This is a genomic window from Levilactobacillus namurensis DSM 19117, assembly GCF_001434785.1.
Classification (GTDB): Bacteria; Bacillota; Bacilli; order Lactobacillales; family Lactobacillaceae; genus Levilactobacillus; species Levilactobacillus namurensis.
This window is the reverse complement of record NZ_AZDT01000010.1, coordinates 1-57,671: the sequence shown is the minus strand read 5'-3', so window position 1 is coordinate 57,671 and position 57,671 is coordinate 1. Positions and strand designations below refer to the sequence as shown.

Annotated in this window: 53 protein-coding genes (1 of these 53 running past the window's edge); 44 read left to right on the top strand and 9 right to left on the bottom strand. The window is 48.6% G+C overall.

Annotation, left to right across the window (positions count from 1 at the left end):
• Positions 1 to 797: the 5' portion of an L-lactate dehydrogenase gene (locus tag FD30_RS02015; RefSeq protein ID WP_056943701.1), read on the bottom strand. Its footprint begins 115 nt before the window's first position; 797 of the gene's 912 nt are visible here — the first part of the coding sequence; it begins with the start codon at positions 795 to 797; its stop codon lies beyond the left edge, outside the window.
• A 538-nt stretch (positions 798 to 1,335) separates the two neighbouring features.
• Here FD30_RS02015 and FD30_RS02010 point away from each other — a divergent pair.
• The 7 genes from FD30_RS02010 to FD30_RS01980 all read left to right on the top strand — a co-directional run bounded on the left by FD30_RS02010 (position 1,336) and on the right by FD30_RS01980 (position 7,750).
• Positions 1,336 to 2,232 (top strand): energy-coupling factor transporter transmembrane component T, encoded by an 897-nt coding sequence (locus FD30_RS02010; RefSeq protein ID WP_056943700.1) that lies wholly within the window; start codon positions 1,336 to 1,338, stop codon positions 2,230 to 2,232.
• On the top strand, positions 2,220 to 3,908 hold the full coding sequence (locus FD30_RS02005) for an ABC transporter ATP-binding protein (protein ID WP_056943699.1): 1,689 nt from the start codon (positions 2,220 to 2,222) through the stop codon (positions 3,906 to 3,908). The genes FD30_RS02010 and FD30_RS02005 overlap by 13 nt, the downstream gene beginning before the upstream one ends.
• A 25-nt stretch (positions 3,909 to 3,933) precedes the next feature.
• Positions 3,934 to 4,572 (top strand): ECF transporter S component, encoded by a 639-nt coding sequence (locus FD30_RS02000; RefSeq protein WP_056943771.1) that lies wholly within the window; start codon positions 3,934 to 3,936, stop codon positions 4,570 to 4,572.
• A gap of 15 nt (positions 4,573 to 4,587) precedes the next feature.
• On the top strand, positions 4,588 to 5,631 hold the full coding sequence (locus FD30_RS01995; RefSeq protein WP_056943698.1) for a prenyltransferase/squalene oxidase repeat-containing protein: 1,044 nt from the start codon (positions 4,588 to 4,590) through the stop codon (positions 5,629 to 5,631).
• Positions 5,632 to 5,654: 23 nt separating this feature from the next.
• Positions 5,655 to 6,359 (top strand): DUF4430 domain-containing protein, encoded by a 705-nt coding sequence (locus tag FD30_RS01990; RefSeq protein ID WP_056943697.1) that lies wholly within the window; start codon positions 5,655 to 5,657, stop codon positions 6,357 to 6,359.
• Positions 6,360 to 6,370: 11 nt separating this feature from the next.
• Positions 6,371 to 6,805 (top strand): EutP/PduV family microcompartment system protein, encoded by a 435-nt coding sequence (locus FD30_RS01985; RefSeq protein ID WP_056943696.1) that lies wholly within the window; start codon positions 6,371 to 6,373, stop codon positions 6,803 to 6,805.
• 237 nt (positions 6,806 to 7,042) lie between these two features.
• Positions 7,043 to 7,750, top strand: a complete 708-nt coding sequence (locus tag FD30_RS01980; RefSeq protein WP_056943695.1) for an MIP/aquaporin family protein — start codon at positions 7,043 to 7,045, stop codon at positions 7,748 to 7,750.
• Positions 7,751 to 7,853: 103 nt separating this feature from the next.
• Here FD30_RS01980 and FD30_RS01975 read toward each other — a convergent pair whose 3' ends face one another.
• The gene (locus tag FD30_RS01975; protein ID WP_056943694.1) at positions 7,854 to 8,960 is read right to left on the bottom strand and encodes a helix-turn-helix domain-containing protein; all 1,107 of its coding nucleotides are present in this window, start codon (positions 8,958 to 8,960) and stop codon (positions 7,854 to 7,856) included.
• Between the two features lie 323 nt (positions 8,961 to 9,283).
• Between FD30_RS01975 and FD30_RS01970 the strand changes: the two genes are divergently transcribed.
• The 22 genes from FD30_RS01970 to FD30_RS01865 all read left to right on the top strand — a co-directional run bounded on the left by FD30_RS01970 (position 9,284) and on the right by FD30_RS01865 (position 28,011).
• A complete protein-coding gene (locus tag FD30_RS01970; RefSeq protein WP_056943693.1) occupies positions 9,284 to 9,562 on the top strand; it encodes a BMC domain-containing protein in 279 nt (92 codons plus the stop codon).
• Between the two features lie 19 nt (positions 9,563 to 9,581).
• Positions 9,582 to 10,400 (top strand): propanediol utilization microcompartment protein PduB, encoded by an 819-nt coding sequence (gene pduB, locus FD30_RS01965; RefSeq protein ID WP_082604774.1) that lies wholly within the window; start codon positions 9,582 to 9,584, stop codon positions 10,398 to 10,400.
• Positions 10,401 to 10,416: 16 nt separating this feature from the next.
• Positions 10,417 to 12,093 carry a propanediol/glycerol family dehydratase large subunit gene (locus FD30_RS01960; RefSeq protein ID WP_056943691.1) on the top strand — a complete coding sequence of 559 codons (1,677 nt, stop codon included), beginning with the start codon at positions 10,417 to 10,419 and terminating at the stop codon, positions 12,091 to 12,093.
• 20 nt (positions 12,094 to 12,113) lie between these two features.
• A complete protein-coding gene (locus FD30_RS01955; RefSeq protein ID WP_056943690.1) occupies positions 12,114 to 12,821 on the top strand; it encodes a propanediol/glycerol family dehydratase medium subunit in 708 nt (235 codons plus the stop codon).
• Positions 12,822 to 12,833: 12 nt separating this feature from the next.
• A complete protein-coding gene (locus FD30_RS01950) occupies positions 12,834 to 13,352 on the top strand; it encodes a diol dehydratase small subunit (protein ID WP_056943689.1) in 519 nt (172 codons plus the stop codon).
• Between the two features lie 14 nt (positions 13,353 to 13,366).
• Positions 13,367 to 15,208 carry a diol dehydratase reactivase subunit alpha gene (locus FD30_RS01945; RefSeq protein WP_056943688.1) on the top strand — a complete coding sequence of 614 codons (1,842 nt, stop codon included), beginning with the start codon at positions 13,367 to 13,369 and terminating at the stop codon, positions 15,206 to 15,208.
• Positions 15,198 to 15,551, top strand: a complete 354-nt coding sequence (locus FD30_RS01940; RefSeq protein WP_225426449.1) for a glycerol dehydratase reactivase beta/small subunit family protein — start codon at positions 15,198 to 15,200, stop codon at positions 15,549 to 15,551. Before FD30_RS01945 ends, FD30_RS01940 begins: the two co-directional genes overlap by 11 nt.
• 14 nt (positions 15,552 to 15,565) lie before the next feature.
• Positions 15,566 to 16,126 carry a BMC domain-containing protein gene (locus tag FD30_RS01935; RefSeq protein ID WP_056943686.1) on the top strand — a complete coding sequence of 187 codons (561 nt, stop codon included), beginning with the start codon at positions 15,566 to 15,568 and terminating at the stop codon, positions 16,124 to 16,126.
• Between the two features lie 12 nt (positions 16,127 to 16,138).
• Positions 16,139 to 16,429: a BMC domain-containing protein gene (locus FD30_RS01930; RefSeq protein WP_275452881.1), complete on the top strand. Its 291-nt coding sequence runs from the start codon at positions 16,139 to 16,141 to the stop codon at positions 16,427 to 16,429.
• A 31-nt stretch (positions 16,430 to 16,460) separates the two neighbouring features.
• Entirely contained in the window at positions 16,461 to 17,093 is a 633-nt protein-coding gene (locus FD30_RS01925) for a phosphate propanoyltransferase (RefSeq protein ID WP_056943684.1), read from the top strand.
• Positions 17,094 to 17,129: 36 nt separating this feature from the next.
• Complete coding sequence (gene pduM / locus FD30_RS01920) at positions 17,130 to 17,642, top strand: PduM family microcompartment protein (protein WP_225426450.1); 513 nt, start codon at positions 17,130 to 17,132, stop codon at positions 17,640 to 17,642.
• Complete coding sequence (locus tag FD30_RS01915) at positions 17,630 to 17,896, top strand: EutN/CcmL family microcompartment protein (RefSeq protein WP_275452880.1); 267 nt, start codon at positions 17,630 to 17,632, stop codon at positions 17,894 to 17,896. The genes pduM and FD30_RS01915 overlap by 13 nt, the downstream gene beginning before the upstream one ends.
• Positions 17,897 to 17,912: 16 nt before the next feature.
• Positions 17,913 to 18,488 (top strand): cob(I)yrinic acid a,c-diamide adenosyltransferase, encoded by a 576-nt coding sequence (locus FD30_RS01910; protein ID WP_056943681.1) that lies wholly within the window; start codon positions 17,913 to 17,915, stop codon positions 18,486 to 18,488.
• Positions 18,489 to 18,491: 3 nt separating this feature from the next.
• On the top strand, positions 18,492 to 18,974 hold the full coding sequence (locus tag FD30_RS01905; protein WP_056943680.1) for a GlcG/HbpS family heme-binding protein: 483 nt from the start codon (positions 18,492 to 18,494) through the stop codon (positions 18,972 to 18,974).
• Between the two features lie 2 nt (positions 18,975 to 18,976).
• A complete protein-coding gene (locus tag FD30_RS01900; protein WP_056943679.1) occupies positions 18,977 to 20,404 on the top strand; it encodes an aldehyde dehydrogenase family protein in 1,428 nt (475 codons plus the stop codon).
• Positions 20,405 to 20,407: 3 nt separating this feature from the next.
• Positions 20,408 to 21,529 (top strand): 1-propanol dehydrogenase PduQ, encoded by a 1,122-nt coding sequence (locus FD30_RS01895; protein ID WP_056943678.1) that lies wholly within the window; start codon positions 20,408 to 20,410, stop codon positions 21,527 to 21,529.
• A gap of 32 nt (positions 21,530 to 21,561) precedes the next feature.
• Positions 21,562 to 22,749, top strand: a complete 1,188-nt coding sequence (locus FD30_RS01890) for an acetate/propionate family kinase (RefSeq protein WP_056943677.1) — start codon at positions 21,562 to 21,564, stop codon at positions 22,747 to 22,749.
• A gap of 29 nt (positions 22,750 to 22,778) precedes the next feature.
• Positions 22,779 to 23,123: a BMC domain-containing protein gene (locus FD30_RS01885; protein WP_056943676.1), complete on the top strand. Its 345-nt coding sequence runs from the start codon at positions 22,779 to 22,781 to the stop codon at positions 23,121 to 23,123.
• A gap of 11 nt (positions 23,124 to 23,134) precedes the next feature.
• Complete coding sequence (locus FD30_RS01880) at positions 23,135 to 24,208, top strand: oxidoreductase (RefSeq protein ID WP_146999986.1); 1,074 nt, start codon at positions 23,135 to 23,137, stop codon at positions 24,206 to 24,208.
• Complete coding sequence (locus tag FD30_RS01875) at positions 24,205 to 25,011, top strand: tyrosine-protein phosphatase (RefSeq protein WP_056943675.1); 807 nt, start codon at positions 24,205 to 24,207, stop codon at positions 25,009 to 25,011. The genes FD30_RS01880 and FD30_RS01875 overlap by 4 nt, the downstream gene beginning before the upstream one ends.
• A gap of 32 nt (positions 25,012 to 25,043) precedes the next feature.
• Positions 25,044 to 25,868: an NAD(P)H-dependent oxidoreductase gene (locus FD30_RS01870; RefSeq protein ID WP_056943674.1), complete on the top strand. Its 825-nt coding sequence runs from the start codon at positions 25,044 to 25,046 to the stop codon at positions 25,866 to 25,868.
• A 178-nt stretch (positions 25,869 to 26,046) separates the two neighbouring features.
• On the top strand, positions 26,047 to 28,011 hold the full coding sequence (locus FD30_RS01865) for a KUP/HAK/KT family potassium transporter (RefSeq protein WP_056943770.1): 1,965 nt from the start codon (positions 26,047 to 26,049) through the stop codon (positions 28,009 to 28,011).
• Positions 28,012 to 28,076: 65 nt separating this feature from the next.
• Here FD30_RS01865 and yjeM read toward each other — a convergent pair whose 3' ends face one another.
• Complete coding sequence (gene yjeM, locus FD30_RS01860; RefSeq protein ID WP_056943673.1) at positions 28,077 to 29,582, bottom strand: glutamate/gamma-aminobutyrate family transporter YjeM; 1,506 nt, start codon at positions 29,580 to 29,582, stop codon at positions 28,077 to 28,079.
• 51 nt (positions 29,583 to 29,633) lie between these two features.
• The gene (locus FD30_RS01855; protein ID WP_056943672.1) at positions 29,634 to 31,049 is read right to left on the bottom strand and encodes a C69 family dipeptidase; all 1,416 of its coding nucleotides are present in this window, start codon (positions 31,047 to 31,049) and stop codon (positions 29,634 to 29,636) included.
• A gap of 270 nt (positions 31,050 to 31,319) precedes the next feature.
• On the opposite strand from FD30_RS01855, the gene FD30_RS01850 reads away from it, so the two are divergent.
• The 5 genes from FD30_RS01850 (at position 31,320) to FD30_RS01830 (ending at position 36,532) form a co-directional block, all read left to right on the top strand.
• Positions 31,320 to 32,213 carry a YitT family protein gene (locus tag FD30_RS01850; RefSeq protein WP_371862339.1) on the top strand — a complete coding sequence of 298 codons (894 nt, stop codon included), beginning with the start codon at positions 31,320 to 31,322 and terminating at the stop codon, positions 32,211 to 32,213.
• A 76-nt stretch (positions 32,214 to 32,289) separates the two neighbouring features.
• Positions 32,290 to 32,478: a 2-hydroxymuconate tautomerase gene (locus tag FD30_RS01845; RefSeq protein ID WP_024746403.1), complete on the top strand. Its 189-nt coding sequence runs from the start codon at positions 32,290 to 32,292 to the stop codon at positions 32,476 to 32,478.
• Positions 32,479 to 32,664: 186 nt separating this feature from the next.
• Positions 32,665 to 34,170 (top strand): glycerol kinase GlpK, encoded by a 1,506-nt coding sequence (gene glpK / locus FD30_RS01840; RefSeq protein WP_056943670.1) that lies wholly within the window; start codon positions 32,665 to 32,667, stop codon positions 34,168 to 34,170.
• A 210-nt stretch (positions 34,171 to 34,380) separates the two neighbouring features.
• A complete protein-coding gene (locus FD30_RS01835; RefSeq protein WP_056943669.1) occupies positions 34,381 to 35,424 on the top strand; it encodes a zinc-binding dehydrogenase in 1,044 nt (347 codons plus the stop codon).
• Between the two features lie 157 nt (positions 35,425 to 35,581).
• Positions 35,582 to 36,532, top strand: a complete 951-nt coding sequence (locus FD30_RS01830; protein WP_056943668.1) for a zinc-binding dehydrogenase — start codon at positions 35,582 to 35,584, stop codon at positions 36,530 to 36,532.
• 65 nt (positions 36,533 to 36,597) lie between these two features.
• Here FD30_RS01830 and FD30_RS01825 read toward each other — a convergent pair whose 3' ends face one another.
• Positions 36,598 to 37,410: a Cof-type HAD-IIB family hydrolase gene (locus tag FD30_RS01825; RefSeq protein WP_056943667.1), complete on the bottom strand. Its 813-nt coding sequence runs from the start codon at positions 37,408 to 37,410 to the stop codon at positions 36,598 to 36,600.
• A gap of 185 nt (positions 37,411 to 37,595) precedes the next feature.
• On the opposite strand from FD30_RS01825, the gene FD30_RS01820 reads away from it, so the two are divergent.
• On the top strand, positions 37,596 to 38,972 hold the full coding sequence (locus tag FD30_RS01820; protein ID WP_056943666.1) for an RsmF rRNA methyltransferase first C-terminal domain-containing protein: 1,377 nt from the start codon (positions 37,596 to 37,598) through the stop codon (positions 38,970 to 38,972).
• A 329-nt stretch (positions 38,973 to 39,301) separates the two neighbouring features.
• The gene (locus FD30_RS01815; RefSeq protein WP_056943665.1) at positions 39,302 to 40,537 is read left to right on the top strand and encodes a DUF805 domain-containing protein; all 1,236 of its coding nucleotides are present in this window, start codon (positions 39,302 to 39,304) and stop codon (positions 40,535 to 40,537) included.
• A 111-nt stretch (positions 40,538 to 40,648) separates the two neighbouring features.
• Here FD30_RS01815 and fni read toward each other — a convergent pair whose 3' ends face one another.
• The 4 genes from fni to mvk all read right to left on the bottom strand — a co-directional run bounded on the left by fni (position 40,649) and on the right by mvk (position 44,796).
• Positions 40,649 to 41,698 carry a type 2 isopentenyl-diphosphate Delta-isomerase gene (gene fni / locus FD30_RS01810; protein ID WP_056943664.1) on the bottom strand — a complete coding sequence of 350 codons (1,050 nt, stop codon included), beginning with the start codon at positions 41,696 to 41,698 and terminating at the stop codon, positions 40,649 to 40,651.
• 29 nt (positions 41,699 to 41,727) lie between these two features.
• On the bottom strand, positions 41,728 to 42,801 hold the full coding sequence (locus FD30_RS01805) for a phosphomevalonate kinase (protein WP_056943663.1): 1,074 nt from the start codon (positions 42,799 to 42,801) through the stop codon (positions 41,728 to 41,730).
• A 73-nt stretch (positions 42,802 to 42,874) separates the two neighbouring features.
• Positions 42,875 to 43,852, bottom strand: coding sequence for a diphosphomevalonate decarboxylase (gene mvaD / locus FD30_RS01800; protein WP_056943662.1), 978 nt, complete (start codon positions 43,850 to 43,852; stop codon positions 42,875 to 42,877).
• Positions 43,849 to 44,796 (bottom strand): mevalonate kinase, encoded by a 948-nt coding sequence (gene mvk, locus FD30_RS01795; protein ID WP_056943661.1) that lies wholly within the window; start codon positions 44,794 to 44,796, stop codon positions 43,849 to 43,851. The genes mvaD and mvk overlap by 4 nt, the downstream gene beginning before the upstream one ends.
• Positions 44,797 to 45,030: 234 nt before the next feature.
• Between mvk and FD30_RS01790 the strand changes: the two genes are divergently transcribed.
• From FD30_RS01790 to FD30_RS01755, 8 genes are all read left to right on the top strand, one after another.
• Positions 45,031 to 47,874: a helicase C-terminal domain-containing protein gene (locus FD30_RS01790; RefSeq protein WP_056943660.1), complete on the top strand. Its 2,844-nt coding sequence runs from the start codon at positions 45,031 to 45,033 to the stop codon at positions 47,872 to 47,874.
• Positions 47,875 to 47,921: 47 nt separating this feature from the next.
• Positions 47,922 to 48,425, top strand: a complete 504-nt coding sequence (locus FD30_RS01785) for a cell wall elongation regulator TseB-like domain-containing protein (protein WP_024746391.1) — start codon at positions 47,922 to 47,924, stop codon at positions 48,423 to 48,425.
• A 22-nt stretch (positions 48,426 to 48,447) separates the two neighbouring features.
• Positions 48,448 to 49,629 (top strand): pyridoxal phosphate-dependent aminotransferase, encoded by a 1,182-nt coding sequence (locus FD30_RS01780; protein WP_056943659.1) that lies wholly within the window; start codon positions 48,448 to 48,450, stop codon positions 49,627 to 49,629.
• 75 nt (positions 49,630 to 49,704) lie between these two features.
• The gene (locus FD30_RS01775; protein WP_056943658.1) at positions 49,705 to 50,445 is read left to right on the top strand and encodes a DnaD domain-containing protein; all 741 of its coding nucleotides are present in this window, start codon (positions 49,705 to 49,707) and stop codon (positions 50,443 to 50,445) included.
• Positions 50,446 to 50,679: 234 nt separating this feature from the next.
• Positions 50,680 to 52,401 (top strand): ABC transporter ATP-binding protein, encoded by a 1,722-nt coding sequence (locus tag FD30_RS01770; RefSeq protein ID WP_056943657.1) that lies wholly within the window; start codon positions 50,680 to 50,682, stop codon positions 52,399 to 52,401.
• The gene (locus FD30_RS01765) at positions 52,398 to 54,170 is read left to right on the top strand and encodes an ABC transporter ATP-binding protein (RefSeq protein WP_056943656.1); all 1,773 of its coding nucleotides are present in this window, start codon (positions 52,398 to 52,400) and stop codon (positions 54,168 to 54,170) included. The genes FD30_RS01770 and FD30_RS01765 overlap by 4 nt, the downstream gene beginning before the upstream one ends.
• A 214-nt stretch (positions 54,171 to 54,384) precedes the next feature.
• Positions 54,385 to 57,279, top strand: a complete 2,895-nt coding sequence (locus tag FD30_RS01760) for a CRISPR-associated helicase/endonuclease Cas3 (RefSeq protein ID WP_056943655.1) — start codon at positions 54,385 to 54,387, stop codon at positions 57,277 to 57,279.
• On the top strand, positions 57,272 to 57,631 hold the full coding sequence (locus FD30_RS01755; RefSeq protein WP_056943654.1) for a type I-E CRISPR-associated protein Cse1/CasA: 360 nt from the start codon (positions 57,272 to 57,274) through the stop codon (positions 57,629 to 57,631). Before FD30_RS01760 ends, FD30_RS01755 begins: the two co-directional genes overlap by 8 nt.
• Positions 57,632 to 57,671: the final 40 nt, after the last annotated feature.

Genomic DNA, 57,671 nt, shown 5'->3' with positions numbered 1-57,671 from the left:
TAGGAGAGGTAGGTGCCATACTCAGCGCGGTAGTTGGAAATGGGAAGTTCCTCGTGGGCGTCGTTGATTACGGCCATCGCTAAGCGAACGGCAGCGGTCGAGACCCCATAGTTGGTGTAGCCCTTGCCGTTAAAGACGGTGAAGCCACCCATCCGGACGTCTTCGTTGATCTGCTCGAGGTCTAAGCCTTGCTTGGCGGCCAGGTCCGCAACGGGTTGATCTAGGACTTTGACGGTGGACCAGGCGGTGAATTGGGAGTTTCCGTGTTCGCCCAAGTTATAGCCTTCAACGGAGCGGGGATCGACGTGGAAAGCCTTACCGACGGCGCGTTTCATCCGGGCACCGTCCAAGAGGGTCCCGGTCCCGATGACCCGTTCCTTAGGCAGTCCAGTGAGTTCTTGATAGAGGGAGGTCATGACGTCATTGGGATTGCTGATGACGACTAAGGTCCCGTTGAACTTGGTTTGCTTGAGCTCGTTAGCGACAACTTTGACGTCGTCACCGGTAGGTTTGAGTTCGGCAAAACGGTTGGGATGATCGCCCCCTAGGAGTTTGATATGCCCCACAGAAGAGATTACGACGTCCGCATCGTCTAATTGGTGATAATCGTTGACGTAGATGTTGGTGTGGTAAGGCAGGTTCGCCATGGCGTCTTCGAAGTCCAGGGCATCGGCTTGGACCTTCTTCAGATTCTGGTCGATGAGCACCAGTTCATCAACGAAGCCTCCCGCGACAATGTAGTGTGCGCAAGCTGCTCCGACGTTGCCCATGCCAATAATGCCAATTTTTCTAGTCATTGAAGCCACTCCTCATAAACAAAATTTTTATACATGAAACCACTTTCATTATACGCTTGATTTTTGGTGGGTTCGAGGGGGAGAGGGGATATTGACGGACTTTGCGAAAACAAATTTTATGGTTAGGGGAAAAAAGTTGTCAAGACGTCTTTTTCTTAAATGTGGGGTCAAGAAAAGTGAGTATTTTCCTGAATTTAAGCGCAGAGACGAGTATACTTTTCTGGGTAGGAACCACAAGATAGTGTGACTGATCAAAAAAGTACAACTGTATATAGTGATTTGTGCGATTATACAGCTATATTTGACCGTTTATACAAAAGTGATGTTTTACACAATCAGGAGCGTTAAACGGGTTTCGGTACTTATTTGTTTTTTGTCAAAATGGGACTATTTTGAAATGTGATGTCAAAATAGAGATAGCGCTGGTATAAAAAAGCGCTAAGTTTGTCAAAATATTGGCTGTGTGGTTAATTTTGCCATGGTAGGATAAAGTTTGTAAGAAAACGATTACAAAACAGACTTAGGAGGTCACATGATTATGCAAGCGGGTGTTGTGAGCGAATTAAGTTTTATAAGTGAGTTACATCCGCTAACGGTGATGGGCTACTTTATTGAATTATTTACGCTACTATTACTGTTTAATCACCTAATTCTAGTAATAGGGATATTTATTTCACTTATTGGTATTTGCTGTTTCTATTTTGACTCTCAAAAGGTCCGCCGGCTACTAATTAGTAGTTTAAGTTTTATGGGTATTATCTTTGTGTTCAATCTTGTCTTGAATCAGACGGGTAGACGGTTAGTTTGGCAGTGGCACTTTATGAATTGGGAATTTAATTTAACCGAATCGGGCGTTATCTACGGATTAACTATGGCTTTATCGTTAGGAGCTATGATTGTTGCGTTTGTATGGTTCAACGGCGTCATGACGATTCCTAAGATAAGTTACATATTGTTTCCAATAGTACCGCGTTTGGCAATGTTATTGACTATTTCTTTACGGTTGGTGGATTTATTTGTTCAGAAGATGGAGCGGTTAGTGATGCTGCAAAAAAATCGTAACATCATCATTAGTGAAGGGAGTTTTCGTCAGCGGCTTAAGAGTACTGGACGACTATTGCGAATTGTTTTGATCGATGGTGTTTCTGATTCAATGGAGACGGCGGTGTTAATGGAAGCTCGTGGTTTTGGTGCTCGGAAACGGAGTCAGTACCAGCGTTTTGGCTTCCAAATAGCAGATGGCATCTTTTTAGTCGTGGCGACGGGATTATTTGGATTACTAATCCTAGCACGGTTACAAGGATGGGGGTGGACGAGCGACGTGGTTATGGTGCAGTGGCAACGCGCGCATGACTGGTCACTAGTCGGATTGTTAATTGTTTTTATTGGATTACCACTCATTGGGGAAGGAGGATACCGATTATGGGCCAACTAATACGAATAAATAAATTAACCTTTAGCTATCCAGGCACAAAGAAACTAGCATTAGAAGATATTCAGTTTTCGATTCAAAAAGGGGACTTTTTGGTTTTAGCGGGAACCACCGGAAGCGGTAAGACGACCTTATTAAAACAACTAAAGCAAGAGCTATTACCGGCAGGGCAAAAAACGGGACAGGTTCTATATAAGGGGCAAGCGATTGCAGACTTAGAGCAAACGAGTAGCGCACAAGAAATTGGGTTTGTAGCTCAGAATCCGCAGACGCAACCCATTATGGCAACGGTTATTGAGGAGCTGGCTTTTCCATTGGAAAACTTGGGCTACTCTAATGAAGTTATTAATAGTCGGATTGCAGAACTGGCTAATTTTTTGGGACTAGATAAGTTCTTGACACGGTCTATTAAGACGCTATCGGGTGGACAAGTTCAGCTGGTAAATCTTGCATCGGTCTTAGCACTTAAGCCGGAAATAATTCTTTTAGATGAACCGACAGCCCAGTTGGATCCGACTACTGCTCAGAATTTTTTGAACGTGTTGCGTCAAGTACATGATGAATTAGGAACGACCATTGTTTTAACCGAACACCGGTTGAGTCGGGTGTTAGGGCTGGCTAACCGATTAATTGTTTTGCAAGCAGGTAAACTCCTTTGCGATGGGAGTGTGTCTGAGGGCCTACGTAAAATGGCAAAAATGCCAGAGCTATCTGAGTTTGTACCGCCTATTCCGCACTTTTTTTTACAACATAGAATACCTGTAGCAACTTTACCGCTCTCTATTCCAGCTGGGCGTCACTTATTGGCAGCTAGTGGTGAGAGGTTCAGGTTGAAACGGAATTTAACACCACAATTAGTATCTCAAGGGGAACGTTTATTGGCGGCTAAAAATATCACACTAGATTTTAACGGTCATGTGGTGTTACGACATCTAAATCTGGAATTATATCAAGGAGATTGGTTGGCAATTATTGGAAAAAATGGTTCTGGTAAATCAACGCTCCTGTCGGTATTGGCCGGCCTGTTAAAACCGCAACACGGTAAAGTTCGGTTGAAAAATCAAGTTGTTTGGAAGTTATCCAATCAACTTCGTTTGCAAAAAATTGCGTATCTTTCTCAAAATCCACTTGAACAATTTGGTGGAAAAACTGTTCGTGAAGAATTGGAAGCTCAGAATCGCTTAGCAGACGAGCCATTCACGACGCAACAAATGGTAGCGCTTATGACTGAATTACAGTTAGCTGATGTGGCCAATCATAATGTTTTTGATCTTAGTGGTGGTCAGCAGCAGCTCTTGGGACTCGGAATTTGTTTGGTGACGCGGCCTAAAATCTTGTTATTGGATGAGCCCACTAAGGGGCTTGATCCAGTGACTAAGGGTAAACTGAGTACTATTTTGCAACGTGTACATGCGCAGGGGATGACCATTGTGATGGCTAGTCATGATATGAATTTTTGTGCGCGGTATGCGAAACAATGTACGTTCATGTTTAACGGACAAGTTAATCCGCCAGTAACTAGCCGCCAATTTTTTACTCAAAACTTTATATTCACAACGGCGATTAATCGGTTACTGGCAAATCAGGTGCCAACGGCTTTATTTGCCGATGATGTGACGAGACTTATGACGGTGAAAGGAGGTGAACAAAGTGACGACGCGCAGAATCGGCTGGCTTAGTCCCTTGATTATTGCTCTGGTTGGTATGGCAGTCTTATTGGGATTACTGCTGTTATTTAAAGGAAAGCACTATTTGTGGTTTAGTTTTGGATGTCTAGCTTGCAGTATTTTGCCGGCTTATTGGCGGTTCGAACGTCAGCAAATGGGGACGCGGTTATTAGTGTTTCTAGCTGTGATTGTTGCATTAGGTGTTCTGGGAAGGGTCCCGTTAGCGGCTATTCCCAATGTTCAGTTAACAAGTTTTGTAGTACTGGTCAGCTCGGTAAGTTTAGGGCCTGAACTGGGCTTTGTTTCTGGGTCGACGATGGCGTTAGTTTCTAATCTATTTTTAGGTCAAGGTCCTTGGACCCCTTGGCAAATGTTGGCTTGGGGTGTGATGGGGTTATTAACGGGATTATTTCGGAAGAGCACACTTAAAGACCAACCTTGGTGGATGGTTATTTGGGGTGCCTTGTGGGGATTATGGTTCGGCTGGATATTGGACTTGTGGTACGCCTTAGCGTACGTTCATCCGTTACGACCCGCTAGTTTCTTCTTATCCTTTGCATCTAGTTTTCCGTTTGATGCACTGCATGCAACAACGAATGCGATTAGTATTTTAGTGTTGTATCGACCTTGGCATCGACTGATGGATCGTTTGATTTTAAAGTACAAAATTCTATAAAAAGGGTGATTGTTAATGTTTAGTACGAAAAAAGTAATGGTAGCCACAATGACGACGATTTTAGCTTTAGGAGCCTTAGTACCAGTGGCGGATGCAGCTGGTGTAAAGAGTGCTTCTAAGAGTTATCAAACTGGTAAGCAAAAGAAAGCTTATACATATGCTAAAAAAATGTTAAAGCAAAATAAAGACGGGTTAACGACTAAGGGAAAGATGTTTAGTACGGCGTACCCTACGACCGGTGCGGCTTCGGGGTACTCAGATTTTCTACTGGGTTTGAAAAAGCAAGGATACAAGTTTACTAAGAGTCAAAAGAAGTTAGTTAAAAAGAATTTGGTAGTCTCTACGAAAAGTGATCCGGCCACTTTGGCAACTGCGATTATTGGATTACAAGCAATTGGTGTTAATCCAACTAAGTATAAGCCAGCTGGTGCTAAGAAGTCTCTGAATCTAGTTAATACGTTGTATAAGAAGTCGATGACGAAACAGACGGTTAACGTTCAGAGTCAAACTTTAATTGCAGTTTCTTCTAATAAGACGTTTAAGAAGCCAAGTAAAGCTGCTTTCTCCAAAACATCACTCAGTAAGCGTATTGCGAAGAATCAACAATCGAATCATGGTTGGGCTTACAATAATACGGTTGCCAGTGTTGATAGTGATACAACGGCAATGGCAGTGACGGCCCTAGGTATGGGGAAGAGCCATAACGGAGTAGTGACTAAAGCAGCCAAGCAAGGTCGTAACTATTTAAAAAAGAATATTTATAAGAGTGGGGCGTTTGGTTATACCTACAATGGTAAGGAGAATCCAAATGCCAACTCAACAGCAGAAGCGATTATTGCTTTGTCAACTAATAAAGCGACTGCAAAACTGATTAATCAGAAAGCGATTAAGTCTGCTCAAAAGGCCACGCCATTGCGTAACATGTTAGGGTATGTTCAACATGCTGGCACCATTAAAGGTGCTTACAGTATGACTTTGGCTTATGGACAAGTCAGTGTAGCAATGGCCGCTTACCATAATGGAAAGTATACGAATAAGTTTGTCTATCAATTTAAATAATGACGTCTTACGGAGGTTAAAGTATGAAGAAGCAGGCGGGGATTATCATTGCGATTGCTGTTACCCTTTTAACGATAGGTACGGCATTTGTCATTCAGCATTATGCGAGTGCTAGTCAGCCGGTGGCTGAACAAACAGTTAATTCGTCGGCTATATCGCGAAATGATCACTATTCTGCAAGCAGATCGACGAGTTCATCGGTTACATCACAGGCACGCCATTCCGTTAAGCAGGTAACGAAGCAGTCGGCAAGACATAAGACGATTCGTGAAAGAAACGGAAAACAGTTGACTAGGCAGAGTAAGGCGCAAACCGTAGTTCCGACCAGAAAACAAGCTTCTTCGGCATCATCTAAGCCTCAAGCTAAGGCAACATCGCAAGTAACGACCAAGCAACCCACTAAGACAACTACGTCTAGCCAGCATGCATCTGAAGCGGTGCACCTTACTGTTAGTGGTTATAAGAAGATTTTTTTTGATGGAACGGTTAAAATTAATCGGCATTCAACGGCATTTTCAGTTCTCCAAGCCTCAAAATTAAAGATCAGCTATCAAAATGGTGTTGCCGTTTATGTAAGTAGTATTAATGGTTTGGCAGAAAATGACGTTAAGGTTGGTAGTGGTTGGAAATTTAAAGTCAATGGTAAGTTTATTGATAAAGGGGCCAACAAGGAGCCGGTCTCGAATCATGATCGCGTACATTGGTACTTTACGACTAAGGGCTATTAAGGGGTGGCGAGATGAAACGGGCAATGTTTGTTGGTGCTATTGGTTGTGGCAAGACAACGTTATTGCAGCGACTAAATCGTCTTACAATTCACTACAATAAAACCCAATCAGTAGAGTTTTTCAAGAATATTATTGATACACCAGGGGAATTTATTGAACATCGTCGGATGTATACTAATATTGCAACCACAGCGATGGATGCGGATGTTGTGGTACTATTGCAGAGTGCTACGGATCAACGCCTAATTTTCCCAGAAGCTTTTAGTACGATGTTTGGACGCCCGGTAGTAGGGGTTGTTACTAAAATTGATTTAGTGACGACGTTGGATCAATTGAAGTGGGCAGAAAAACAGCTTAAGGAAGCAGGAGCTCAGCGAATCTTTGAAGTGTCTGCTTTGAAAGGCTTACAACTGGATGAATTCCAAGCTTATTTAGAAAAGAAATAGTCGGTTAATGGAAGGGTATCTCAGACGTGCATCGTGTGCGTTGAGGATGCCCTTTTAAGGTTTTTAAAGGTGAAACAAAATAACATAAAAGCGCTTACATTATCCTGTTATTTTCCTTTAAATTAGTAAATACTTGTTTAAGTAAGGCTAATTTAAGATAAAAACGGCATAGATCCCTATGCTACACTAAAAATCGAGGCTGTTGAATAAATAAAACGATAAGGCAGGTGTTTTAAAATGGATGGTTTTATTGGTGAGTTTTTTGGAACGTTGATTTTAATCGTTTTAGGTGCCGGAACCTGCGCCAGTGTTAATTTAAAAAAGACGTATGGTCAAGGTTCAAACTGGACGTACATATCCGTAGCTTGGGGATTAGCGGTGACAATGGGTGTTTATGTCGGGGGTGCGTTAGGCTCAGATGGTCATCTAAATCCAGCTGTGACGATTGGATTTGCTGCTTTTGGTTTTTTCCCATGGAGTGAAGTGATTCCGTATCTATTAGGACAGTTCTTGGGTGCTTTTGTAGGTGCCGCAATTGTTATTATTCATTTTTACCCCCACTTTAAAGCTAGTAAGAGTGAGTCAGAGGGAAACCAGGTGGGGATTTTTGCTACGCGACCTGCAATTTATAGCCCATTTTTAAACTTTATGTCCGAATTGATTGCCACTTGGGCGTTTGTTTTCATTTTATTGAATTTAGGAGATTTTACGCAAGGCTTAAAGCCATTTATCGTGGGAACTTTAATCACGGTTGTGGGGATGGCACTGGGAACAACAACTGGATTTGCATTGAATCCGGCACGTGATTGGGGCCCGCGATTAGCTTATTCGGTTTTGCCGGTACCTAACCGGGGTAAGACACATTGGGAATACGCCTGGGTACCAATGTGTGGACCAATTGTCGGTGGCGTTCTTGCCGCTGGGTTGCAGGTTTTGTTGAAGTAAGAATACGATGTTGGTAGATGTATGGGGGATATATTCTGCGTATCAATTGCAAAAGATGATCCAATGGTCGGAGGTTTCCAACCATTGGATCATCTTTTTAACACTATTTACTTTGAGAGTCCTGGGAATAATCCGTATAGACCCATTGAATCACTGACTTATCGTTGGCAGACGTTTCATCAGCGGATTGCAAAGGCTGCTGGCCATCTACTGTGTAAACCCATCCACGGTTTCCGTCAGTGTCTCCTAGGTCACCAATCCGATTGACGTAGGTCGTTCCGTCAGTTGAATCGGCAAGGTATTTGATGTGATTGGACTTAAAGAAGTCTTTGGAGACATCATAGACACTTTCGCTATTTTCCCAGTCTAATTTCCTAGGAATGGTGTAAATTTTTTGAATCGTATGATTTCGTTGGCGAAATTCTGAGGGAGTTAAGCCAGTCTTACGTTTAAAGATCTTTGTAAAGTAACTGGTTTGGGAGAATCCAATTTGATTAGAAATCTGCTGAATTGTATCAGTTGATAGGGCTAACTTTTCTTGAGCTAGAGCGACTTTTTGATTGTTAACGTATTCTACAAAGTTAACGTGCAGATACTTTTTAAAAAGTCGACTTAGATAAGAGGGAGATAAAAATGCCTTTTGAGCCACTTCGTTTAGGGATAAAGACTGTTGAATATTTTGGTGAATGTAGTCAACGGCTAGAGTGATGCTACGACTAGCGGCATCCCGATCGTCTAGCTGGTCGAGTTTCATAGCACGAGTTGGTTGAGAAGACTTAGTTGGCATCATGGCAGTTTGGTGGTTACCAAAGAAGTCATGAAGATAGTTGATCTGACTAACCTGATCGGAAGTTAAGGGTTCCCAGACTTTGACGGTTCCTAAAGTTGGGGTGTCGATAATTTCATTCATAATATTTTGTAAGTAGCTTTGTGATAAGAAGAGTCGTTTCTTCGAAACATCAGTTGTTTCGCAAAGAACTGCTCCCCAAAGTTGCTGATTGAGACTAACGGGGAAGACGGCATAATTTTCAAAGGTTTCGTCGACCAGCGTACTCTCAATTGCCTCAGCGTTGAGGTAAACAAAATCATCAGCGAGTAAGATACCGCTAAACCCAAAAAACATCGTTTTGATCTGGGTCAGGCTGGTAAATGTTGCCAAAGAATGGGCTAAAGATCGGTAATCTTCCTGCTTTGGTGAATAAGTGAGCATTATATTTCTCCTCCTACTAAGCAAATAATCTATTGATGAATATATTGTCCCCGCAACAAATAAAACGCTATCACAGAAATAGTTTAACTAAATAATAATATGAAATCAAGCGCATTTTTTCGCACACTTTGTATATATCCGCACTTTAAGTACTATCTCGTAACTAACCACAAATTATTGTCAGAGATATCTAGTTATTGTTAAAAATAGTGATAGCCGGCTTTTATACAATGAAGACGTTTTCAAAAACCGCCATGCAATTTAGTGAGCTAGGCTTGTGGGTTAGTTAACTAGATTGTTTGGTAATAACTGGAGGTATTGTCATGGAACAAGAAGCACTCGGTTTAATTGAAACGAAGGGACTCGTCCCTGCCATTGAAGCTGCTGATTCAATGGTAAAAGCTGCTAACGTTGATCTGATTGGTCAAGAAAAAATTGGTCATGGTTTAGTAACGACCATGGTTCGTGGAGATGTTGGTGCCGTTAAAGCGGCCGTAGATGCAGGGGTTGCCGCTGCTGAAAACATTGGCGAAGTTTTATCGAATTACGTCATTCCACGTCCACATACCGATGTTGAAAAAATCTTGCCCCAAAAGAAGTAATGATTATTTGGGTGTCTAGATGATGGTGCAACAACAGTTAATGAATCGAATTTTAACTGAACTTCTGCAACAGGGGATGACGCTTCCGGCGTCATCTTCTCAATCATCGGGAGGAATAATGATGGATAATTTCTTAAACTCAACCAGCGTAGTTCCTGAATTCGTGGGGGCTAGTCAGACTGGTGACACAATTGGAATGTGTATTCCCAGTGTGGATGCAATTTTATTGGATCATCTGCATGTCTCCAAGAAATTTACAGTTATTGGGGTATTAAGTTCCCGAACGGGAGCTGGTCCACAGATTATGGCGATGGATGAAGCCGTTAAGGCTACTAATACTGAAGTCATTGATGTGGAATGGCCCCGTGATACGAAGGGAGGCGCAGGACACGGTGTTCTAATTCTCATTGGAGGGTATGATCCTTCTGATGTTCGTTCTGCTATTCAAGTGGCACTGGACAATTTAAGCCGAACCTTTGGTGATGTTTATAATTCTGCTGCAGGACACTTGGAACTTCAATTTACTGCACGTGCAGCCGGTGCTGTACATATGGCATTTGGGGCTCCTGAAGGGAAAGCTTATGGCTTGATTTGTGGAGCACCTTCAGGGATCGGGGTTGTTATGGCCGATACCGCAATCAAGACAGCAGGTGTTGATGTCTTATCGTTTGCTTCGCCGAGTCATGGTACGAGTTTTTCTAATGAAGGTACGGTTCATATTAGTGGAGACTCTGGTGCGGTGCGGCAAGCTGTGATTGCTGGTCGCGAAGTTGGACTGAAGCTACTAGCGCAGTTAGGCGAAAAGCCAGTTGCTGATTTTCCGTCTTACATTCGCTAGAGAGGAGGAACTTTAATTGAAACGTCAAAAACGCTTTGAAGCACTTGAAAAACGTCCCATTCATTTAGATGGATTTGTTAAAGAATGGCCTGAAGAAGGTTTTGTTGCCATGATGGGGCCTAATGACCCTAAGCCAAGTATCAAGATTGAAAATGGCAAGGTTACTGAAATGGATCAAAAACCTGCCAAGGATTTTGATCTGATTGATCTGTACATTGCTAAGTACGGAATCAAGTTAGAAAATGCCGAAAAGGTCATGGCAATGGATTCCACTAAGATTGCCAATATGTTATGTGATCCGAACGTTGGTCGGGATGACATTATTGCCCTGACGACCGCGATGACACCAGCGAAGGCCGAAGAAGTCATCAGCAAGTTGAACTTCGCGGAAATGATCATGGCCACCCAAAAAATGCGGCCACGGCGGACACCAGCGACGCAATGTCACGTGACGAATATTCGGGACAATCCAGTTCAAATCGCAGCTGATGCGGCCGATGCTGCATTACGGGGATTCCCAGAACAGGAAACGACAACAGCCGTTGCCCGGTACGCACCACTGAACGCCATCTCACTGTTAGTTGGAGCTCAAACTGGTCGTCCTGGGGTCATCAGTCAATGCTCCGTTGAAGAAGCTGCTGAGCTGAACTTGGGGATGCGAGGCTTCACCGGTTACGCCGAAACCATTTCTGTTTACGGAACTGACAAGGTCTTTACCGATGGTGATGACACGCCTTGGTCTAAAGGATTTTTAGCATCTTGCTATGCTTCTCGTGGATTGAAGATGCGGTTCACCTCTGGTTCCGGTTCCGAAGTCATGATGGGCTACACCGAAGGCAAGTCCATGCTGTACTTGGAATCACGTTGTATCTTCATTACCAAGGCATCCGGGGTTCAAGGCTTGCAAAATGGTGGTGTTAGTTGTATCGGGATTCCTGGATCCGTCCCAGGTGGAATTCGTTCCGTCTTGGGCGAAAATCTCTTGTGCATGATGCTTGACCTTGAATGTGCTTCCGCCAATGACCAAGCTTTCTCACACTCTGATATGCGTCGGACGGAACGGCTCTTAGGTCAATTCATTGCCGGAACCGATTATATTTCTTCCGGTTACTCTTCCACGCCAAATTACGACAACACGTTCGCTGGGTCGAACACAGATGGCTTGGACTACGATGATTACTATGTCATGGAACGGGACTTAGCCATTAACGGTGGAATTCATCCTGTGACTGAAGATGCCATCATTAAGGTTCGGAACAAGGCGGCCAAGGCATTACAAGCTGTTTTTGAAGACCTGGGTCTACCCAAAATCACCGATGAAGAGGTTGAAGCAGCGACCTACGCGAATACGTCGAAAGACATGCCTGACCGAAACATGGTTGAAGACATGAAAGCTGCTCAAGATTTGATGGATCGTGGAATCACCGCCGTTGATGTGGTCAAGGCCCTTTACAACCACGGATTTAAGGACGTTGCCCAAGCCGTCTTAGACCTACAAAAGCAAAAAGTTTGTGGAGATTTCTTACAGACGTCTGCCATCTTTGATGAAAATTGGAACGTCATTTCCGCCGTTAACGATGCCAATGACTACCGAGGTCCTGGTACAGGTTACCGGTTGGAAGAAGATACCGATGAATGGGAACGGATTAAGAACATTCCGTTTGCCATCGATCCACAGCACATGCAACTTTAGTCCGTAAGGGGGTTAACATTGTGGCTCAAGAAATCAATGAAGATTTATTACGTAATATCATTCGCGACGTGATTGCTGAAACTCAGCAGGTCGATAAGCCAATTTCGTTTAGCGAAAGCACCGCGACAGCAACTGCCGAAGTACCACACGAAACGAAGCCAGGGGCGGAAGCAGAACGGCCTGTCGATTGGTTTAAGCACGTTGGCGTTGCTAAGCAAGGCTATTCCCGCGATGAAGTTGTCATCGCTGTGGCACCTGCCTTTGCTGAAGTACTAGACCATAACTTGACGGGGATTAGCCATAAAGAAATCCTACGTCAGGTCATTGCCGGTATCGAGGAAGAAGGTTTGAAAGCCCGTGTCATCAAGGTATACCGGACATCAGATGTTTCTTTCTGTGGTTCAGAAGGTGATCACCTTTCTGGCTCAGGCATTGCCATTGCCATCCAGTCTAAAGGGACAACAATCATTCATCAGAAGGATCAAGAACCACTGTCAAACTTGGAACTGTTCCCGCAAGCACCTGTTTTAGACGGCGATACTTACCGGGCAATTGGGAAGAATGCTGCACAGTATGCGAAGGGAATGTCCCCAAGTCCAGTGCCAACGGTTAACGATCAAATGGCTCGGGTGCAGTACCAAGCACTGTCAGCCCTAATGCACATTAAGGAAACTAAGCAAGTGGTTGTCGGTAAGCCGGCTGAAGAAATCGAAGTTAACTTTAACTAGGAGGAATTGGTCATGAGTGAAATTGACGACTTAGTTGCGAAAATCGTTCAACAGATTGGCGACAACGGGAGTGCCAGCACGACCGCTTCCCAATCTGCGACGACAACTAACGAAAAGGAATTAAAGCGTAACGATTACCCGTTATACAGCAAGCACCCAGAATTGGTCCGTTCACCATCTGGTAAAGCCTTAAAGGACATTACGTTGGACAACGTTATTAACAACAATATCAAGTCTAACGATCTCCGAATCACGCCTGATACCTTGCGATTACAAGGTGAGGTGGCTAGTGATGCGGGGCGGGATGCCATTCAACGGAACTTCAAACGGGCCGCTGAATTAACATCTATTCCGGATGCACGGTTATTGGAAATGTACAATGCTTTGCGACCATACCGGTCCACAAAGGCCGAGTTGTTGGCGATTTCTAGTGAACTGAAAGATAAGTATAATGCTCCAGTGAACGCCGGATGGTTTGCAGAAGCCGCTGACTACTATGAATCTCGTAAGAAACTCAAGGGTGACAACTAGTTAGGAGTCTTCGTATGGCAAAAGTGATTGGGGTTGACATTGGTAACTCATCAACAGAAGTGGCGTTAGCTGACGTTTCCGAGAACGGTGAAGTCCAATTTATCGGTTCTGGAATCTCCGCGACTACAGGAATTAAGGGAACGAAACAGAACCTGATTGGAATCAAAAAGTCACTCAGACAAGTGTTAGATACGACCCATCTTGAGCTAAATGACATTGATTTGATTCGAATTAACGAGGCAACGCCAGTTATTGGGGATGTGGCGATGGAGACCATTACGGAAACTGTCATCACGGAATCCACGATGATTGGCCATAATCCGAACACACCGGGTGGTTTAGGAATCGGTTCTGGGTATACTGTTGAGCTCTTACAGCTCCTCAAGCAGACCGATAAGTCACGGAAGTACATTGTTTTGATCCCGAAGACTATCGATTTTGAGGATGCCGCAAAATTAATCAACGTGTACACCAAGGCTGGTTTTCAGATTACCGCCGCGATTCTCCAAAATGATGATGGGGTCCTGATTGATAATCGACTGGAAAGCAGAATCCCTATTGTGGATGAAGTTTCCCAAATCGACAAAGTTCCCGTTGGAATGCTGGCGGCAGTCGAGGTGGCGGATAAAGGGAAAGTGATTTCTCAGCTTTCTAACCCGTATGGCATCGCTACGCTTTTTGGCCTCACTTCTGATGAAACCAAGAATATTGTCCCGGTTTCCCGGGCCTTGATTGGTAACCGTTCAGCGGTGGTCATTAAGACACCGGAAGGGGATGTGAAGGCACGGGTCATCCCGGCCGGTTCAATCAAAATCGAAGGCATTCGTGATTCAGATTCCGTTAATGTTGCCGCCGGTGCCGAAGCGATTATGAAGAAAATCAATGAGTTTGATCGGATTCAGGACATCACAGGTGAGTCGGGGACCAATGTTGGCGGCATGCTGGAAAAAGTTCGGCAGACAATGGCGGATTTGACGGCTAAGCAAAACAAAGATATTGCGATTCAAGATTTACTGGCGGTCAATACGTCAGTGCCCGTGAAGGTTCAAGGTGGTCTGGCCGGTGAATTCTCAACTGAGGAGGCTGTCGGTATTGCTGCGATGGTCAAGTCTGATCACCTACAGATGCAAGTGATTGCCAACCTGATTCAAGACGATATGCATATTCCGGTCGAGATTGGGGGAGCTGAAGCTGAAGCTGCTATTCTCGGGGCCTTGACGACACCGGGAACCACCAAGCCGATTGCAATTTTGGACTTAGGAGCTGGATCAACGGATGCCTCGATTATTAACAAAGAAAATCAAATCGTGGCGATTCATTTAGCCGGTGCCGGTGACATGGTCACCATGATTATTAATTCCGAATTGGGGTTAGATGATATTTATCTAGCTGAGGATATCAAAAAGTATCCGTTAGCTCGGGTTGAAAACCTTTTCCAAATTCGGCATGAAGATGGTACTGTCCAGTTCTTTGATAAACCGTTACCATCTGACATCTTTGCCCGGACTGTGGTCATAAAACCTGATGGTTACGTGCCATTGCCAGGTGACTTGAACATTGAAAAGGTCAAGACGATTCGGCAGACGGCGAAGAAGCGAGTCTTCGTTGAGAACGCTCAGCGGGCCTTAAAACATGTGAGTCCGACTGGCAATATCCGTGATATTCCATTTGTGGTTATTGTAGGAGGGTCTGCTTTGGACTTTGAAATTCCGCAATTAGTTACTGATGAACTGTCCCACTACAATTTAGTGGCGGGGCGTGGAAATATTCGTTCGATTGAAGGACCACGAAACGCCGTGGCAACGGGGTTAATTCTCTCGTATGCCCAGGAAAGAAGGGGCGCTCATGTCAGTTGACACGGACCGACCAGCAATCTTGATTGCGGTGATCTCCGATACGACCGTTCCCACTGATTTGAAAGCGCTACTAGACGGAATTGAGGAAGAAGAGATTCCGGTTAATATGGCGCAAATTAGCGTACCAACGGCGGTCGAACGAGCCTATCAGGCAGCCCTAGCTTCCCGACTTTCTGTGGGAATTGGGTTTGATGACCAACAGATTATCGTTCACTACAAGAACTTGCCCAGTGATCAGCCGTTATTTAGTGTCTCTCGGACGGATACCGCGCAGTTTCGGGCACTGGGAGCGAATGCTGCCCGATTAGTCAAAGGTGTGCCCTTTAAGAAGTTGAAGGATTAGGTGGTGAAAAAACGATGCAAACAATTGGTTATATTGAAGTTTCGGGGTTGACCAACGCAATTGTGGTTGCTGACAAGATGTTAAAGACTGCAGAAGTTGAGTTGTCGGCACTGGATAACACCAAAGGTGGTGGCTGGATCATGGTTGTCATCAAAGGTGATGTGGCTGCCGTGTCTGTCGCCATCGAAATCGGTAAGCAGACGGTGGGTGATGCTTACGTCGGCTCAACTGTCTTAGCAAATCCGGCGCCGGGAATCGATGGGTTAAGTCAAGGGGGCCTATTTACCACCCCAGGGCCCAGACCGGATCCTGATCCCCAGACGCCAACACCAACTAAGACTTCGGAATACTCAGTCGGTAAAGTACCCCAGGTTGAAGTGATTCAACCGGAGGCCTCGGGAACTGCACCGACAAATGGTGTGCCTGTCAAGGTACAACCGGTGGGAGACGTTACGGAGACTACAAAGAAAGCCACGTGTAACTTGTGTGGCGATCCTAAGTGTTCGCGAAAACTTGGCGAACCTCGCAAAAAGTGTCTCCATTATCGAGAACTGTTTAGCAAAGAACACAAATAATAGGAGGAAATTATTATGAATAACGCTTTAGGAATGATTGAAACCAAAGGATTAGTTGCTTCGATCGAGGCCGCTGATGCAATGGTCAAAGCAGCCAATGTCGAAATGATGGGCCAAGAAAAAATTGGAAGCGGCCTGGTCACAGTTATGGTTCGTGGTGATGTTGGTGCCGTTAAGGCTGCCGTAGATGCTGGAGTCGCTGCTGCTGAAAACATTGGTGAAGTGATGAGTTCATATGTTATCCCTCGCCCACATGCTGAAGTTGAAAATATCTTGCCTAAGTCCAGTAACTCAGTTAAGTAAATATCAGCACTAAGTAGAGGTGGAATTCACTATGGATGAAACACAATTACGCGATTTAATTCATCGCATTATTCAAGAAGAAATGGATCCCAATCGGATTCCGATTGGGGTGTCTAACCACCATATTCACTTGACGGAAGAAGATTATCACATTCTGTTTCCACACCAAGAAATGGAAATTTTTAAGCCTCTTAAGCAGCCTAAAGAATTTGCTTCCAAGCAGGTTGCCGACATTGTGGGACCTAACGGGCGGATTGAACATGTCCGGATTCTAGGCCCTTGTCGGAAGCATTCTCAAGTCGAAATTGCTCGTTCTGAAGCCATTCAAATCGGCGTTGACGCTCCCATTCGGTTGTCTGGTCATTTAGATGGTGCGCCCAGTGTTAAGTTGGTTACACCGGACGGAGAGGTTACGGTTCAAGGGGTCATCATTGCCAAGCGACACATTCACATGAGCAATGACGATGCCAAACGCTTCGGCGTCAAGCTAGGAGATACTGTTTCGGTCGAGATTGATTCCGAAAATCGAAAGACTATCTACAATGATGTTATCTGCCGGCCCCGCGAAGACTTTATCTTAGAAATGCACATTGATACGGATGAAGCCAACGCAGCCAATGTTGGTCGTAATACGGTGGGACATTTGATCAAGCCTCAACACTAGAGGGGTGACCAGTCGTTTGAATTCTAATTGAAGTTGGTGATTAACTTGGATTCTTTAGTTGAAAAGGTGATGGCCCAGTTAGCCAAACGGCAACATCAACAATATGACTGTACCTATCAAGCAACCGTGTCGGTTCCTGATACCCAGATCTTTTTAGATTACGCGACCGTTGTAATTACCAATGTTTCGATTGAACTTTTGACGGCACTCTACCGGTTAGACACGGACAATGTTTGGGTTGCTTGGATTTTGCAAGGAATCGATTACCAAGTCACTTTTCAGCTTAGTTTGAATGAACTTGCGGTTCACTTTATTCCACGCAAGATGTTGTTAGACTGGCCAATTCTCTTCATTACCAATCGTCATCAGCTAGTGCAGGCGTTGGCCCACCGGGTCGTGACGCGTCAGGATCTGGCAGCCATGCCGGACAAATCCTTGGTGGTTGTAACCAGAGACCAGCACCTGACGGCTGAAGCAACTGATTTACTGGCTGCTAAAGACATGAAACTACAAACAAGGACTGATGAAGATTGTATATGGCAAAAGTAGTAGGGAGCGTGGTTTCCACGCAGAAGGATCCATCGTTGGTTGGACGGAAACTAATGATTGTGCAGCCAGTTAACTCTGATGGTCAGTCGGTCCGGCACCAAGAAGTGGCTGCTGATTCAGTTGGGGCTGGTGTTGGTGAATATGTTCTATTAGTTCGCGGCGCCGGTGCCCGGCGTGCCAGTCAGCTGGATGACGGGTTACGGGATGTTAATGATTGCGCCATTGTGGGAATTATTGACCGCTTCGATAAGTAAAGGTAAGTGAATTTAAATGCCAATTTATACTAAGGGTGGCGACAAAGGCACGACTAGTTTGTATGACGGACAACGGGTAAAAAAAGATTCCTTGCGGGTTGAAACTTACGGAACCTTCGATGAATTGAATGCAAATATCAGTCTCGCAGACAAATTGTGTGTCAGTCCGAAGAATAAGGCCATCTTACAGCATGTCGAATATAAGATGTTCTTTTTACAGGGTGAAATCGCCACACAGAATACGCAGAAATTTTTAGAGAACAGTCGGACAATTTCGGATGATGATGTTCATGAACTTGAACAAATTATCGATCACTATACGACAGAATTGCCCAAGGTCACAAGTTTTATCCTCCCGGGTGCAAGCCTGGCAGGGGCCCAACTCCATATTTGTCGAACGGTGTGTCGACGAGCAGAACGTCAATTTGTACGCTTCAGTACAGATACGGACGTTCGACCCGTTCTGGAACGATATATTAATCGGTTGTCTGACTTTATGTACATCATGGCCCGTTCCGAAGACCATGAGGCGTATGTCCAACAAGTGACAAATGAAGTGCTGAAACGGTATGCACAAGCAATGGGGCGATAAACAATGGATGAAGAACAGTTAACTCGAATTATTCGTGACGTGATTGCTAAACAAGGAGGAGAAACGATGAACAACTTATTTGATCGTCATAAAATGGAAAAGGTAATTGACGCGGCCGTAGCGCGCGCCGATGAACTGAAGGTTGGGGTATCCATCTGCTTGATGGATCAGGCCACTAACGTTCAGATGTTCTATCACATGCCGAATGCCAACCTAGTCAGTTCAACGCTGGCTCCTAAAAAGGCTTGGTCCGCCATCGCGATGAAAGAACCAACGAAGGACATCAGCAAAGATATCCAACCCGGTGCCCCTCTTTATCAGATGGAAACTATGCTGGACGGTAAATTAGTTTCTTTCCCTGGCGGTATTCCATTGGTTCTGGACGGGACACCAATTGGCGCGATTGGTGTCAGTGGTGGCTTAATTGAAGAGGATCAATCAATCTGTGAAGCAGCGGTGGCTTCCTTTATGAAGGAGAGTAAGTAGGAATGGCAGAAAATATTGAGGCACAAATCAGACGAATTTTAAATGAAGAACTCCACCAGTCTGGGACCAGCAATGGTCCAGTTGCTGGCAATGGGCATAACGGAATCTTTAAGACGGTTGACGAAGCGATTTCTGCAGCGAAAATAGCGCAAGAAGATTATGTTGATCAACCAATTTCCATGCGGAACAAAGTTCTAGATGCTATTCGTGAGGGCTTCCGGCCTTACATCCAAAGTATGGCAGAACGTATCTACAAGGAAACCGGCATGGGAACTGTCGAAGCTAAGGTTGCTAAGCTCCACAACGCCCTGTATAACACACCAGGTCCTGAAATTTTACAACCAGAAGCCGAAACTGGCGATGGTGGCTTGGTCATGTACGAATATGCACCATTTGGTGTCATTGGAGCGGTCGGTCCTAGCACTAATCCTTCCGAAACTGTGATTGCTAACGCTATCATGATGCTAGCCGGTGGAAATACGGTTTACTTTGGTGCCCACCCAGGTGCCAAGGACATCACACGTTGGACAATTGAAAAGTTAAACGAATTGGTTGCTAAAGCTACAGGATTACATAACCTGGTGGTGTCTATTGAAGAACCTTCCATTGAATCCGTTCAGGCCATGATGAAGCATCCCGACATTGCAATGCTCTCTATCACGGGGGGACCTTCCGTGGTTCACCAAGCTCTAATCAGTGGCAAGAAGGCGGTGGGTGCCGGTGCTGGTAACCCACCTGCCATGGTTGATGCAACGGCGAACATTGCGAAAGCTGCGCACAACATCGTTGATTCTGCTGCTTTTGATAACAATATTCTGTGTACCGCAGAAAAGGAAGTTATCGTGGAAGCCAGTGTTAAGGATGATTTGATTACGAAGATGCAAGAAGAAGGGGCCTTCCTAGTTACCAACATGAACGACGTTAACAAGTTGGCGGACATGACCATCGGTCCTAAGGGAGCCCCTGACCGGAAGTTTGTTGGGAAAGCTGCCACCTACATTTTGGATCAAGCAGGAATTCATTATACGGGTAATCCAAAACTGATTATTATGGAAACCGAAAAGGATCACCGCCTTGTCACGACCGAAATGTTGATGCCAATTTTACCAGTTGTCAGCTGCCCTGACTTTGACCACGTCTTAGCTACCGCGGTTGAAGTTGAACAAGGCTTGCACCATACGGCTTCGATTCATTCCGAAAACTTACCTCACATCAATAAAGCAGCTCACCGGATGAACACGTCGATTTTCGTGGTCAACGGTCCAACCTATACCGGAACGGGTGTCGGTGCAGCCGGTGCCCATGCTGGGGCCTCAGCTCTGACGATTGCTACGCCAACTGGTGAGGGGACTGCAACGGCGAAAACCTATACGCGTCGTCGCCGGTTGAATTCACCAGAAGGCTTTTCATTGCGGACTTGGGAGGCGTAAGCCATGGAAGAAATTCAAATTCCAACCAAAATTTATTCGGGAACAGATAGTTTAGACCGGCTACAGGACTTACACGGTAAGACTATTTTGATGGTCTGCGACGCCTTCTTACCGAATACGCCAACACTGAAAACAATTTGTGGTGAACTCGATAGCAGTAATCAGATTGAAATTTTTTCCGATGTGAAGCCCGATCCACCGTTGAAGAATATTATGAAGGGGGTTGAACAGTTTACGACCCTTAAACCCAACGTCATGTTAGGTATTGGAGGCGGTTCCGCCATTGATACCGGGAAGGCCATTCGCTTCTTTGGTGAAAAGATTACGAACACTTGTCTGAATTGCTTTATTGCCATTCCAACGACTAGTGGAACTGGTTCCGAAGTCACTAATACCAGTGTAATTTCCGATACTGAGAACCAGCGAAAATTCCCCATCATGGAGGACTATTTGACGCCAGATATCGCGTTATTGGATCCACAATTGGTCATGACGGCACCCAAGAGTGTCACGGCATACTCTGGGTTGGACGTCTTGACCCATTCCTTAGAATCGTTAGTTGCTAAGGGAGCTAATACCCTGACGGATGCCTTGGCTGAAAAGGGTGTGGACGTGATAACCCATCATTTGGTCACCTGCTACAAACATGGGGACAATACCGTTGCCCGTAAGGTCGTGCATGAAGCTTCCTGCGGTGCTGGTATTGCATTCAATAATGCTGGTTTAGGGTTCTGCCACGCGCTAGCCCACCAACTAGGGGCCAACTTCCACGTACCTCACGGTTTGGCTAACGCAATGTTGTTACCTTATGTAGTCAGCTACAATGCGGAACACGACGAAGTAGCGATGCACAAGTATGCGATTGCGGCGAAGAAGGCTGGTTTAGCTCCGCAAGGTATGGCGGATCGGGTTGCCGTTCGGCGGTTGATTAATCAAATTCGGTTGATGATGCGTCAGATGGATTGTCCAGCCACCTTACAGAGCTTTGGCATTGATACTAAGGACGCATTAGCCGCAACGGATACGATTGTGGCCAATGCTAAGTTAGACGCAACTTTTCCAGGAAATCCCGTAGTTCCAAGTGACGAAGATTTAGCTGCAGTTTATCACCAAATTATTAAATAACGGATGACGTTATACAAAGAGGGAATCACACTATGTCACAGAAGATTTTAGCCATTAATTCAGGTAGTTCATCCCTGAAATTCAAGCTTTATGAATTATCGGAACAAACGGTTTTGGCCAGTGGTCACGTTGATCGTATTGGCCAACGGAATAGTACGTTTACATTTGAGATTCACGGGCAAAAAACTATTCAAGCGGAGAAGATGGACGACCACCTTGCCGCGATTCAAGCCGTGGTGAACGGTCTTTTGACCAGTCATGTGATTGAACACAAATCAGAAATCATAGCGGTGGGCCATCGAATCTCACATGGTGGGCGTTTCTACACGCATCCGGTTAAGGTTGATGCTGCAGTGAAGGCTAAGATCAAGGAACTCTCTGTATTATCGCCTCTTCATAATCCTGTGAATCTTGCTGGAATCGAGGCATTTGAGAAAATCTTACCAGAGGCAGCGGAGGTCGCTACCTTTGACACGTCTTTTCATTACACGATTCCTCCTAAGGCTTACATGTATGGTCTACCGTACAATTACTTTAAAGATCACGATATCCGGCGCTATGGCTTTCATGGTCCATCACATGAATACATTGTCTTGAAGGCCCGGGAACTATTTGGAACGCAACAGACGCGTCGGATGATTACGTGTCATTTGGGAAATGGCGCGAGTCTGTGTGCCGCCCTCGATGGAAAATCCGTGAATTCTTCCATGGGCTTTACACCCCTGGCAGGGCTCTTGATGGGGACCCGTTCGGGTGATATCGACCCAGAGATTATTCCTTTTATTGAGGAACGCTTCCACATGTCTTCCGAAGACGTTCGTAAAATGCTTAACCAAGATTCGGGCTTACTCGGCCTGTCAGGATTATCGAATGATGTACGTGATTTGAATCAGGCTGCTAAAGCGGGTAATCAACGCGCTCAGTTAGCTTTGGACGTTTACGTTCATCAGATTCAACAGTACATTGGCGCCTACACAACTGACTTGAACGGACTAGATATGCTAGTCTTCACGGCTGGCGTTGGGGAACATTCCGCCATGATTCGGCAAGCGGTCTGTGCGCAATTAACGTTTTTGGGCGTTAAGCTGGACGATGAGAAGAATCGAGCTGACGCGTTGCGCATTGATGCGCCGAATAGTCGGGTTAAAGTGGCGGTGATTCCAACCGATGAGGAAGCTATCATTGCACGAGATATTAAGCAAGTTTTAGGCATCAAATAACGTGTTATTAGGAGAAGGAGGCGGCAAAGATGACCAGAAATATTGATCGGACGATTCAAGAATATGTTCCGGGCAAACAGGTTACCTTGGCCCACATCGTCGCTAATCCCACTCAGGATATCTATGATAAACTCGGGATACAATCACCGAAAAATGCGTTGGGAATTCTCACAATTACACCAGCTGAGGCGTCGATTATTGCTGGAGACGTTGCGACTAAGGCTAGCAACGTTTCACTAGGCTTTATTGATCGGTTCAGTGGCTCCGTAGTGATTGTTGGCGAAGTTTCAGAGGTTGATTCGGCGTTACACCAAGTAATTGAAACGCTTCATGACCTTCTAGACTTCGATATTCCAACGATTACGCGTACTTGAGGTGTTCAGCGATGGTTAATACAAGTCAGTTTAAGTTTGATAAGCAACAAACGATGCGTTGCGGACTTCAGGTCCGGAACGCTTTCGTTCTAGCACCATTAGATTTGCAGTTATCGTTGTTTGACGGGACCGTTAGTCGTAATGACCTCTGGTTTCACCAGCAGCATAGCCAGACGGTTGGTCTGGATATTGTGGGGTCGGCCTACGTAAATGTGTGTGCCAGTACGGCAAGTGGATCAATTAGCGTGGCGAATGACGACACTATTGCGGGCCTACATCAGTTGGCACAACGGATTCATCAGCAGGGGGCCCGTGCAATTCTACAACTTTCCCATGCGGGTCAACGAGCATATGTGGATTATCGATATAGGACGGCGATGGGGCCGAGTCCTACGGCAACGTCTGTGGCAATGAATCGCTTTGAGATTCAACAAGTCATCAATGATTTTGGTCGTGCAACGAAACGGGCGATTCAAGCGGGCTTTGACGGCGTTGAGCTTCAAGGCGCCAACCGGTTTTTGCTCCAGCAATTTATGTCCCCCTACACGAATCACCGCCAAGATGAGTTTGGTGGATCACTGGTCCACCGGGTTCGGGTTCCAATTCAAATTGTACAGCGTGTGCAACAGGTGGTCGCACATACTGCACAGCGTCCCTTTGCGGTCGGTTATCGGCTGTCCCCTGAAGAGCGCCAACCAGGTGGGCTTCGGCTCATTGATACCTTAGTCTTAGCACACCTGCTAGAAGCTTTGCAGATTGACTACTTAAGTTTGTCATTGCATCAATACCACCAACCGGCTGTGACGGGGTATACTGTTTCACCGGTGATTCAGATTTTCCACGACCAACTTAAGACATTACCCTTAATGGTTGCGGGTGGGATTCGAAATCAACGTGATTTACTAACACTGGCAGAAGAGAGTGAGTGGGTAGCTTTGGGCAAACCGATGATTTTTAATCCGGATTGGCCGAAAGACCGACGTTGCGATATTGAGCAGATGCAATTGATGACTTCACCAGAAGACCTAGGTATCAGTCCTACCTACGTCCGGCAATTATTACATAAGGGAGGCGTCGTAAAATGACCATTAAACCGGCACGCGTATTGGATATCACGGGAGGGTTTAATTTTCGTGAGCTAGGTGGTTATCCTACGGTGAATGGTGCAGCGGTTGCGTGGCACCGACTCTTACGAACCGCCCATTTAAGTGATTTGACGGCCAATGATTGGCGAGGCCTTCAGGCGTATGGCGTGGGACAGATTATCGACTTACGTTCTAGGGTTGAGAGGCGTCAGTTCCCAGATATGCCGCAACCCGGAGTTACGATACATGTTATTCCGGTTTTTGACAATGATGAGACGGAAAGTTCGACAGCCGCCGCGCAGACGCACCGTGAGTTTTCGGTGAATCCAAATGGGGGATACCGGCATATGCTGTACGTTTATCGCCGGTTAATTATTAACCCAGGCGCACAACGTGCTTATCGCCAGGTATTTGAAACACTGCTGACGACACCGAAGAATGTGGCAACGATTTTTCACTGCTCCGCAGGAAAGGATCGAACGGGAATTGGAGCCGTATTTATTCTCAGTGCCTTGGGAGTGCCCCGTAAGCAAATTTTTGCCGATTATCTTCTAACGAATTCAGCCTCGACACAACACATTGAGGCGCGGGTAAAGGATGCGAAAAATCAATACCGAACAGTGGCCTTTCAGCAATCGATTCGGGATCTCGCCTCCGTGAACATAGATTATCTGCAGCAGGCTCTAATGCTTGTGGATTACCAGTATGGCGGGATGCAAGCGTATTTGCAGGAGGTCCTTGGAATGACTCCGCAACGGCAACAAACCCTCCGTCAATTATATCTGACGCGGAGATGCGACTGACGGGGATTCGCACGTGAAAAGGAGATGTTGAGATGAAAAAAATTGGTTTGATTGCGGGGAGCTTACGGCAGAAATCGTTAGCACGACAATTAGCAAGAAATCTCGGGAGTTTGTTGCCCAGTGAATTATTACCAGTATGGGTTTCAATCGATGACCTGTCCCTTTATTCGGATCACTTAACTGACCAGGCACAACGAGCGTGCGAAGATTTTTTGACTCAAATCGCTGGCTTAGATGGGTTTTGTTTGGTCACCCCCGAAATCAATCATGAAATGCCCGGCTGTCTCAAAAATGCTTTGGACATTGCTTCGGCGACAAAACAAGGAAATCTATGGTTGGGAAAGCCGACCATTATTGCTAGTGTTTCAACGGGACTCATGGGTGGTATTAGTGCGAGTGCATCTGTTAAGCAGGTAGCGTTAACGGTAGGTCTTCGGGTGATTCAGCCCAGTGAACTTTATTTTGGGGATCTTCCCAATTTGTTAGCACCGTCAGGGCTGCTGCAAGCTGATCAAGAAACTCTGAGTTTACTTGAATTGGCAGTGACGCATTTAGCGACGGCCGTGGGGGTCCAACACCCGTTGAACTTTCATCTTACTGACCAGCAATTGACATTGGTTCGAGGGGAAAAAGAGGTTGGAACTGCTGATTTGACAATTAAGGGGAACCTATTGACGATTAAAAAAATCTTAATTCCTGAGACGAGCCGTGGTCAAGGAATTGCGGCCCAGGCAATGGTCCGATTGTTGGTTATTGCGCAGTTGTTTAGTTGGGCTATCATTCCAGAATGCACATACGCTCAGTGGTTCTTTGACCACCACGTTGCAGCCCAGCGATTGCTAGCACAGAATGATTAAATATTAGTTGCATGCACTCTAACGTGACAATGGCGAATTGGCCAGCGTCACGTTTTTCGTTCAGTCACTAGCCGAACTCACATTATCCGGTAGGTCTGAACCTTTTCGTGACTTATGATAGGCCACGAAGAGGGTGAGGAGATTGAAGTTGACGACGCAGGCCCTTTCAGGGACGGGGATGCTGATTACCTTAGGCATCGTTTATGGTGATATTGGAACATCGCCCTTGTACGTAATGAATGCGATTTTGGGGCAGAGCCGGCAACCCACTGGAACTAGTTCCAGTGCCCTGTTGGGTAGTCTTTCGTTAATCTTTTGGACATTAATGTTGATCACAACTATTAAATACGTGATCTTGGCGATGCACGCAGATAACCGTAATGAGGGTGGTATTTTTGCCTTATACGCGTTGGTACGTGAACAAGCGGCTTGGCTGATTGGTCCCGCGCTAGTGGGGGGTGCCGCTTTGTTAGCGGATGGGACACTGACGCCGGCGGTAACCGTAACGTCCGCCATTGAAGGACTCAAGGGGCAGAATCTAGGCTTTTTAAGTATTGGTGAAAACCAAGGTGTTGTCTTAGGTATCGTAACGGGAATTCTACTGGGATTGTTTATGATCCAACGGTTTGGGACCGCGCGGATTGGTCGGTCATTCGGCCCTATTATGCTGGTATGGTTCAGCTTTATTGGGGGCGTTGGTGGCTACAATTTATTAGCGGCTCCCGGTATCTTGCGGGCCCTCTCGCCCGTGTATGCCTTGCAGTTTTTAGTTAGTCCAGCCAACCGGCAAGGCCTCTTTATCTTGGGGAGCATCTTCTTAGCGACCACCGGTGCCGAGGCCTTGTATTCCGATATGGGACAGGTCGGTCGTCGCAACATTTACGCAACGTGGCCCTTCGTTTATACGATGTTAATGCTCAGTTATCTGGGTCAGGGGGCTTGGCTACTGCGCCATCCCACATTGACTACAGTTCAACTGCATCACTTGAATCCATTCTATAGTATGGTGCCTGGTCATCTATTAGTCTTGGCAATTATTTTAGCGACGTTAGCTGCCATTATTGCCTCACAGGCGTTGATTACCGGATCCTATACCCTGGTGCACGAAGCCATTGGACTCAAGCTCCTGCCGAAGCTACGGATTAAGTTTCCGGGAAATGAAATCAGTCAACTGTATATCGCTACGGTTAACTGGTTACTATGCGGTATTACGTTGAGCATCGTTTGGTATTTTCAGACGTCGGCGCACATGGAAGCCGCCTATGGCTTAGCGATTACGTTGACCATGTTGATGACGACCCTCTTACTGCACGCCTTTTTGCGCCCTCAGCATCCTTGGGGCGCCCGGTTCTTCCTGGTCGGGTTTGGGACGTTGGAGAGCCTGTTTCTATTGGCCAGTCTGGTGAAGTTCTGGCACGGTGGTTACGTGACCCTGTTCTTGACCCTCGTGATTTTGGTCGTTATGGTCTTTTGGTACGAGGGAAATCGACGCCGAGACGCCAACCTTCAACAAACGGAGTACGTGCCGTTATCGGCGTTTATCCCGCAACTACAGAAGCTAAGTCACGACGCGGAGGTACCATCGTTTGCGACGAACCTGGTTTATATTAACCGGGTCCGCTCGAACTTAGCGATTAAACGTGCGGTCATTTACTCCATCTTAGATCAGCAGCCTAAGCGCGCACGGGTCTATTGGTTCATCACGGTCAACGAAACGGACAACCCGGATGATTGTTACTACACGGTCAACATGTTGGGAACGCGCAACGTGGTGGACGTTCAGCTCTACTTAGGCTTCAAGAAACCGCAGCGGTTGAACGTCTACTTGCGTCAAATCGTGAACGAACTTCTGAACGACCACTTGATTGATCCCCAAACGCCACACTACTCCAGTGTGCCACACCGCCGCGTTGGCAACTTCAAGTTCATCATCTTGAATCAACAGTTCCAGGACCTAAGTGCGCACGACCTATCCTGGTTGGATCACTTATTGATCGGTGGGCGGCTACTCCTGCAGAAGATCACGTTATCTTCTGCCCGGTGGTACGGTCTGGAATTCAGTGACGTGATTGAAGAAAAGGTCCCGTTATTTATTGGGCAACAGCCCGATTACAGTTTGAAACAGAAAAAAGTAACCCATTAGGTGGATACAAAAGGGGGACCCACCAATAACGGTGCGTCCCCCTTTTGGGCGAATCTAGGATGAACTTAGTCTTCGTCAGTTGACGTAACCTGGTCTCGCTTCTGTGCGTTACGGTAGAAGATCCACGCAACAGCACCGAAGAAGATTGGGCCGATGATCGTCCAGAAGGCGGTCATGTAATCTTGTTCCAGAATTGGTTGTAAGCAGGTGAAGCCAATCCCACCCACTAGAATAATCATAACGATCGTAGTAATGGTGTTGGTCCAACCTTTGCTGGTAAAGATTTCGAAGGGCCGTTCCAGATCAGTACGCTTCTTGAAGAATGGGAAGGCCCCAATCAAGAAGAGGTAAGGGAAGGACGTCGAAACGTTCCCCATGTCGGTCAGGATCAGGTAGAATTCGTTGGCGGCTGAGCCCCCGAAGGCAACTAAGAAGATGAAGACGGCCACAATAGCGGCTTGAATCCACATTGCATAGGCCGGCATCCCGACTTTGTTCAGCTTAGTCATCTTCTTAGGCCACAGGTTGGGGTTGGATCCTAAGATGAAGGACTTCAACGGTGAGTAGATCAGAACGAAGAAGGACCCCATGTAAGCCATAAACATACTCAACCCCGTTAACCGGGCGAATAGATGACCTAAGCCCACGGCCGTTCCAGCTGAAACGCCCAGAGAATGTCCTAAGACCAATCCTAAGTTGTTCATTAAGACGTAGGTGATGTTCCCTAGGTTGACTTCACTCTTACCTAAGATTTGGGTCCAGTTGGTGCTGACCCCCCATAGGAAGATGGAGACGGAGTACATGATGGTAATGGCAATCGTGGAGATGATCAGTCCCTTAGGGAAGGTCTTTTCCGGACGGTCCATGCTATCCGTGATTCCCCCCATGGATTCCATTCCGGCGTAGGCGAAGACCGCATACGTGATGAAGGAAATCAGGGCCATTGGCGACGAGAAGGAAGGATTTGGTGAAGCAACGAAGCTGTGGGCCCCGTGAATGGGTTCTGCTAAGACACCCTTATTTGCGACCAGGATCACGATGCTGGCAATGAAGAAGATGGCCGTCAGGAACATCACGAACATCCCCCCAATCGAGGAAATCTTGGCAATGGAGCTGACCCCACGACTAGCGAAGAAGGTGACCACGATAATCCACAGAATCCCTAAAAGTCCGATGGTCTGGGTTGAAGTCAGGCCGAACAGGGACCAGGTCTGGGTCTTATCGCTCCCTGAGATCAGTGTGGAGAGGGGAATCCAGACCTTGCTGGCCGTGGAAAGCATCCAGATGATCCAGGAGGATAACCAGATGAAGGTCCCGATAAAGGCCCACTTCTCACCGATGGAACCCGCTAACCAGGAGTAGATTCCCCCTTTAGCTTCCTTAAAGGCGGAGCCGTATTCGGCCATCATTAAGGCACTAGGTAAGAAGAAGAGCAACGCTGCAAGGACGTACCAGATGATACTGGCGTAGCCCATTTGATCGAAAGCCACCGTTGTGTTGGCGAAACCGTAGATGGCGGTGAAAATCATTAAGATTAAATTGGCGAGTTTAATCTTTTTCTGTTTTTCCATGATAAATATCTCCCATTTGGTGATGGGCTAGTAAGCTAGTCCAGACCGTTGTTATAGATTAAGGTCTTGGTGGTAGTTGAGGGGCCCTAAGTCAGTGGCTTGGGTGATCAACTTCGCCGCGAGTTCTTGGTACTGTCGAAGCCCTAAGGCCGCGGCTTGATTGGAACGCTTAGTAACATAATCGTTTAGTTCCGTTCCGGATAGCGTTTGCGCGACCCGGTCGGTCTCCCGGACTAAGTGTGCGAGATCCACTCGTAACTGGTCGCGCACGTCGCTGGTGATAGGCCAAGCTTCGTGGTAATGGGCGTCAGTCAAGACACTGACCAACTTATACGTCCAGTAAGCGGAATCTCGGTCATAGGTGGCCGCACCCTGATGGTAAGCTTCAGGCGTGCTGGTGATGCCGGCGTAAAACGGCACATAGACACTTTGCGCGGCAACCCCCATGGCTAACCAGAGAATTCCTGATACGGCAGGGTCGCGGTCCGGACGGAGTTGTATCACGTGTGATTCTTGTGTCTTAGCCAGACTGACTGGTCGGAACCGTTTCTTATCGGCAAGCGGACCATCGCCGACGGGATCATAGGGGGTGCCTTGGTAGTGACTGCTGAGGTAGTCTTGTGCGTCATTAATGTCCAATTGCCGGTCCGCATATTGAATAAAGGGAAGATCGAATGATTGCGGTTGTGCGGTGACGTGGGGCGTGAAACAACGTTGACCGTACCAGACCCGGGGGGTGTTGTAGTACAGGTCGGATTGGTCCTGAGTCCCGAAAATGTCGCGCCAGCTAAAGCGGTCGGTGTGTGGATTCAAGTGGTTGTCCGTAACGAAGGCCTTCAGGTTAGGGGCGAACAAGAAGTTCGCGGGGTCGTTGAAATCGATGGTTTGAATCGCCATCTGGTTTGCGACCACGGCATAAGCGTTGTCGGGAATCCGTTGGGCGACCCAGTAGTGTCCGGCACCCGTTTCCAGGTACCAGGCTTCGTGCTGGTCTGCAAACAGGATACCGTTAGACTCAGACGTCCCGTAGACTTCGACGATTTTTCCTAGTCGTTGGACCCCTTCTCTGGCAGTGCGGATGTAGGGGAGAACCACGGTCACCATGGCTTCCTCACCAATCCCGTCTTTGACCAAAGGATCGGCCCCTAAGACCCGTTTGTTAGAGTAGGTACTTTCAGTGGCACTCATCGCGACACCGTATTCATTGATCCCGGCTTCTTCGAATAGCCCGTACTTCGTGGTCCATTCCGGCGTTGCCGTGTACTTCGCAGCCGTTAAAGGCAGGGGCATGGTGAACCCGTTATCGGGACTGACGTAACTTTGCGGGGTGGTCGCCGTTTTGGCAGCGTGCACTACGAAGTGCTTCGGCCAGGCGGCCTTGGCGTCTTCATTACGTCCAATCATGACGGATCCGTCAATACTGGCTTTAGCGCCAATGAGGATACTGGTACAAGCAGAGTAATTCATGAGAAGGCTCCTTTCATTTTTTTGTATAAAATTACACATTATTATTTTACCATCTTTCCCAAGAACCCAACGGAAATCCCGGGAGTTCTAATCAAGAAATTTATAATTCTCATCTAAAATATTATTTATGCAAAGTATAACGGTTACATGTATACCACTAAAAATGAGAAGATATCCGGTGTTCCCCTTAAAAAGCGGTGTTTCGTGCTAGTCAGCGCTTGGGGGATGTGGTTAAATAATGACAAACACTGTTTTTGAGAAGGGTGGAATATGAGAATGGCATTAGAAAAAGACCAGATGGGTCGGCAGATTTTAGTGCTGATAGGGTCCGCGGTCATCAGCGCCATTGCCCTAAACGAGTTTTTGATTCCTGGTAAGATCTTTAGTGCGGGAATTAACGGAATCTCGCAGATTTTGGCGATGTTATTACAGATGGTGGGCTTACACGTCAATACGGGGTGGTTTATCCTGTTGTTCAACGTCCCGATTGGCTTATTAGGTTGGTTTAAGGTGGGCCGGGGCTTTACGTTTTACTCAATCTTAGTGGCGATTTTTACCTCAATTCTGACCATCGTGATTCCGGTCGAATTCGTGGCGCACAATACGCTATTAGCTGCCCTGTTTGGGGGCATCTTGACGGGGATCGGTGTCGCGTATCCCTTAAAATATGGCTTCTCGACCGGGGGGATGGACATCGTTGCCGTCGTTCTCGAGAAGACCACGGGGCGAACGATTGGAACGCTAATGCTGATGATCAACCTGGGAATCGTCCTGATTGCGGGGGGCCTATTTGGTTGGGAAAGTGCGCTGTACACGATTATTTCCATCTACGCGATGTCCCGGGTCGTCGATAGTATTCACACGCGCCACCAAAAATTAACGGCGTTTATCGTTACCCAACAGCAGGATGCGGTCATCGAAGCGCTCAGCTCAACGTTGATTCGGGGCATCACGATTATGCCCGCAGTGGGGGCTTATCGCCGGCAAGATAGTGCTGTCCTGATGGTGGTCATTTCGCGGTACGAGTTATATACCCTCGAGCATGCCGTGAAGGAAACGGATCCCCACGCCTTCGTCAATCTGGTGAACACGATCGATATCGAAGGGAACTTCTACAACGAGACGGAACAGTTGAAGATTCGCCAGACCGAGCGGCCCCAATAATAGTGGGGGAATGATTGCTCTTAGGGAGGCTTATCGGTATAATAGAAGCTACTTTACATGGAAGGGAACGAGATAAATGCCAATTGTCAACATTGATTTAATTGCGGGTCGCTCACAAGCTCAATTGAAGGCCTTAGTCGAAGACGTCACCACTGCGGTTACCAAGAACACGGGGGCGCCAGCAGAACACGTGCACGTCATCTTACGGGAGATGCAACCCAACCGTTACGGTGTCGCTGGTGTTTTGAAGAGCGACGAAAAGTAAGTCGCTACTGAAAAACTGAAGAAAAAATTATGAACCGCCACCAACGTTGATATTATCAGCTTGGTAGCGGTTTTATTGACACTTGATATTGGCGTTATGGGGACTTTTCGGTATACTAGAGACAATTGTGAAACCCCGACGACGATTCGCCGGTGTTAATGAACGTAACGAATGGAGATTCTGATGATGGATGATCAACAATACATGATGGCAATTGACGAAGGGACGACCAGTACCCGGGCAATCTTATTTGATCGCCACGGTCAAATCGCGGGACAAGCGCAACGGGAATTTCACCAATACTTTCCTCAACCCGGCTGGGTCGAACATGATGCAAACGAAATTTGGAATGCGGTGCAGTCCGTGATTTCAGATGCTTTGATTGACTCCGAGATTCAACCCTACAAGGTACGGGGAATCGGCATCACCAATCAACGGGAAACCACGATCGTGTGGGATAAGCGGACGGGGGAACCCATCTACCACGCCATTGTTTGGCAATCGAAGCAGACTAGCGCCATTGCTGACCAGCTCAAGGCGGATGGTCGCACGGAAGCAATTCACCGGAAGACGGGGTTGGTCATTGACTCCTACTTCTCTGCGACTAAGATCAAGTGGATCTTGGATCACGTTGAGGGCGCCCGGGAGCGGGCCGAACGGGGCGAACTTCTCTTCGGAACGATCGACACCTGGATTCTCTGGAAGCTAACGGGGGGCCGGGTCCATGCGACCGACTACACCAATGCCAGCCGGACCATGCTGTTCAACATTCAGACGTTGGACTGGGACGAAGAAATCCTCGATTGGCTGGGGATTCCGTCCGTGATGCTCCCCGAGGTCCGTTCTTCGTCTGAAATCTACGGCTACACGGCGGGGTACACGTTCTCCGGGGTCCAGGTGCCCATTTCCGGCATTGCCGGGGACCAGCAAGCGGCACTCTTCGGTCAAACGGCCTTTGATCGGGGGATGGTCAAGAACACCTACGGAACCGGGGCGTTCATCATGATGAACACGGGGAATCAACCGACGTTATCGAATAACGGGTTGTTGACCACGATTGCTTACGGTCTGAATGGTGAGATCAACTACGCGCTAGAAGGGTCGATCTTCGTGGCGGGTTCCGCGGTGCAGTGGCTACGGGACGGGATGCGGTTCTTTGAACATGCTAGCGAATCCGAGAAGATGGTCGTGGATGCGGAAACCACTGGTGGTGTCTACGTTGTGCCAGCCTTTACGGGACTGGGAGCGCCATACTGGAATCAAGAGACCCGGGGGGCCGTCTTCGGGCTGACCCGGGGAACCACGCGGGAACAATTCGTACGGGCCACGGTCGAAGCAATTGCGTACCAGACACGGGACGTGGTGGACACCATGACCAAGGAGACCAGCTTACCGATTCAATCGCTTAGCGTTGACGGTGGAGCGGCCAACAACGATTTCTTGATGCAGTTCCAGGCGGATATTTTAAATACGCCGATCAAGCGGGCAGCCATCAATGAAACTACGGCGTTGGGCGCAGCTTACCTGGCGGGCCTGGCAGTGGGCTTCTGGCCGGACCTGGACAGCATTCGCAAGATGCACAAACTGCGGGATGAGTTTACACCGCAGATGGCGGAAAAGCGCCGGGACCGGTGCTACGCAGGATGGCAAGCGGCAATCACGGCCACGCAAGCCTTCCATCAAGTTGATTAAACTAGTGATTTGCAGAGCCTGGGACCAAACGCCCAGGCTTTTTTGATACGGTACTGAAACGAGCAACCAAGGGCAGTCAGCTCTGCTTACGGGGGCAATGCTCGGCTACACCGCTGTTTGGCCCACTCTTTTGGCTCGTAGTTTAGATTTTCTTTTTGAGGTGGCGACCGCTATAATTTAGATAGTTAATTAAAAGGAGGACAATATTTTATGAAAGCAGCTGTATTTGCTAAAGCGGGTCAGATGGACGTTCAAGATATTGAGAACCCCACGATTCAACAGCCAGATGATGTGATTATCAAAGTCGTTCGGGCGTGTGTTTGTGGGTCCGACCTGTGGGCTTACCGGGGCCTGGATGATAAGGCCGCAAATTCAGAAAACACTGGTCACGAGGCCATTGGAATCGTTGAGACCGTCGGCGAAGCCATTACTACGGTCAAGCCCGGTGATTTTGTGATTGCGCCGTTTACTCACGGTTGTGGGCACTGTGCCGCGTGTCTAGCCGGTTTCGATGGTGTTTGTCAGTCGCATACGGATAACTTTAGCGATGGTGACCAAGCCGAATACATTCGTTTCCAGCACGGCCAGTGGGCGTTGGTCAAGATTCCCGGCCAGCCTAGTGACTATAGTGATGGCATGCTGAAATCGTTGCTGACTTTAGCGGATGTCATGGCCACGGGATACCATGCTGCCCGGGTCGCCAACGTCCATGCTGGTGATACGGTCGTGGTCTTGGGGGACGGTGCCGTGGGTTTATGTGCCATCATTGCCGCCAAGATGCTGGGTGCTAAGCGCATTATCTCCACTAGTCGCCATGCCGACCGGCAAGCCTTAGCCCAAGAGTTCGGTGCGACCGACAACGTGGCTGACCGGGGCGACGACGCGGTCAAGCAGATCATGGCGTTGACTAACGGTGCCGGTGCCGATGCTGTTCTGGAATGTGTTGGGACGGAACTTTCGACGGAGACGGCAATGCAGGTCGGTCGTCCAGGTGCCGTGGTTGGTCGCGTCGGCTTACCGCACACGACTAAGATGGACGTCACCGCGCCATTCTACCGCAATACGATTCTGGCAGGGGGTCCAGCTTCCGTGACGACCTACGACAAGCAATGCCTGTTGAAGGCCGTCTTGGATGGTCAGATTAATCCGGGAAAAGTCTTTACGCAGACCTTCCCGTTGGATCAGATCGATGCTGCCTACCAGGCCATGGTTGATCGCAAGGCCATCAAGTCCTTTGTCGTGGTCAGTGATTAAAAAAGGTTCATGAAAGTCCTTTAGGAAATGCCCTGGTGGGGAAATCCTAAAGGACTTTTTTGAAGTTCATCCTAATCCATAGGCCTACAAAAGGTTGTAGGTGTGATATACTTAAAGATGTACATGTAACCGATTACATAGATTAAGGAGTGATTTGATGCGTGGATGGCGATTTACGGATACCAACGTTCCGTTGAAATTGGTGGAACAACCGGACCCAGAACCAGCAGACGATGAAGTGGTGATCGCGGTGAAGGCCGCGGGGCTGTGCCACACGGACGTGGGGATTTTACACGACCCGAACTGGTTGCCACTAATCAAAGCACCAGTGATCTTAGGTCACGAATGTGCTGGTCAGATCATTAAGGTCGGGGCTAACGTCAAGGATTACCAGATTGGCGATCGGGTCGGTGTCTCACCGCAGAACCCGGAGACTGGCCAGACGATTGGCTGTATGCGTGACGGTGGCTATTCCGATATGGCCGCAGTGCCAGCCAATCAATTAGTCCCACTGCCAGATGGCGTCAGCTACGTTCAGGGGGCTTCCGCGACCGATGCGGGGATGTCTTCTTACCACCCCTTATTCGTGACGGGGAAGGCCAAACCTGGCATGAAGGTCGGTATCATTGGCATCGGTGGCTTAGGCGAGTTTGCGGTTAACATGGCTGTGATTGCCGGATGCAAGGTCTATGCGGTGGATACCAAAGCGTCCGCACGACAATGGGCCGAAAAGATTGGGGTTGAGGCCGCTTATGCGGACATCGCAGACCTTAAGGACCAAGACATTGACTTGATTATTGACTTTGCTGGTTTTGATACCACGACCAACGAAGCGGCGAAGGCGGTTAAAGCCGGCGGAACCGTAGTGGTTGTCGGAATGGGCATCCTCCACAGTACGATTGACACGGGGAACCTGATTACGCGTAACGTGACGTTAGTTGGTAATTCTGGAGGAACGCCGGAAGACATTGCTAACGTCTACAAGTACTTCCAGACGGGGAAGATGCACCCGGATCTCCCAACGACCACCTTCGATAAGATTCCAGAGGGCTTAGTTTCTCTAGAAAAGGGCGAGGTTGTGGGACGTTTGATTGCGTCTCGAGATTAATAGGATGTGTAAAAAAAGAGTCTAACGCAGATCCCTCACGAGGGAGTGCGTTAGGCTCTTTATGCTTATTCGGCCAATTCTAGGTAGTCTTGCAGGTAGTTGGCTAAACCGTCGTGTTGGTTGTCTAACGGCGTCACGTCGTTGGCGATTCCCTTAATGGCGGGCGTCGCATTTTGCATCGCAACACCCCAGCCAGCGTAATCGAGCATGGCAGAATCGTTATGTTCGTCACCAAAGGCAATGATGTTTTGGCGTTTGACTTGATAATGATCGGCTAGAACTTCGACCCCGGTGGCCTTTTGAACACCCTTGGCCCCGAGCTCGACTACGGAGTGGGGACCACCCCAAGGCGCAGCGTCAATTACGTCGCCGAAGTTATGCCGTAGGTAGCTCAGCAGGTGTTCTTCGTGACTGTGGTCGACAGCGATCGTTAGACTGGTCGGGTCCTGGGCCAAACTCTTTTGGTTCAAAATCTGGTTGGCTTGAAGAACGGACGGGAAGAAGTCCAGGGCAACGGGCCGTTCCTTTAGGGCGAGAAAGAGGTTCTTTCCTTCCGCGGCCATCATGTTGATCCCCAGCTCCTGCCGGTGGGCCATCAGGTCGAAGGCCACTTCCCGGTCGAAGGTGTATTGATACTCGCCTGCCCAGTGGTGGTTGGGGATGTGTCCTAGGCTCCCGTTGAAGTTGATCATGGGGCCGTCTAGGTGGAGCTGATCATAGATTCCGGTGGATAGCCGGTTAGGCCGTCCCGTAACGATACTAACCAGGTGTCCCGCCTGGCGTGCCGCGGTTAAGACCGCTTGGGTTTTAGGACTGATTTCAGAAGCGTTGTTCAAAGTCGTTCCGTCTAAATCAATGGCAATTAGTTTTCGTTCCATTAAGAACACCTCACATGTAAATGACTAAGTCCTCCCAATTTACCACAAAATGAAAATGAAAGCGAGGATTTCTCCCTAGTGCTGAGTACGGGAAACGGGTATAATGAAAACCGATAAACTGGGTAAAACCAGTTATATGTACGATACAAATAACTAGTTGTAATGAACAAGATGGAGGAATAACGGTGAACTTACCTGATGACTTTGTGACGAAGTACCAGCGGTTACTGGGCGATGAAGCCCCGGCGTTCTTGGCGAGCTTGACGTCGACGGTGAATACGGCCGGTTATCGTGTCAATCCAGAACGAAAAGTGCCCGCAAACTTGACGACAGCTAAGCCAGTTCCGTATGCTCAGTGGGGGTATTATGGAGCAGTGAAGGGCCGAAGCTTGGCCCACCAAAGCGGTGCGGTCTATAGCCAAGAACCCAGTGCGATGTTCGTTGGCGCAACGGCAGCCCCAGCTAAGGGCGAACGAGTCTTAGACCTGTGTGCGGCTCCCGGTGGGAAGACCACCCACTTAGCCAGCTACCTTCAGGGAACGGGACTGTTGGTCACCAACGAAATCAATCGTAAGCGGGTTCGGGTCCTAGCCGAGAACGTTGAACGGTTTGGGGTCGCTAATGCCGTGATCTTAAACGATTCGCCGGATACGCTCAGTCCCGTTTTTCCGGACTACTTTGACAAGGTATTAGTCGATGCCCCGTGTTCGGGGGAAGGCATGTTCCGAAAAGATCCGGCGGCCATGGATTACTGGTCGCTAGCGTACGTCGAAGACTGTGTGACGCGGCAACGTGAGATTTTAACGGAGGCCGTTAAGATGGTCAAGCCTGGCGGACAATTGATCTACTCGACTTGTACTTTTGCACCGGAAGAAGACGAACAGATGATGGCGTGGGTCTTGAAGACCTTTCCCGAGTTCCACTTGGTTCCCGTTGAGAAGTCTGGTGGCGTTGTTGATGCCCGGCCGGAGTGGGCCGATGGTAATCCGGAGTTGAAAAAAGCGGCGCGGTTGTTCCCCCACTTACTTCAGGGGGAAGGTCATTTTGTGGCTAAATTGGAACGAACGTCCGCTGCGGAGCCAACCCGTCCGCGGGGCCAAGCCCAGTTGGGAACGGCCCTGAGCCGCGACCAGCGGCAGCTTTGGCAAGACTTTGCCCAACAAGTCTTGGGAACGGAAGCGTTGCCCGCAGGTGAGCTAGTGACCGTGAAGGATCAATTATTCGCGGTCCCACAAGACTTACCGGCATTGAAACGGGCACACGTTTTCCGTCCGGGATTGCATCTGGGGACGTTTAAGAAGAACCGGTTTGAACCCGCCTATGCGTTGGCCTTAGCAAGTGAGCCACAGCGGGTGAACCACACGCTAGCCATCGATTTGGATCAGTGGCAAAAATGGGTTCACGGGGACACCATTGCGTTAGCGACTGCTCCGGCAAAGGGGTGGTACCTCCTAACGTGCCAGCAGCAACCCGTTGGCTTCGGTAAGGTCGTGGGACAGACCGTCAAGAACTTCTTTCCTAAGGGGTTGCGGTTTACGGTCTATCCGGAAGATTTGAACTAGTGATGATGTAAAACTTGATAAATGTCGCTTTAAATTGATTACGGGTAATCGGTTTAAAGCGACATTTTTTGTTATTATGGTAATTTGAATGACTCTAGCTAATAAAAATTAAAATTTCTTTGAATTCTGAAATTGTACTAATCCTTAGCGTAGAAGGGTAGCAACCGGTTGCAGTATATAAAAGTCTATCGAAAAATGAACTTTTGCCAATCATTGTTTGAGTTTTCCAAAGTCCTCCCGTAGTATTAAACAGTCGAAAAATGATAAATATACTGTTTAATGAACGCATGGAATTATATATTTCGCGTTCGAAGGGGGAGAAGTAGGCAATGAACGTTAATGAACCAAAGTTTTGCGTATCATGTGGAACGGCTTTGTCAAAAACTAGTGAGTTTTGTTCAAAATGTGGTACCAAGCAGCCTCAAGTAGGTAATCAAGCGGAGGCAGTTAATCATGAAAAAGATCCAGTAGAGGCCAATCCTAATATGGTGAGTGCCTTTATTTTAGGAATTAAGGATGCTTTTGTCTTTTCTAAGACACTTGGAAGAGCTAGTTACTGGTGGCTTTTTTTGGACTTCACTATTTTAAATTTGATTTTGGGGAGTTTTCTGCTAACTAAAGCAACCCAAATGTTTAGTTTTGGGATGAGTCCTCTGAAATTGTATGATGTTCCTCAGTTGGCAGTTCAGTTGTTAGCGTCAGGACTAATTGTTTTCTTAGGAGTTATGATGATGTCGGCATCTATTCGACGATTGCACGATACGAATCATTCCGGTAACTATTTGTGGTTTATTATGCTTCCCGTTGTTGGTGCGGTTATTTTAGCTTTTATGCAAGCTAAACCTACGGATATTAAGGGGCAGAATTACGATAAGAACGCGCACTCTAGTAAATGGCAAGGTAAGTGGCAAAATTGGTTAGTCTTGGGAACCTTAACAATTTTGGGAACATTCTTTTTAAACACGGTTGCGTATAACGACACTATGAGTAAGTATTCAAGTACAGCAACAGGGACAGCTCATGCAACCAATTCTGAAAGTACAGCTGATGAACATTCGAGTTCAACTGAGAGTGCTTCTGAGGATAATAGTAAAAGTATCCAATTGAGCGATGCTAAGATTGATATCGCTGATCAAAAGGAATATGCAACGGATTTCAGTGATAGTAGTTGGACAAATACTAACTTTGTTATTGACAAAGTGACGGTTTATAAAACTGAGGGTACTTACAAAGACGGTGATAAATCAGACTTTAAGGGAATTGTTAAAGTTCATATGAAGATTCGAGCCGGTCGTGATTTGACAACCTATCCCGCACAGGGAACATTGAGTACGAATGACGGACAGCAGGTAGATGCCGATATGCATGATAGTGATGATTTTGATGGGGAACTTAATGCGAATGCAAATAGAGAGGGAAACATATACTTTTTGATTCCTAAGCTCAATAGTGTTAAAGACTTATCCACAATCCGGCTGAAATGGTCTGCTTATTACGAAACAGATAATATAGATGATGAAAATGATCATAAAGAGTACGATACAACGCTAAACTTGGCATCATGAGAGTAATATTTAGGGTGTCATACAAATGGTATTAAAATAAACGTTTTGAACTAAAGATCCTCTTTAACCAGATTTAAGTGTGGTTAAAGGGGATCTTTAGTGTTGAAGTAATTATTTTTTGTAGGTCAATGGTAACTGACGCTGTTGCGCATAGGCCAGGAGTTCTGGCGAATATAGGAGCGGTCGTTGCCGTAGGGTGGCCAAGTCTGGCGCGCCCAAGAGGGTCATGATGGTCCGCAATTCTGTCTGCCAGGCCTGTAACCGGTGAGTCGTGGTGGCTTCATCGGTCTTCAGTAGGCTGTGGAGGACCTGGCCGGCGGTGCCCACCACGTTGGCGCCTAAGGCCAGCGCCTTAATCACGTCTAACGGGTGACGCACGCCGCCGGTAGCTATCGTCTGGAGTTGGGGAACTGCCCGGGCTTCCAGTAAGGATTCCACGGTAGATTGCCCCCAACCATTGAGGTAGCTGAGTTCCTTCTCCGGTCGGCGGAAGTTTTCAATGTCGATGAAGTTCGTGCCGCCACGGCCACCCAAGTCAACGTAGTGCACGCCAACGTTCGCCAACTGGTGGAGCGTTTCACGTGCCATTCCAAAGCCCACTTCTTTGACGATGACGGGTACGTCCAAGAGGGCGACGGTCTCACCAATGGCGTCTAACCAGTGAAAGTCGCGGTCACCTTCGGGCATGACCAGCTCTTGTGCAACGTTAACGTGAACTTCTAGGGCGTTGGCGGCCAACATCTGGACCACGCGCTGAGCGTCTTGGGCAGTATGCCCGGCACCAATGTTGGCGAAGACGATACCGTCGGGATTATTTTCCCGCAGTACCGTAAAAGTGGGAATCGCTTGCTCATCCTTTAAGGCGATACTCTGAGAGCCGCTGGCCACCGCCATCCCCGTTTGGGCGGCGATCCGTCCTAGCGCTGCGTTGACCTTGCCCGTCCGGGGACTCCCGCCGGTCATGGCTTCGATCAGTAAGGGTGAGGGTAACGTTAACGGGCCTAAGTGGGTCGCTAAATGAACATCGGCGACCGCCATTTCGGGAAGACTTTGGTGAATGAACCGTAGCTGGTCGAATTGGCTGGTCGCATGAGCGGTATAGAATTTTTCAGCGAGCGATAAGTGCTCGTCCTTACGATGCGCGTGACGTGATAAGACCATGACGGACCATCTCCTTCAATCTAGGTAGGTTATTCGGTGACGTGGTGAACGTTTAACTTCAGGGGTTCGATCCCGCGTTGTTCCCAGTCATGTAGGAGCTTAGCGAGGTCCTTAGCAGCATCGATGATCACGATGCCGCAGTCGCCGCCCCCTGCACCGGAAGACTTTGCGGCTCCACCCAGGGTCACAGCCGTGTCACACATGGTCTTCAAGAGCTTGGTCTCAATGGTCACATGACTGGAGTGGGCTAACTGGTTCAGTAATTGCCGGTTAAACGTAATCTCGCGTTGGATGGCCACCAGATCCCCATTATGAAACCCTTGGATCATGCGGTGCAGGCAATCGCGGCTTTCGTCTAAGAACTGGTGGTAGCTCTTGCGACGGGTTGCTTTGAATAGGGCGATGCGGTCAACTAGATGAGAGGTCGAGGCCGGTGAACCGGTCCAACCAATCAGAAGGCGCAGCGGAGCGGGCGGTGTCAGCAGTTCAATCTCAAGTCCCGGCCAATCGGTGTTAAGCAAGTCGATGAGCGTGAGTTCACGGCGAGCAGAGGCCAACCAGTCCCGGTCGAAGGCCCGATAAGCAATCCAACCACCGTAGACTGATGCGGCAATGTCACCCAAAGACCCGTTACCCTGAACATCCAGGTGCGCGATGGCGGCCAACTTAAAGAGTTGGTCTTGACTGAGGTGAATATCGTAGAACTGGCACAGGGCCTTAACGGTCGCTACGGTGACGGCGGCTGAAGAGCCTAGGCCGTACTTCTTGCCATCGGCACTATCTAAGTCACTATTGACGTTTAGGTGATAGATACCTAAGGGCTTACCCAGGGCCTGGGCGTACTGTTCTGTGAGGCGAATCGCCGACAGGATGTAGTGGAAGGGATTGTCCCGGTTATCGAAAACCAGTTCGGTTCCTTGGCGTTCCCAGTAGAGGGAATTTTCTTGGTACTGTTTGGACGCAATACGCCCATAATCGTGACTTTCCTCGATTGTCACGGTTACAAACTGGTTAAGCGCGACAATGATTGCTGGGTAGCCGGGTTCGACCACGGCATACTCCCCAGCAATGTATAATTTTCCGGGTGCTTGAGCGGAAATCAAAGAATCAGGTCCCTTCTGCGACACGCGGTCGCTTTAGCATAAATGTAGAGTGTTTTAAATTCGTTCGTTTCGTTTAATCCAGCCACTGAATGCCTGGTCCGGGGTGGGCGACTAAAACGCGGTCGGTCCCGAATTGGTCAGACAGTCGTTGTGTAATGGCGGGAAGCTCGGTCGTTTCACAAAAAATCTTGACGTTGGGCCCTGCATCTAGGGTGTAGTAGCAGGCATGCCCTGCGTCGCGCAGTTCCCGGACGGTTTGCATAGCGGCTAGACTGTCACCGTTGAAGTAACTGAACGGGGGATTGGCACTCAGGGTGAGCGCGTGCATCCGCATGGCGTTGGTTTCGAGAATCTCGCCCGTGGTTGTGAAATCATGGGCTAAGATGGCCGGGCGAATCGCTGTTAAGTCCTGTTGAACGATTTCGCGCCAAGCCGGGTAATATGGTGACGTTGTGACGCTGGTTTGCATGCCTTGACGCGAACTGACCTTCTTTTGACGCGGGTCGAGCACTAGCGCCACCATAGCGATGGGCCAGTCGACGTCTTCCATTAACGGTTTGGCGTAAGAGGAGGCGTCATCATGGCCGGCATGCCATTCAACGAAGCCCCCGTAGACTGAGCGCGTTGCCGATCCTGAACCGCGCCGGGCCAACCGGGATAGGTCGCGTGGTGTGAGCCGTAAGCCCGCAGCCCGACTAGCGGCCCCCGCTAGCGCCGCAAAGGCAGAAGCCGAGGAGGCCAAGCCCGCGGCCATGGGAACATGGTTCGTGGAGGTTACGGTGGCATAAGTCGTAATCCCCGCGAGGTCTCGCACGATGTCGAGGACGTGGCGGACCTTGCGACTAGCTTGGTCGGTTAAGACTTGGCCGTTGACCACAACCACGTCATGGTCTAAGGCGGCGTCGAATTGAACTTGCGTATCCGTATAAAATTGGTCCAACGTTAACGATAAACTATCGGTTTGGGGAATAATCAGGTCAGTATCGGCTTTTCCCCAGTATTTGACTAATGCGATGTTGGTATGGGCCCGAGCCGTTACTGCTGCCGTCATGCGGGTTCCTCCTCGTCTTGAAAGACTTCTGTCCAGGTTGCGGTTGCCCCGTGGGTGAGCAATGCGTGCTTGACCCGTTGGGCGCTGGCTTGGTCGGCACATAACGCAATCATGCAACCGCCCATGCCGCCTCCCGTAAGCTTCGCGCCTAAAGCTCCGGCTTCCCGGGCAACCGTGATCAGGTGGTCCAGTTCGGGGGAGCTGACACCCAAGCCGCTTAACTGTTCTTGGGCGGTATTGAGCGTTGCGCCCAGGCGGGTAATCTGATTATCCGCCAGGCACTCCCGAGCGGTATAACTAAGCTGTCCGAGCGTGTTGATCTGTTGATTGGTCACCTGCGGGAACGTGGTCTTACGACGGGCGACGGCAGCCACGGCTTGCCCCGTCTGGCCCTTCACGCCGCTATCGGCGATGACTAAGACGCCGTTTAGGTGGAAGGATAACTGTTGCAAGGTCTGGTGAGGAATCAACCAGACAGGCACCGCAGAACTAGAGGTTGCGGCGTCGATGCCGCTAGGGTTTCCGTGGGTGATCTTTTCGCCAATGGCCACGGTATCCAAGAGGGTACTCCGGGATAGGGGCCGGTCGAAGAACTGATACATGGCCCGGGTGATGGCCACGTCAACGGCTGCGGAAGACCCCATTCCCCGTTCGGCTGGCAGATCACTGGTGATGGTCATATGAAAGGGGGTCTGGGTACCGTCAAACCGTTCTAAAAGGGTCGTGATTAACGCCACGACCCCGGCAAGGTGGTGATTTAATTGGGCGATGGGACCGTCGAAGTATCGACTGGCAATCGTCTGCCCCGCCGTGGTGGCCGTCATCTGAACGGTCGTGGTCACGGAAGGGAGGGGGAGGGCAATGGCGGGTTGACCATAGACGACACTGTGGTCACCCAACAGAATGATTTTGGCATTGCTTTTCCCAATGACCGACTTCTTCAATTGCGCTCGCTCACTTTCTATTTCGATTTATTCTACTCAAATATCATACTCTACTCACCCTTATTGCGCTAGTTTTGCCGGCTAAAATCCCCGGAAGCGTAAAAAATTAATCCTTTCTATACCCTTTTACGGAAGATATCTGGCCATTGCAGGGTGAAGCGTAGCGTTGGCGGCTTAAGTGGTGTATCATAGTGCCAGTTATAATCGCATTTGTGCAGAAATTGGTGAGCAGACATGGATCAAGACACGGTCTACGCGGTGGTCGACATCGAAACCACCGGTACCAGTGTGCAAGATGGCGACCGCATTATTCAGATCGGATGCGTTTTCGTCCAGCATAATAAAATTATTAATCATTTTGAGACCGATGTGAATCCGCTACGTGAGATTCCAGCGGCCATTTCACGGTTGACGGGTATCAGCAACGCCCGGGTTCGACACGCCCCCTTATTCGATGATGTGGCGGGGACCCTGTATAGCCTGTTGACCAATACGGTCTTCGTGGCCCATAACGTTAACTTCGATTTTCCCTTCGTGAACGCTGAACTGGCTCGGGTAGGCTACCCAGAGCTGGAGATTGAAGCCTTGGACACGGTTTCTTTGAGCCAGATTCTGTTGCCAACGGCGCCCAGCTTTCGGTTGCGAGACCTGAGCGGGTATTTCAACATTGAACACGATAATCCCCACTCAGCGGATAGCGATGCGAGTGCCACGGCTGAACTTTTTATCTTCCTATTTCGGCGGTTACGGGCATTACCGTTAGTCACGTTACAGCAGATGATTGATCTACAGACGGATCTGCCACGCGAAACGGCCCGGCTTTTTACGGTCGCACGAGATCTCAACGTGCAACATCCCCGTAAGCTACCCGACTTCTTATACCTGAAGAACGGGTTGGCGTTGCGGAAAGTGCCAGAGGTGGAGCCGACACCGCTAACCGCGCCGATTCAGTATCCCAAGACTAAGAAACAAAAACAAAAGCTGATGCCCGACAACCTTGAATGGCGGGCGGAGCAGGCTAAAATGATGAATTACATCTATAATAATTACGCCGCTGCTGATCAGCACCCCGTCAAACAGATGGTGGTCGAAGCCCCCACTGGTATCGGGAAGAGTCTGGGGTACACTTTCCCCATGGCCTTTTTGGGGCAAACTGGGCGGGCGGTCGTCATTAGTACGGCCACGACGTTATTGCAAGAACAATTAATGGAACAAACGATTCCGTTATTGAAGCAGATTGTTCCGTTTCCGGTCAACGCCGTGCTGGTCAAGGGGAGTCGTCACTACCTGGACCTGCAACGGTTTGCCACCACGTTGGCATTAGATGAGACTTCCAAGCAGACCCAGCTCTTAAAGCTACGGTTATTGGTCTGGTTGACCATGACTACGACCGGGGACCTCGATGAATTGCATTTGGCAACGTACCGGGCACCGTATTTCCAGGAAATCGTTCATGAGGGAGCCGTTCAACCGGACAATCCCTTCTATCAGGATGACTTCATTCGGCGGCGGGATTCAGCATTGAAGCAAGCTCAGTTTGTGATTGTCAACCACGCCTACCTTAGCGAACACGCGCATGAGTTGGGCGAGCAATTGAATCGGCCGTACCTGGTGATCGACGAAGCGCAACACCTTTCGGAGAGTACCTTGCGCCAGCGTCGGACTCAGGTGAAGTTTGCGCAAATCATGAATGAGTTACACCATGTGCAGCGGGATATCAGTCGGGAGATTGGCCCGAACCTCTTGGCGTTGTTCGCCCAGGATCAGGCCACGACTCAGACGATTCAGCGCTTGTTGACCACTAGCCAAGACCTGGAACAGGCCCTGACCACGGTGGTCAACCACCTCTTTTTGAAGTTCTTGGCGGCTAAGCGGGGGAACACCCAGAATGCGCCGATTGAAGAGTTGGTTCCCGCTCGAGCCTTATTTGACGCCACGCAAGATTTGGCCCCTACGTTGAAACAGTTACGGGATGGTGACTTGGCCCTCCTGGTGCAACTCGGAACGATTCGGGAGCGCTTTGATCAGGAGCACGAACGGTTCGTTGCTTCTCAACGGTACCTGTTCGAACGGTTAGACACCCGGTTGCACGTGATTGACGACCTGTTACAGCGATTACTAGGTATCTTCGACCAGGCAACGCCCGATACGACCAGTGAGCTGTTCTGGGTCACTATCAATCACGTAGGCGACCGCAGTAGTCTCCAACTGGCCAGTGGGTTATTAGCCACGCAGGGATTCTTACAATCGCGCATCTATGATGCCTTTCAACCCGTACTTCTAACGGGGGCGACCCTCTTTTCTTCGGGGCGGTCGCAGTATGTCTTAGATCAGTTCGATTTAGACCGTCAGACCACTGCCACGCACCGGATGCGGAGTAGTTTCGATTACGCCCACCAATCACACTTGTTAGTTGCTGATTCAGGGCCGAACCTGACGCGGGTGGCGCCGGACGACTACGTCACTTACTTGGTAAGTGCTATCACGCAGTTGGCGGGGGCTGTGCACAAACAGACCCTGGTCTTGTTCAACTCCTTGAACGTTATTGAACGGGTCTATGAGCAGTTGACCCAGCAGCCAGAATTCGCCCAGCGAGAGATCCTCGCGCAAGGAATCAGTGGTAGCCGGGAACGAATTGCTAAGCGTTTCTCAACGGGAAACGATTCCGTGCTCTTAGGGGCGGCGAGCTTCTGGGAAGGCATTGATTTACCGGAAGAGCAGTTGGAACTGTTGATTGTGACCCGGTTGCCTTTTGACTCGCCGGATCGCGTCTTCATCAAGGCCAACTATGCGCGCCTAGAAGCCCAGGGAAAGAACCCGTTCTATAACGCCGCGTTGCCAGCCGCGACTTTGAAGTTGCGGCAAGGCGTTGGGCGGTTGATTCGAACACCACGGGACCATGGTGCGGTGGTGATCTTGGACCAGCGCTTAGTCGAGCGACAGTACGGCCAGAGCATTTTACGGGCCCTACCGAAGGAGATGCCCCGGACAGTTGGCGATGTGGGGATGTTGACCCAGGGGCTAGTTAAGTTTTTTGAAAAGCCGACTCCGGATTCAGAGACGACCCCGGAAATTTGATATAATGAATCTAATTGAATCTGAATAAGGGAGTACGATGACAAGTGATGAGACAACAGTACCAACGACGACGCCGGCCACGGCATTGGGGACTCCTAACGGTCTTAGTAGTGGTGTTAGTGTTGCTGTTAAGTGGGGGTTACGTGATTCAGCGGGCAACGCGTCCGTTCAATCAAGCGCAGACGCGAGCGGAACGCATCGCGAAGAAGTCGGGGAAGCTGACCAAGACCACCGACTTCTATTGGACCAACCTGGATACCACGTACTACACGGTCGCGGGACAGAATAAGGCCAAGCAAAACGTTTACGCCGTGATTCCCAAGACGGGGAAGAACGTGACTGTGTTGAAACAAAGTGCCGGGCTTTCACGCAATGCGGTACTTCAACGGGTCTGGCAACGTAACCCTAAGAAGGTTTTGTCAGCGGCTTTGAGTATCTTTAACGGGAAGCCGGCTTGGCAAGTGAGTTATTTGAGTCGAAATGGAAAGCTCTGTTACCTGACGTTCCAGTACAGCAACGGAAAAGTCTTGCAACAGATTGCAAATATCTAATTTGTTTCGAGGAGGTTGCGTTATGCGACAATTGTCTCAGCGGGCCCAAGCAGTGCGGCCCTCAGCAACGTTACAGGTCTCTCAGCGCGCGCGGGATCTTCAGGCCAGCGGCGTGGACGTGATTAATCTAGGATTAGGTCAACCGGATTTTCCAACGCCGGCGCCAATTAAGGCGGATGCTATTCGGGCGATTGAAGCCAACCAAGTCGATGGCTATACGGCTACCGCGGGCATCTTGCCGTTACGGCAGGCCGTGGCTGACCGGTTAGCCCAAACGCAAAACGTTCAGGTCACGGCTGACCAAGTCGTGGTCACGACGGGGGCTAAGTTAGCGCTATACGCGTTATTCCAGGTTCTCGTGAATCCGGGAGATGAGGTCTTACTGCCGGCACCTTACTGGGTCAGTTACGCAGAACAAGTCAAGCTCGCGGGAGGGCGGCCCGTGGAAGTGGCCCCGACTGCGACTTTAAAGGTCACGCCGGAGCAGTTGGCCGCGGCAATCACACCCCGGACGGTGGCTGTCGTGTTGAATTCCCCACAGAATCCCAGCGGGGTGGTCTACACGCCAGCAGAATTGCAAGCGCTCGGCGAGTGGGCCGTCCAACATGACCTGTGGATCATCGCTGATGAGATTTATGGAGAACTGGTCTACGATCAACCGACGCCAATTCCATCAATGTTGACGTTGGGAGGGGCTATTGTGGACCATACGATTGTGGTCAACGGGGTCTCTAAGACTTATGCCATGACGGGGTGGCGGATTGGCTATGCCGTGGGGCCACAACCCATCATGACCAGCTTGACTCAGGCCTTATCCCATATGACGGGGAACCCTGCGGCGGTCAGTCAGGTCGCCGCGTTGTCGGCGCTAACGGGGAGTCAAAATCCCGTGGCCTTAATGAAGGCAAGCTTTAAGGAACGGTTAGACGCCATTTATCCGCTACTCGCGGCGTTGCCGGGCTTTCGGTTACCAGGGAAGCCGGCTGGTGCGTTCTACCTGTTCCCAGATGTGCAGGAAGCTATGGCGTTGAAGCAGTGTACGACTACGGACCAATTGGTGAACCGAATCTTGGAAGAGGCACACGTAGCGGTCGTTGCTGGGGAAGCGTTTGGCTTGCCGGGACACCTACGCATCAGTTACGCAACGGATAAGGCGACGTTATTAACGGCGTTGGACCGGTTAAAGAAGTTTATGCAAGCTTAAGATGACATGATTACCGAACAACGGTCGGGCCAGAAATTTCTGCGCGGCCGTTGTTTTGTTGAAGGAGGTTGAAAAATGGACGCGTTTACGCAACGGTACCTACAGGATGGTCAGACCAGTGTGGCCAATTATCTGTTGGATCACTTTCGGGAGGTGGGGATGACCACCGACCAGTTACTGGTGTACCTGCAACTACGCCGGGAAATGGACCGGGGAGTGCAGTGGCCGGATGCCGACCAGGTCGCAAGTCGGCTTGGCTGGACCGTCCAGCGGGTCTATCAGGTCTTACACGAGCTGATTACCCAGAAGCTCATGGCCATTACGACGGTTACGGATGGGCAAGGCCAGAAGCAGGACACCTATGACTTTCGATTACTGGCGGAAAAGCTGAGCCAGTTACCCGTTCATGAAGCTGATACGGTGGCGACCGAGACGGCAACGGGGACGACTACGGCGAAGTCAACTGCCGTGACGGAAGCTAAGGCGGCCCGGGCTGCCGTGTTTAACCACATTGAACAGGAATTCGGGCGCCCCTTATCGCCTATCGAGATGGAGACCATCAATGATTGGTTAGAGCAGGATCACTATCGGCCGGAGTTGATTCAGTTGGCGCTGAAGGAGTCGGTGCTGAATCAGGTCTATAACTTGAAGTATCTGGACCGTATCCTCCTGAATTGGCATAAGAAGCACCTGACCACGGCGGCGCAAGTGCAACAGGCCAAGGCCCAACAAAGTGAGCGCACCACGCCACCGGCAACGGGACGGTCGACGGACCGGCCAACGCCTAAGTTACCCATCATAAAATTAACGGATTGACGATTAAGCACGCTGAGGACGCAGGTCTTAGGCGTGCTATTTAAGTCGTGATTGAATTTTTTATGGCAACTGGTGGCAATTGCTAGCAGAACAAATTGCGTTAAGAAAACATTTAGGCTATAAAAGTGCGGGGTTTCGTGTATAATCTGATAAAAGAGTGGTTTACGGTGCTTCTCCGGTGACTATCGGGGGACACTAAAAATTACGGCTAACCTGATTTAAGGAGGAGTGTACATGAAGGTTTTAATGCCTTATTTTCACCGGTATCGGCGTGACGTTTGGTGGGCCATGCTATCGGTGATCGTCTTGGTCTTTGCGACCCTGTGGCAACCGCGGTTGCTACAGACTGTAATGGAGGCCATTATTAAGAATGATCAACAGACGGTGTTCCAACAGGGCTTGTTCCTATTGGGGCTAGCCGTCTTGGGAATCATCGGCGGGGTAGTCAACACCATTTACTCTGCCCGGGTCGCCTTAGGGGTGGCTACGGATTTACGGGCGGACTTGTACGCTCACGTGCAATCGTTAGCGTACGCCGATGTTGAAAAGTTTTCTGCCTCGAACTTAGTTGTGCGGATGACCAACGATATTAACCAGGTCCAGCAAATCGTTATGGCGGGGTTCCAACAAATCACGCGGATCCCGTTGTTATTTATTGGTGCCTTGATTCTCGCGCTGGTGACCATGCCCCAACAATGGTGGGGCATCCTTTTAATGATGATTGTAATCGTCTTGGTCGCCGGTCTAGCAGTCCAGCGGATGACCAAGTATTTTGCGCAGACTCAGCAGGACATTGAAAATGTTAATACGGTGGCGCGAGAGAACTTGATGGGCATTCGGGTGGTCAAGTCCTTCGTCCAAGAAACTAGCGAGATCCACAAGTTCTCCCAGGCTTCGGACGAGCTGACCAACGTTACGGCTAAGATTGGGTACTGGTTTGCCATTCTGATGCCGGCCTTCTTCCTGACGGCGAACTTAGCGGTGGGAACGGCGGTCTACATCGTGGGGCAAAACATTACGACTCACCCCACGTACCTAGCAGCGATTACCAGTTTTATCTCGTATCTGATGCAAATCTTATTCGCTGTGATCAACGGGGGCTTTCTGATGACCTTCGCGTCACGGGCCTTTATCTCGTTAGGCCGGATCGGTGAGGTCTTAGAAACAGCGCCTAGCATGACCTACGTCGCGGGAGATGACCAACCGGTCGCGGGGGATGTCCAGTTCGAACACGTGACCTTCACCTATCCCGGCGATGACCAGCCGACGCTAAAGGATGTCAGTTTTACCTTAAAGGCGGGTACCATGTTGGGAATTGTGGGGGCTACGGGATCGGGTAAGACCACGTTAGCCCAGCTAATTGCACGGTTGTATGATCCCGGCAGCGGGGTCGTTAAGGTGGGTGGCGTCGACGTTCGGCAATTGCCAGAAAAGGCGTTGCGTGCAACGGTCGCGTACGTCCTACAGCGCTCGACCTTGTTTTCAGGGACCATTGCCGGCAATTTACGACAAGTCCAGCCGGATGCGCAGACGTCACATATGCAGTGGGCGGCTAACATTGCCCAGGCCTCGGAATTCATCGAGCGTCTGCCGCAGACGTACGACGCACCGGTGGAGGAGCGGTCACAGAACTTCTCCGGGGGTCAGCAGCAACGGCTAGCGATTACCCGGGGTGTGATTGCCAACCCTAAAATCTTGATTCTAGATGACGCGACCTCGGCGTTAGATGCCCGGTCAGAAAAGTTAGTTCAAGAAGCCTTGAACCGAGATCTAAAGACCACCACGACGGTCGTAATTGCCGAAAAGATTTCATCGATCATTAATGCGGACCAGATTCTGGTCTTGGAGGATGGTCAGGTCTCGGGGATTGGGACGCACCAAGCCCTGTTGAAGACGAACGCCATTTACCAGACCATTTATCAAACGCAAAAGGCACGAGAGGAGGGGCTGTCATGAGTGATTTAAAGATTGCCGGTAAGTATTACTGGCACTACTTAAAGCGGTATTGGCGTGGCTTTTTAGTCAGTATCGTGTTGATTGCCTTTTCTACTTGGTGTATCGTGGTCGCGCCGACCTACTTGGGACGCGCGGTCGAACAGTTGACGACTTACTTGGGTCAGGTGACCCACGGCAGTCAGGGGTCCCTGGCGCCGTTTAACCATACGCTGATTATCTACATTCTCCTCTACTTGGGGGATGCCAGTACAATCTTTGTGGCCAGTCTCATCTTGGCTAGGGTCACGGCTTTTTCGACGGGAACCATGCGGGTCGGCCTGTTCCGGAAGCTCCAACGGATGAAGGTTCAATACTTCGATACCCACCGGGATGGCGACATCCTAGCCCGGTTCACGTCTGATCTGGATAACATCTTTAACGCGATGAATCAGGCTTTGCTAGAAATTCTACTGGCAATCGCCCAATTTGTCGGGCTCTTGATTGTGATGTTCAACCAGAGTGCGACGATGGCTTGGGTCACCATGGCCTCGACGCCGCTGGCTTTAATTGTGGCCGCGGTGGTCATGCGCAAGGCGGGCGTGGCCGTTAACCGCCAACAGGATGATATTGGGAAGCTCAACGGGTACATCAACGAGCAGATTACGGGGCAGAAAGTCCTGATTACCAATGGCCTGCAAGCCGATTCACTGAAGGGCTTTAGCGGATACAACGCCAAGGTCCGGCAATCCGCTTTGACCGGACAGATTTGGTCCGGAATCTTGAACCCTTTGATGCAGGGGATGTCGTTGCTAAATACGGCGATCGTCATCTTCTTTGGGTCGTGGTTCGCTCTGAACGGCAGCTTGTCGACGGGAGCGGCTTTGTCGTTGGTAGTGGTCTTCGTGAACTATGCGCAACAGTACTATCAGCCCATCATGTCGCTAACCAGTCTGTATAGCATGATTCAACTGGCAATCACCGGGGCACGGCGGGTCGATGAGGTCCGGCGCCAAGATGATGAGGTTAATCGTGCACAGGGCCAAGAGATGCCGGATATTCAACGGGGACTGAAGATTGACGATGTGCATTTCAGTTACCTACCGGGTAAGGAAATCTTGCACGGTATCACGATCGATGTTCACCGGGGCGAAATGGTCGCCTTGGTTGGGCCGACGGGGTCGGGTAAGACTACGGTGATGAATTTGATGAACCGGTTCTACGATGTGGATACCGGGGCGATTACCGTGGATGGCACGGACATTCGCCAGTTCGACCTGCAGTCGTTACGGGCACACGTGGGAATCGTTCTGCAGGAACCGCAACTCTTTACGGGAACGATTGCGGATAATATCCGTTATGGTGAACCGGATGCGGGGATGGACCGAGTGATTGATGCGGCCAAGCAGGCGAACATTCACGACTTCATCGAGAGTTTGCCGGACGGATACGACACGCGGGTCTCCGATGAACAGAGTATCTTCTCGGCGGGACAGAAGCAGTTGATGTCGATTGCCAGAACGATTCTGACGAATCCGCGCTTATTGATTCTAGATGAAGCCACCTCTAACGTGGACACGGTGACGGAAGCACGGATTCAGGCGGCGATGGATAATGTGATCCAGGGCCGGACGAGTTTTGTGATTGCACACCGGTTGAAGACTATTCTGAATGCAGACAAAATCGTGGTTCTGCGCGATGGTCGAATTATCGAACAGGGTAGTCATGCGGCGTTGTTGCAGGAGAACGGCTTCTATGCGGAGTTGTACCGGAACCAGATGGTATTTGAATAGGATTATTATAGTGAGGAAGCGCATTTGCCGGAAGTTGGGCAGGTGCGCTTTTGGTGTTGTTAATACCTAAATCATTGTAGTAAAATCAAAATATAGGTAAATAATATTTTTCAAAACAATTTCATTAATGTTATCAATAAGAGAAGTTTATAGATTTCTGGATGATAATCTGATTAAATCTGATGACTAAATATAGTAAGTGAAGTGAACGTGTATGGTTGCATTGACTGCAAGAGAGACTAGTTTATGGGCTAAGAAGAGTACTGAGGAGGGCGAACAATATTGGCTCCCATTAGCGGTCCACCTTATTGATACCAGTCATGTCATTAATTGGCTCTTCCTACATTGGCTTGACGAGGGACAACGCCTTTTTTTGGAGCAATCCTTGTCAGAGGAGTCTCTGCAGAAGCTTATTAAATTCTTAGGATTCTTCCATGACTTTGGCAAAGCGACTCCGGCGTTTCAAACCAAGGCTTCGTATGATGGTAATCGTTCATTGGATGGTGAACTAATCGACCGCTTAAACCGTCATGGCTTTGCTGATCTGACTGATTTGGTGCTGGCATCTCCACAGAAGTCGCCACATGCTTTAGCAGGAGAGGCTTTACTGGAGAGTAAGCGATTTAGGATTCCTCAATCGGTTGGTGCGATTATTGGAGGTCATCATGGGAAAGCAGGCAACCCGCCACGACATCAGATTAGGGATTACACAGCTAACTATTTTCAGGTAGATGGCCATTCCAATGATTCAATGAAAGAGGCGCATCGCCAAGAACTAGCGCAAAGTTGGCAGGATGCACAACAGCGGTTATTTGATTATGGATTGGCACTAGCTGGTTATCAGAACGCTGAAGAGATTCCAGAAGTTAGTCAGCCTGAGGCGGTGCTTTTAGAGGGACTATTAATTATGGCTGACTGGCTCGCTTCCAGTGAGTACTTAGACAATAGTCATCGGGAACCGCTGTTTCCATTAATTCGAGTAGATCAATCATTTCAGGATGTCGATTTGCTTAAGCGCTACCAGAACGGGATTTTAACTTGGAAACGTACCGATAAGTGGGAACCGCGGGAGGTCCAGTTGACCAATGCTAATGGTCCGGTTGACCCTTATTTTGAGCGATGGGGGTTTCGAGCACATCATACCCAGCTTGTCATGACTAAGGCTATTCAAGACGCATTAGATCCAGGAATGGTGGTTGTAGAAGCAGGAATGGGGTCTGGAAAGACTGAAGTAGCGTTATTAGCCGCTGAAGAATTAGCTTATAAAACTGGGCGAAATGGGGTTTATATGGGGCTACCCACTCAAGCCACCAGTAATGCAATGTTTGAGCGTTTCTTACGGTGGGCTAAGCAATTGGCGGATCAGGAGGGAAAACAACTATCAATTGATTTAGCTCATAGTAAATCTGCGTTTAATCTTAGCTTACGGGCTTTGCCACGCGCGACTAACGTTTATGATCGAGATGAATTAGTTGCCAAAACTCCAGCAGCAAGGCGTCTTCAAGGAAAGACGGGGGCTACCGTAGTGGATAGTTGGTTAACTGGCAAAAAGGAGATGTTGAATGACTTTATTGTGGGCACCATCGATAATTTGCTATTAATGGGGCTGAAGAAAAAGCATCTGTTTTTACGACATCTTGGCTTCAGTGGTAAGGTAGTTATTTTGGATGAAGTTCATGCTTATGATACATATATGACCAGTTATCTTGAACGGTCGCTCAATTGGTTAGGAGCTTATCATGTTCCAGTGATACTGCTTTCGGCAACATTGCCAGTTGACAAGCGTAATGTTCTCTTGCGGGCTTATCTGAGAGGTAAGTATGGCCGGCGGTACCAAAGTCAATTGGTTGCCCCTGCTGATTGGGAAACGGCCCAAGCTTACCCGCTCTTAACAATTTTAGATGGTTCCGAAATTAAACAGACCACAAAGTTTGGCCCTACGGATGGGGTATCCAAAAACTTACGCGTTCAGCGATTAAACCTTCCCGACACGGAATTAGCGACTGCAATTCTGCAAAAAATTCAGGATGGGGGTGTGGCTGGTGTAATTGTAAATACGGTTCGACGGGCTCAAGAACTAACCAAATTGATTTTGGATAGTTGTGATTCACGAGTAGAAGTAATGTTGCTTCATTCAGCCTATTTAGCACCAGACCGGGCTAAACAGGAAAGAGAATTACAAGCAAAAATTGGTAAGAATGGGCAACGACCGAATCGATTGGTTGTCGTTGGAACTCAGGTATTGGAGCAGTCGTTGGATATCGATTTTGATGTACTCTATACAGATATTGCGCCGATGGACTTAATTCTTCAGCGGGCCGGGCGATTGCATCGACACGCCATTACACGTCCCAAAGAATTACAGAACCCAGAGGTTTTTATTATGGGAATTCAGGGACTGGCAACCTATGATGCTGGTGACCAGGCTGTTTATGGCCAATATTTGTTAATGAAGACGGACCATTTCTTGGGAGATACCATACGATTACCAGAGGATATTTCGCCATTGGTTCAGAAAGTCTATAGTTCGAGTACGGATGCTGAGGTGAAAAAGAGTGAGCAGGCTCAAGCAGATGGTGAAGTGAATGAATTTGAGCAAGCTCAAGCAGACTTTGCGCAACTTCAGTGTGACTCAAAAAAGAAGGCTAAAGTCTTCCAAATTGCAAAGCCTAATTTCAAACCAGACGCAACGATTCATAGCTGGTTAGACAATGATTATGGCGACTTAGGAAAAGATGGGCAAAAAGCGAGTGCAGCTGTGCGTGATATTCAAGAAAGCCTCGAGGTGATTTTGGTTAAGTGTACGAATCAAGGGGCGTTTCTTTTGGATGGACGTCCCATTCAAAAAGTGGCTTCACGGGAAATTGCTGAGCAAGTTATTCGTATTCCGGTTGCGATAACGGCCTATTCGTCAGAGTTAGATGCTGCAATTACGGAATTAGAAAAACGGACGCAAAAATACTTTGCAGAGTGGCAGTTAGACCCGTGGTTACGTGGAGACTTAGCCCTACCATTGGATGATCACCTGTCGACAACTTTGGGAAGGTGGCGATTAACGTATTCGTCAAAGTTAGGGTTAAGTTATGCTAAGGAGGATGATTATGACTGAACGACACTTCAATTTAATTAGTGACCCGTGGATTAAGGTGATCGAGGTGGGAACTAATCGAGAGCAAACCATCTCGCTAATTGATCTTTTTGAACATGCTCAAGACTATCGCCAGTTAGCGGGCGAAATGCGGTCGCAAGACTTTGCAATCTTACGGTTGTTGTTGGCAATTTTAACAACCGTATATACGCGATTTGATGCAACAGGTCAACCGTATTTATGGTTTAAGAACGGGGTAATTGATAAAGAGGACGATGAAGCGAATGATGACCTGATGGCGACTTGGCAAACTCTCTATCAAGCTGGTCATTTTTCAGACATAGTCGTTGATTACCTACAAAAAAAATACTAAGCTTAGAGGCATAGAAGTTACCCGACGGGGTGCTCCTATG

What these genes read in the sequence shown, in the direction of transcription:
- yjeM (WP_056943673.1), bottom strand. Translation starts at nt 29,582, where the DNA reads ATGGAAAAACAGAAAAAGATTAAACTCGCCAATTTAATCTTAATGATT.
- FD30_RS01790 (WP_056943660.1), top strand. Translation starts at nt 45,031, where the DNA reads ATGGATCAAGACACGGTCTACGCGGTGGTCGACATCGAAACCACCGGT.
- FD30_RS01815 (WP_056943665.1), top strand. Translation starts at nt 39,302, where the DNA reads ATGAACGTTAATGAACCAAAGTTTTGCGTATCATGTGGAACGGCTTTG.
- FD30_RS01990 (WP_056943697.1), top strand. Translation starts at nt 5,655, where the DNA reads ATGAAGAAGCAGGCGGGGATTATCATTGCGATTGCTGTTACCCTTTTA.
- FD30_RS01880 (WP_146999986.1), top strand. Translation starts at nt 23,135, where the DNA reads ATGGTTAATACAAGTCAGTTTAAGTTTGATAAGCAACAAACGATGCGT.
- FD30_RS01940 (WP_225426449.1), top strand. Translation starts at nt 15,198, where the DNA reads ATGTCAGTTGACACGGACCGACCAGCAATCTTGATTGCGGTGATCTCC.
- FD30_RS01785 (WP_024746391.1), top strand. Translation starts at nt 47,922, where the DNA reads ATGAGACAACAGTACCAACGACGACGCCGGCCACGGCATTGGGGACTC.
- FD30_RS01775 (WP_056943658.1), top strand. Translation starts at nt 49,705, where the DNA reads ATGGACGCGTTTACGCAACGGTACCTACAGGATGGTCAGACCAGTGTG.
- FD30_RS01835 (WP_056943669.1), top strand. Translation starts at nt 34,381, where the DNA reads ATGAAAGCAGCTGTATTTGCTAAAGCGGGTCAGATGGACGTTCAAGAT.
- FD30_RS01935 (WP_056943686.1), top strand. Translation starts at nt 15,566, where the DNA reads ATGCAAACAATTGGTTATATTGAAGTTTCGGGGTTGACCAACGCAATT.
- FD30_RS01910 (WP_056943681.1), top strand. Translation starts at nt 17,913, where the DNA reads ATGCCAATTTATACTAAGGGTGGCGACAAAGGCACGACTAGTTTGTAT.
- FD30_RS01985 (WP_056943696.1), top strand. Translation starts at nt 6,371, where the DNA reads ATGAAACGGGCAATGTTTGTTGGTGCTATTGGTTGTGGCAAGACAACG.
- FD30_RS01925 (WP_056943684.1), top strand. Translation starts at nt 16,461, where the DNA reads ATGGATGAAACACAATTACGCGATTTAATTCATCGCATTATTCAAGAA.
- FD30_RS01905 (WP_056943680.1), top strand. Translation starts at nt 18,492, where the DNA reads ATGGATGAAGAACAGTTAACTCGAATTATTCGTGACGTGATTGCTAAA.
- FD30_RS01995 (WP_056943698.1), top strand. Translation starts at nt 4,588, where the DNA reads ATGTTTAGTACGAAAAAAGTAATGGTAGCCACAATGACGACGATTTTA.
- FD30_RS01780 (WP_056943659.1), top strand. Translation starts at nt 48,448, where the DNA reads ATGCGACAATTGTCTCAGCGGGCCCAAGCAGTGCGGCCCTCAGCAACG.
- FD30_RS01850 (WP_371862339.1), top strand. Translation starts at nt 31,320, where the DNA reads ATGAGAATGGCATTAGAAAAAGACCAGATGGGTCGGCAGATTTTAGTG.
- fni (WP_056943664.1), bottom strand. Translation starts at nt 41,698, where the DNA reads ATGGTCTTATCACGTCACGCGCATCGTAAGGACGAGCACTTATCGCTC.
- FD30_RS01760 (WP_056943655.1), top strand. Translation starts at nt 54,385, where the DNA reads ATGGTTGCATTGACTGCAAGAGAGACTAGTTTATGGGCTAAGAAGAGT.
- FD30_RS01885 (WP_056943676.1), top strand. Translation starts at nt 22,779, where the DNA reads ATGACCAGAAATATTGATCGGACGATTCAAGAATATGTTCCGGGCAAA.
- FD30_RS02010 (WP_056943700.1), top strand. Translation starts at nt 1,336, where the DNA reads ATGCAAGCGGGTGTTGTGAGCGAATTAAGTTTTATAAGTGAGTTACAT.
- FD30_RS01755 (WP_056943654.1), top strand. Translation starts at nt 57,272, where the DNA reads ATGACTGAACGACACTTCAATTTAATTAGTGACCCGTGGATTAAGGTG.
- FD30_RS01830 (WP_056943668.1), top strand. Translation starts at nt 35,582, where the DNA reads ATGCGTGGATGGCGATTTACGGATACCAACGTTCCGTTGAAATTGGTG.
- FD30_RS01950 (WP_056943689.1), top strand. Translation starts at nt 12,834, where the DNA reads ATGAGTGAAATTGACGACTTAGTTGCGAAAATCGTTCAACAGATTGGC.
- mvaD (WP_056943662.1), bottom strand. Translation starts at nt 43,852, where the DNA reads ATGACGGCAGCAGTAACGGCTCGGGCCCATACCAACATCGCATTAGTC.
- FD30_RS01975 (WP_056943694.1), bottom strand. Translation starts at nt 8,960, where the DNA reads ATGCTCACTTATTCACCAAAGCAGGAAGATTACCGATCTTTAGCCCAT.
- FD30_RS01770 (WP_056943657.1), top strand. Translation starts at nt 50,680, where the DNA reads ATGAAGGTTTTAATGCCTTATTTTCACCGGTATCGGCGTGACGTTTGG.
- pduB (WP_082604774.1), top strand. Translation starts at nt 9,582, where the DNA reads ATGATGGTGCAACAACAGTTAATGAATCGAATTTTAACTGAACTTCTG.
- glpK (WP_056943670.1), top strand. Translation starts at nt 32,665, where the DNA reads ATGGATGATCAACAATACATGATGGCAATTGACGAAGGGACGACCAGT.
- FD30_RS01855 (WP_056943672.1), bottom strand. Translation starts at nt 31,049, where the DNA reads ATGAATTACTCTGCTTGTACCAGTATCCTCATTGGCGCTAAAGCCAGT.
- FD30_RS01845 (WP_024746403.1), top strand. Translation starts at nt 32,290, where the DNA reads ATGCCAATTGTCAACATTGATTTAATTGCGGGTCGCTCACAAGCTCAA.
- FD30_RS01945 (WP_056943688.1), top strand. Translation starts at nt 13,367, where the DNA reads ATGGCAAAAGTGATTGGGGTTGACATTGGTAACTCATCAACAGAAGTG.
- FD30_RS01870 (WP_056943674.1), top strand. Translation starts at nt 25,044, where the DNA reads ATGAAAAAAATTGGTTTGATTGCGGGGAGCTTACGGCAGAAATCGTTA.
- FD30_RS01875 (WP_056943675.1), top strand. Translation starts at nt 24,205, where the DNA reads ATGACCATTAAACCGGCACGCGTATTGGATATCACGGGAGGGTTTAAT.
- FD30_RS02000 (WP_056943771.1), top strand. Translation starts at nt 3,934, where the DNA reads ATGGCAGTCTTATTGGGATTACTGCTGTTATTTAAAGGAAAGCACTAT.
- FD30_RS02005 (WP_056943699.1), top strand. Translation starts at nt 2,220, where the DNA reads ATGGGCCAACTAATACGAATAAATAAATTAACCTTTAGCTATCCAGGC.
- FD30_RS01895 (WP_056943678.1), top strand. Translation starts at nt 20,408, where the DNA reads ATGGAAGAAATTCAAATTCCAACCAAAATTTATTCGGGAACAGATAGT.
- FD30_RS01980 (WP_056943695.1), top strand. Translation starts at nt 7,043, where the DNA reads ATGGATGGTTTTATTGGTGAGTTTTTTGGAACGTTGATTTTAATCGTT.
- FD30_RS01825 (WP_056943667.1), bottom strand. Translation starts at nt 37,410, where the DNA reads ATGGAACGAAAACTAATTGCCATTGATTTAGACGGAACGACTTTGAAC.
- FD30_RS01890 (WP_056943677.1), top strand. Translation starts at nt 21,562, where the DNA reads ATGTCACAGAAGATTTTAGCCATTAATTCAGGTAGTTCATCCCTGAAA.
- FD30_RS01970 (WP_056943693.1), top strand. Translation starts at nt 9,284, where the DNA reads ATGGAACAAGAAGCACTCGGTTTAATTGAAACGAAGGGACTCGTCCCT.
- FD30_RS01765 (WP_056943656.1), top strand. Translation starts at nt 52,398, where the DNA reads ATGAGTGATTTAAAGATTGCCGGTAAGTATTACTGGCACTACTTAAAG.
- FD30_RS01900 (WP_056943679.1), top strand. Translation starts at nt 18,977, where the DNA reads ATGGCAGAAAATATTGAGGCACAAATCAGACGAATTTTAAATGAAGAA.
- FD30_RS01865 (WP_056943770.1), top strand. Translation starts at nt 26,047, where the DNA reads ATGCTGATTACCTTAGGCATCGTTTATGGTGATATTGGAACATCGCCC.
- FD30_RS01915 (WP_275452880.1), top strand. Translation starts at nt 17,630, where the DNA reads ATGGCAAAAGTAGTAGGGAGCGTGGTTTCCACGCAGAAGGATCCATCG.